Annotated in this window: 55 protein-coding genes and 1 other RNA gene (1 of these 56 cut by a window edge); 24 read left to right on the top strand and 32 right to left on the bottom strand. The window is 45.2% G+C overall.

The features are described from left to right. Together ABRS97_RS05100 and ABRS97_RS05095 are read right to left on the bottom strand one after the other, a co-directional pair. On the bottom strand, positions 1–537 hold the 5' portion of the coding sequence (locus tag ABRS97_RS05100; RefSeq protein ID WP_367811820.1) for a pseudouridine synthase. 225 nt of this gene lie to the left of the window's left edge; the window shows 537 of its 762 coding nt (coding positions 1–537); its start codon is at positions 535–537; the stop codon falls past the left edge of the window. Positions 538–543: 6 nt separating this feature from the next. Further along, complete coding sequence (locus ABRS97_RS05095) at positions 544–2151, bottom strand: RsmB/NOP family class I SAM-dependent RNA methyltransferase (protein ID WP_367811819.1); 1608 nt, start codon at positions 2149–2151, stop codon at positions 544–546. Positions 2152–2309: 158 nt separating this feature from the next. Between ABRS97_RS05095 and ABRS97_RS05090 the strand changes: the two genes are divergently transcribed. Next, complete coding sequence (locus ABRS97_RS05090; RefSeq protein ID WP_367811818.1) at positions 2310–2819, top strand: thioredoxin family protein; 510 nt, start codon at positions 2310–2312, stop codon at positions 2817–2819. Positions 2820–3237: 418 nt separating this feature from the next. Next, positions 3238–3942 carry a response regulator gene (locus tag ABRS97_RS05085; protein WP_367811817.1) on the top strand — a complete coding sequence of 235 codons (705 nt, stop codon included), beginning with the start codon at positions 3238–3240 and terminating at the stop codon, positions 3940–3942. Positions 3943–4000: 58 nt separating this feature from the next. On the opposite strand, the gene ABRS97_RS05080 is transcribed toward ABRS97_RS05085, so the two are convergent. From ABRS97_RS05080 to ABRS97_RS05040, 9 genes are all read right to left on the bottom strand, one after another. Continuing rightward, positions 4001–5383: a phytase gene (locus tag ABRS97_RS05080; RefSeq protein ID WP_367811816.1), complete on the bottom strand. Its 1383-nt coding sequence runs from the start codon at positions 5381–5383 to the stop codon at positions 4001–4003. Between the two features lie 111 nt (positions 5384–5494). Next, entirely contained in the window at positions 5495–5920 is a 426-nt protein-coding gene (locus ABRS97_RS05075) for a DUF309 domain-containing protein (RefSeq protein WP_367811815.1), read from the bottom strand. 4 nt (positions 5921–5924) lie between these two features. Continuing rightward, the gene (gene yjbM / locus ABRS97_RS05070) at positions 5925–6728 is read right to left on the bottom strand and encodes a GTP diphosphokinase (protein WP_367811814.1); all 804 of its coding nucleotides are present in this window, start codon (positions 6726–6728) and stop codon (positions 5925–5927) included. 26 nt (positions 6729–6754) lie between these two features. Beyond that, positions 6755–7852 (bottom strand): quinone-dependent dihydroorotate dehydrogenase, encoded by a 1098-nt coding sequence (locus ABRS97_RS05065; protein WP_367811813.1) that lies wholly within the window; start codon positions 7850–7852, stop codon positions 6755–6757. 158 nt (positions 7853–8010) lie between these two features. Continuing rightward, the gene (locus tag ABRS97_RS05060) at positions 8011–8844 is read right to left on the bottom strand and encodes a PRD domain-containing protein (RefSeq protein ID WP_367811812.1); all 834 of its coding nucleotides are present in this window, start codon (positions 8842–8844) and stop codon (positions 8011–8013) included. Between the two features lie 34 nt (positions 8845–8878). Continuing rightward, entirely contained in the window at positions 8879–10312 is a 1434-nt protein-coding gene (locus ABRS97_RS05055) for a PTS transporter subunit EIIC (protein WP_367811811.1), read from the bottom strand. Positions 10313–10450: 138 nt separating this feature from the next. Further along, the gene (locus tag ABRS97_RS05050) at positions 10451–11290 is read right to left on the bottom strand and encodes a carbohydrate ABC transporter permease (protein WP_367811810.1); all 840 of its coding nucleotides are present in this window, start codon (positions 11288–11290) and stop codon (positions 10451–10453) included. Between the two features lie 42 nt (positions 11291–11332). Next, positions 11333–12238, bottom strand: coding sequence for a carbohydrate ABC transporter permease (locus ABRS97_RS05045; RefSeq protein WP_367811809.1), 906 nt, complete (start codon positions 12236–12238; stop codon positions 11333–11335). Between the two features lie 142 nt (positions 12239–12380). Next, positions 12381–13736, bottom strand: a complete 1356-nt coding sequence (locus tag ABRS97_RS05040) for an ABC transporter substrate-binding protein (RefSeq protein WP_367811808.1) — start codon at positions 13734–13736, stop codon at positions 12381–12383. A gap of 370 nt (positions 13737–14106) precedes the next feature. On the opposite strand from ABRS97_RS05040, the gene ABRS97_RS05035 reads away from it, so the two are divergent. Continuing rightward, a complete protein-coding gene (locus ABRS97_RS05035) occupies positions 14107–14241 on the top strand; it encodes a hypothetical protein (RefSeq protein WP_367811807.1) in 135 nt (44 codons plus the stop codon). A 96-nt stretch (positions 14242–14337) separates the two neighbouring features. On the opposite strand, the gene ABRS97_RS05030 is transcribed toward ABRS97_RS05035, so the two are convergent. From ABRS97_RS05030 to ABRS97_RS05000, 7 genes are all read right to left on the bottom strand, one after another. Next, complete coding sequence (locus tag ABRS97_RS05030) at positions 14338–15783, bottom strand: L,D-transpeptidase (protein WP_483312418.1); 1446 nt, start codon at positions 15781–15783, stop codon at positions 14338–14340. Positions 15784–16021: 238 nt separating this feature from the next. Further along, on the bottom strand, positions 16022–17644 hold the full coding sequence (locus ABRS97_RS05025) for a stalk domain-containing protein (protein WP_367811805.1): 1623 nt from the start codon (positions 17642–17644) through the stop codon (positions 16022–16024). A gap of 21 nt (positions 17645–17665) precedes the next feature. Further along, positions 17666–19495 (bottom strand): FecR family protein, encoded by a 1830-nt coding sequence (locus ABRS97_RS05020; RefSeq protein ID WP_367811804.1) that lies wholly within the window; start codon positions 19493–19495, stop codon positions 17666–17668. A 13-nt stretch (positions 19496–19508) separates the two neighbouring features. Beyond that, positions 19509–21362: a CHASE2 domain-containing protein gene (locus ABRS97_RS05015; protein ID WP_367811803.1), complete on the bottom strand. Its 1854-nt coding sequence runs from the start codon at positions 21360–21362 to the stop codon at positions 19509–19511. Positions 21363–21526: 164 nt separating this feature from the next. Beyond that, positions 21527–21760, bottom strand: a complete 234-nt coding sequence (locus ABRS97_RS05010) for a ferredoxin (RefSeq protein WP_127454548.1) — start codon at positions 21758–21760, stop codon at positions 21527–21529. 65 nt (positions 21761–21825) lie between these two features. Beyond that, positions 21826–22323 carry a molybdopterin-guanine dinucleotide biosynthesis protein B gene (gene mobB / locus ABRS97_RS05005; RefSeq protein WP_367811802.1) on the bottom strand — a complete coding sequence of 166 codons (498 nt, stop codon included), beginning with the start codon at positions 22321–22323 and terminating at the stop codon, positions 21826–21828. Between the two features lie 10 nt (positions 22324–22333). Then, a complete protein-coding gene (locus ABRS97_RS05000) occupies positions 22334–23626 on the bottom strand; it encodes a DNA polymerase IV (RefSeq protein WP_367811801.1) in 1293 nt (430 codons plus the stop codon). A 205-nt stretch (positions 23627–23831) separates the two neighbouring features. On the opposite strand from ABRS97_RS05000, the gene cimA reads away from it, so the two are divergent. Beyond that, on the top strand, positions 23832–25451 hold the full coding sequence (cimA, locus tag ABRS97_RS04995) for a citramalate synthase (protein ID WP_367811800.1): 1620 nt from the start codon (positions 23832–23834) through the stop codon (positions 25449–25451). A 61-nt stretch (positions 25452–25512) separates the two neighbouring features. Here the strand turns inward: cimA and ABRS97_RS04990 are convergent, their stop codons facing one another. Continuing rightward, positions 25513–26046: a TlpA family protein disulfide reductase gene (locus ABRS97_RS04990; protein WP_367811799.1), complete on the bottom strand. Its 534-nt coding sequence runs from the start codon at positions 26044–26046 to the stop codon at positions 25513–25515. Between the two features lie 198 nt (positions 26047–26244). On the opposite strand from ABRS97_RS04990, the gene ABRS97_RS04985 reads away from it, so the two are divergent. Together ABRS97_RS04985 and ABRS97_RS04980 are read left to right on the top strand one after the other, a co-directional pair. Continuing rightward, a complete protein-coding gene (locus ABRS97_RS04985) occupies positions 26245–27495 on the top strand; it encodes an MFS transporter (RefSeq protein ID WP_483312417.1) in 1251 nt (416 codons plus the stop codon). A gap of 81 nt (positions 27496–27576) precedes the next feature. Continuing rightward, on the top strand, positions 27577–27996 hold the full coding sequence (locus ABRS97_RS04980) for a M67 family metallopeptidase (protein WP_367811797.1): 420 nt from the start codon (positions 27577–27579) through the stop codon (positions 27994–27996). Here ABRS97_RS04980 and ABRS97_RS04975 read toward each other — a convergent pair. The 3 genes from ABRS97_RS04975 to ABRS97_RS04965 are packed head-to-tail and all read right to left on the bottom strand — an operon-like array spanning position 27990 to position 31266. Next, complete coding sequence (locus tag ABRS97_RS04975; protein ID WP_367811796.1) at positions 27990–28724, bottom strand: exonuclease domain-containing protein; 735 nt, start codon at positions 28722–28724, stop codon at positions 27990–27992. The genes ABRS97_RS04980 and ABRS97_RS04975 overlap by 7 nt on opposite strands. A gap of 34 nt (positions 28725–28758) precedes the next feature. Continuing rightward, a complete protein-coding gene (locus tag ABRS97_RS04970) occupies positions 28759–29841 on the bottom strand; it encodes a DUF294 nucleotidyltransferase-like domain-containing protein (RefSeq protein ID WP_367811795.1) in 1083 nt (360 codons plus the stop codon). A gap of 39 nt (positions 29842–29880) precedes the next feature. Then, positions 29881–31266: an ammonium transporter gene (locus ABRS97_RS04965; protein WP_367811794.1), complete on the bottom strand. Its 1386-nt coding sequence runs from the start codon at positions 31264–31266 to the stop codon at positions 29881–29883. Positions 31267–31571: 305 nt separating this feature from the next. On the opposite strand from ABRS97_RS04965, the gene ABRS97_RS04960 reads away from it, so the two are divergent. Together ABRS97_RS04960 and ABRS97_RS04955 are read left to right on the top strand one after the other, a co-directional pair. After that, the gene (locus ABRS97_RS04960; RefSeq protein ID WP_367811793.1) at positions 31572–32012 is read left to right on the top strand and encodes a MerR family transcriptional regulator; all 441 of its coding nucleotides are present in this window, start codon (positions 31572–31574) and stop codon (positions 32010–32012) included. 21 nt (positions 32013–32033) lie between these two features. Further along, the gene (locus ABRS97_RS04955) at positions 32034–32723 is read left to right on the top strand and encodes a zinc metallopeptidase (protein WP_367811792.1); all 690 of its coding nucleotides are present in this window, start codon (positions 32034–32036) and stop codon (positions 32721–32723) included. Positions 32724–32778: 55 nt separating this feature from the next. Here the strand turns inward: ABRS97_RS04955 and gltC are convergent, their stop codons facing one another. Continuing rightward, positions 32779–33672 carry a glutamate biosynthesis transcriptional regulator GltC gene (gltC, locus tag ABRS97_RS04950; RefSeq protein WP_367811791.1) on the bottom strand — a complete coding sequence of 298 codons (894 nt, stop codon included), beginning with the start codon at positions 33670–33672 and terminating at the stop codon, positions 32779–32781. 145 nt (positions 33673–33817) lie between these two features. Here gltC and tpx point away from each other — a divergent pair, with 145 nt between their 5' ends. Then, the gene (tpx, locus tag ABRS97_RS04945) at positions 33818–34336 is read left to right on the top strand and encodes a thiol peroxidase (RefSeq protein WP_367811790.1); all 519 of its coding nucleotides are present in this window, start codon (positions 33818–33820) and stop codon (positions 34334–34336) included. Between the two features lie 50 nt (positions 34337–34386). On the opposite strand, the gene ABRS97_RS04940 is transcribed toward tpx, so the two are convergent. Continuing rightward, positions 34387–34776 carry a DUF1499 domain-containing protein gene (locus ABRS97_RS04940; protein WP_367811789.1) on the bottom strand — a complete coding sequence of 130 codons (390 nt, stop codon included), beginning with the start codon at positions 34774–34776 and terminating at the stop codon, positions 34387–34389. Between the two features lie 181 nt (positions 34777–34957). Further along, positions 34958–36304, bottom strand: coding sequence for an Nramp family divalent metal transporter (locus tag ABRS97_RS04935; protein ID WP_367811788.1), 1347 nt, complete (start codon positions 36302–36304; stop codon positions 34958–34960). 174 nt (positions 36305–36478) lie between these two features. Here ABRS97_RS04935 and ABRS97_RS04930 point away from each other — a divergent pair, with 174 nt between their 5' ends. Together ABRS97_RS04930 and xylB are read left to right on the top strand one after the other, a co-directional pair. After that, positions 36479–36979 (top strand): GNAT family N-acetyltransferase, encoded by a 501-nt coding sequence (locus tag ABRS97_RS04930; RefSeq protein WP_367811787.1) that lies wholly within the window; start codon positions 36479–36481, stop codon positions 36977–36979. Positions 36980–37136: 157 nt separating this feature from the next. After that, positions 37137–38666, top strand: coding sequence for a xylulokinase (gene xylB / locus ABRS97_RS04925; RefSeq protein WP_367811786.1), 1530 nt, complete (start codon positions 37137–37139; stop codon positions 38664–38666). Positions 38667–38742: 76 nt separating this feature from the next. On the opposite strand, the gene ssrS is transcribed toward xylB, so the two are convergent. The 3 genes from ssrS to cshA all read right to left on the bottom strand — a co-directional run bounded on the left by ssrS (position 38743) and on the right by cshA (position 41787). Beyond that, positions 38743–38924: non-coding RNA, 6S RNA (gene ssrS, locus ABRS97_RS04920), on the bottom strand. A 50-nt stretch (positions 38925–38974) separates the two neighbouring features. Continuing rightward, a complete protein-coding gene (locus ABRS97_RS04915; protein WP_367811785.1) occupies positions 38975–39817 on the bottom strand; it encodes a YesL family protein in 843 nt (280 codons plus the stop codon). 359 nt (positions 39818–40176) lie between these two features. Continuing rightward, positions 40177–41787, bottom strand: a complete 1611-nt coding sequence (gene cshA, locus ABRS97_RS04910) for a degradosome RNA helicase CshA (RefSeq protein ID WP_367811784.1) — start codon at positions 41785–41787, stop codon at positions 40177–40179. A gap of 277 nt (positions 41788–42064) precedes the next feature. Here cshA and ABRS97_RS04905 point away from each other — a divergent pair, with 277 nt between their 5' ends. The 7 genes from ABRS97_RS04905 (at position 42065) to ABRS97_RS04875 (ending at position 47500) form a co-directional block, all read left to right on the top strand. Next, on the top strand, positions 42065–42601 hold the full coding sequence (locus ABRS97_RS04905; RefSeq protein ID WP_367811783.1) for a DUF4178 domain-containing protein: 537 nt from the start codon (positions 42065–42067) through the stop codon (positions 42599–42601). A gap of 49 nt (positions 42602–42650) precedes the next feature. After that, entirely contained in the window at positions 42651–43343 is a 693-nt protein-coding gene (locus ABRS97_RS04900) for a DUF4247 domain-containing protein (RefSeq protein WP_367811782.1), read from the top strand. 150 nt (positions 43344–43493) lie between these two features. Then, complete coding sequence (locus tag ABRS97_RS04895; protein ID WP_367811781.1) at positions 43494–44315, top strand: YitT family protein; 822 nt, start codon at positions 43494–43496, stop codon at positions 44313–44315. Between the two features lie 134 nt (positions 44316–44449). Then, complete coding sequence (locus ABRS97_RS04890) at positions 44450–44644, top strand: hypothetical protein (protein WP_367811780.1); 195 nt, start codon at positions 44450–44452, stop codon at positions 44642–44644. Between the two features lie 114 nt (positions 44645–44758). After that, complete coding sequence (locus ABRS97_RS04885; protein ID WP_367811779.1) at positions 44759–44992, top strand: Sec-independent protein translocase subunit TatA/TatB; 234 nt, start codon at positions 44759–44761, stop codon at positions 44990–44992. 213 nt (positions 44993–45205) lie between these two features. Continuing rightward, entirely contained in the window at positions 45206–46381 is a 1176-nt protein-coding gene (locus ABRS97_RS04880) for a putative glycoside hydrolase (protein ID WP_367811778.1), read from the top strand. Positions 46382–46546: 165 nt separating this feature from the next. Continuing rightward, positions 46547–47500, top strand: a complete 954-nt coding sequence (locus ABRS97_RS04875) for a D-2-hydroxyacid dehydrogenase (RefSeq protein ID WP_367811777.1) — start codon at positions 46547–46549, stop codon at positions 47498–47500. A gap of 217 nt (positions 47501–47717) precedes the next feature. Here ABRS97_RS04875 and pfkA read toward each other — a convergent pair whose 3' ends face one another. From pfkA to ABRS97_RS04855, 4 genes are all read right to left on the bottom strand, one after another. Beyond that, on the bottom strand, positions 47718–48686 hold the full coding sequence (gene pfkA / locus ABRS97_RS04870; protein ID WP_367811776.1) for a 6-phosphofructokinase: 969 nt from the start codon (positions 48684–48686) through the stop codon (positions 47718–47720). Positions 48687–48720: 34 nt separating this feature from the next. Then, on the bottom strand, positions 48721–49746 hold the full coding sequence (locus ABRS97_RS04865; protein ID WP_367811935.1) for a tetraprenyl-beta-curcumene synthase family protein: 1026 nt from the start codon (positions 49744–49746) through the stop codon (positions 48721–48723). Between the two features lie 31 nt (positions 49747–49777). Next, positions 49778–50410 (bottom strand): hypothetical protein, encoded by a 633-nt coding sequence (locus tag ABRS97_RS04860; RefSeq protein ID WP_367811775.1) that lies wholly within the window; start codon positions 50408–50410, stop codon positions 49778–49780. Between the two features lie 61 nt (positions 50411–50471). Next, positions 50472–50786, bottom strand: coding sequence for a hypothetical protein (locus ABRS97_RS04855; protein ID WP_367811774.1), 315 nt, complete (start codon positions 50784–50786; stop codon positions 50472–50474). 193 nt (positions 50787–50979) lie between these two features. Between ABRS97_RS04855 and ABRS97_RS04850 the strand changes: the two genes are divergently transcribed. The 6 genes from ABRS97_RS04850 (at position 50980) to ABRS97_RS04825 (ending at position 57469) form a co-directional block, all read left to right on the top strand. Then, positions 50980–52314 carry a multi antimicrobial extrusion protein MatE gene (locus ABRS97_RS04850; RefSeq protein ID WP_367811773.1) on the top strand — a complete coding sequence of 445 codons (1335 nt, stop codon included), beginning with the start codon at positions 50980–50982 and terminating at the stop codon, positions 52312–52314. 22 nt (positions 52315–52336) lie between these two features. Further along, positions 52337–53512: an MFS transporter gene (locus ABRS97_RS04845; RefSeq protein ID WP_367811772.1), complete on the top strand. Its 1176-nt coding sequence runs from the start codon at positions 52337–52339 to the stop codon at positions 53510–53512. Between the two features lie 54 nt (positions 53513–53566). After that, positions 53567–54259 carry an ABC transporter ATP-binding protein gene (locus ABRS97_RS04840; RefSeq protein WP_367811771.1) on the top strand — a complete coding sequence of 231 codons (693 nt, stop codon included), beginning with the start codon at positions 53567–53569 and terminating at the stop codon, positions 54257–54259. Then, a complete protein-coding gene (locus ABRS97_RS04835) occupies positions 54256–55605 on the top strand; it encodes an ABC transporter permease (protein WP_367811770.1) in 1350 nt (449 codons plus the stop codon). The genes ABRS97_RS04840 and ABRS97_RS04835 overlap by 4 nt, the downstream gene beginning before the upstream one ends. A gap of 13 nt (positions 55606–55618) precedes the next feature. Beyond that, a complete protein-coding gene (locus tag ABRS97_RS04830; protein WP_367811769.1) occupies positions 55619–56719 on the top strand; it encodes an efflux RND transporter periplasmic adaptor subunit in 1101 nt (366 codons plus the stop codon). A 102-nt stretch (positions 56720–56821) separates the two neighbouring features. Then, positions 56822–57469 (top strand): nitroreductase family protein, encoded by a 648-nt coding sequence (locus tag ABRS97_RS04825; RefSeq protein WP_367811768.1) that lies wholly within the window; start codon positions 56822–56824, stop codon positions 57467–57469. Positions 57470–57671: the final 202 nt, after the last annotated feature.

The following is a 57671-nucleotide window of genomic DNA, read 5'->3' as shown; positions in this document are numbered from 1 at the left end:
CTTCAAACTGCCCATTTGGAGAACTTTCAATTGGCCTGGCAGCGTTTCATACCCATCATCCAAGGTCACCCCTTGGGCAAAAGCTTCACGATCCGTATCCCCGACTTCCCACTCCACCTTGGCGAAATACGTTTTGGGCACATGCTTGCGCGGAGATAACAGATTATGGGCTAACTTGCCATCATTCGTCAGCAACAATAATCCTTCCGTATCCTTATCCAATCGGCCCACGGGAAATACTTCGAATGGTGCATATTCAGCATCTAAAAGATCCACAACCGTCCGATCACGATTGTCTTCTGTCGCAGAAACAACCCCCTGCGGTTTATTCAGCATAAGATAGACAAATTCACGGTATACAACAGGTTCTCCGTTAACCATGATCTGATCTTTATCGGGATTAACCTGCATCCCACTGTCTTTCACTTTGACGCCGTTGACGGTAATCGCTCCGCCTTTGGTCAGGCGTTTGAGTTCAGAACGCGTTCCGATTCCCATGTGGGCGAGTATTTTATCGAGCCGTTGTGTTTGTTTCATGACCGATTAGGTCCACCTCCAACCAGGCGGGTATTCGTTCTTTAACATCCCATCGTGCCACTTGCCCCAGCCGACGGGATGGCCTTCAATGCAGACCAGGCAGTAGCCTTTGGCTGCCTGGGTCTCTGCAGCGTCGCGGAGCACTTCACTCTCCGCGACTTCGAGCGTCTCACCCTTCAAATAGCGAAGGGTTCGCGCATCGCCCAAAGCCAAGCTCAGTACTCGCTTGGCTTCCTGCAACCGCAGTCCCATGGCTAGCGCATGGGACGGTTCGAATCGGCCGCGGTGCAACGCGCCGATGTACCAGCCAGGCCGCACGACTTTCAGTCCGTGCAGCTCCGGCAACTCCGCCGGCGACGCATATGCGTGGTCGCCGTAACAAACGAGCCGCGAAGCGGCGAAAGGCTCGCTGCGAAGCAGCTCGCGAGCGAACGCCTGGAGCGGCTCTAGACTTACAGCCGCGCGAGGCGGTTCCGCGCGGCCACCGCGCCGCAGCGCCTCCCGTCCGCTGCGCTTCCCTACTGCTGATGCCGACAGGATTTCGGCATCCCTCACTCCTCCGGCATCCCTCACTCCTTCGGCACGCCTCACTCCCTCGACACCTCTCACTCCTCCGGCACCGATCACTCCCTCGGCATTCCTCACTTCCTCGGCACTACTCACCCCATCATCCGCCCGCTTACGCAGCAAGGCGGCAAAATGCCCCTCGCCTTTCAATCGATGCGGCCACAACCGCGCTGTACCGCCCACAGCGCTTAAGGCCCGATCCGAATAGGCAGCTTCCGCACACCAAGGAGCACGAACCCAAGCCGGACGTCCAGGCTCAAAGCCCTCAATCGTCACCACTTCAAACGCCGGATGCTTGTCCAAAAACTCCGCGATTTGAGCTTCATTTTCCTCCGGAGAGAACGTGCAGGTCGAATACACCATCAACCCGCCGGGGGCCAACATCTGAGCCGCTTGACCAAGCAGCTCGCGCTGCATGATCGAACACTCTGTCACCGAGTGGCGCTGCCACTGGGACATCATGTCCTCTTCCTTACGAAACATGCCTTCTCCTGAGCAGGGGGCATCGATTAATATTTTATGAAAATAATTTTGAAAAACATTCAGCATCCGCTCCGGCTTTTCATTCAGCACGACTGCGTTTCGGACACCGAAAAGCTCCAGGTTTTTGACCAACGCCTTAACCCGGTCGGAATGATTGTCATTGACAACCAATACGCCTTCCCCTTGAAGCTTGGCAGCGATTTGAGTGGATTTCCCGCCTGGCGCCGCGCATAGGTCCAGCACCCTCTCCCCAGGCTGAACTTGCAGCAGTTCAACCGGCGCCATTGCGCTGGGCTCCTGAATGTAATACAAGCCAGCATGGTAGTAAGGATGCTTGCCCGGTCTCTCGCCCTCTTCATAATAAAATCCTTCAGATGCCCAAGACACGGGACTTACGGCAAAAGGACTCTTCTCCACAAATTCAGAAACGCCAATCTTTGCCGTATTCACTCTTAACCCAAAGACTCGCGGCTGATCGTAAGAATCCATAAATAATTGAAACTCATCGCTGCCCAGTAGATCACTCATTTTCTCAGTAAATGCGGCCGGCAGTTTGTTGTTCATGCTTCATCTTTCCCTTTCCATTCACACTGTTCCGAATAACCTATCGGTATTATAGCTGACTTGTCACCAAACAGCCAATTATTTTCAAAATACCGAAAGGATATGCTATACTTTTTCTAGAAGAATACTAGAAAGTATATACATATAAGAGGTGTGTAATGAAAAAGCTGCTTATTTATCTTGGCATTGTCGTTATTTTATTCGGCGGTTTATACTTCGTTAATCAGCAATCTACCAAGTCGTCCGACAAAGATTACGCTTACAATCCATATGGAGTTTCCGTCTCTAAGCTCAATCCAGAAACCGTGAAACAGTTGAACGATCCTAACTATCAGAATGTCATTTTGCCCAAAGACCTGGATCAAAGACTGAAAAACAAAGAGACCTTTTTCCAGTACTATTATGCTTCTACGTGCCCGCATTGCAAAATAACTACCCCTGTGCTCGTGCCGATGGAAAAAGAACTCGGAATCGATGTCAAACAATTCAATTTGGAAGAATTTAAAGAGGGCTGGCAGAAATATAAAGTGGATTCCACACCAACGCTTGTTTATTACAAAGACGGTGTCGAAGTAGACCGTATCGTTGGCGGAGTTCCTGAAGCAGGATCCTCCGGGGGAAATAAACCGGAAACATTCAAAGCATTTTTCCAGAAATATAAAGGCTAACTATCCAAAAAAAAGCAGCGGGAGTTCCCGTTGCTTTTCTTTGGTAATCATGGATAAATGAATGCCAATCTCCATAGCGTACATAAGATAAGGATCATTTGTTTATTCACCTCCCCATCTTCGAGTACTCCTTCTCCCTCATTCGCCTCATTTTCACCTGGTTTGGAGCGATACTCGCTTTCGAATCCTATTCGTCTGCCACAGCCTCCGCTTCATCGTCCACAATTACAACTAACGGCTATTTGCGTTGACAACAGCTAATTACAAAACAGGAATTTCTACCCATGTTAACGATTTCCAAATCCTATATATTGAATAAGGATAACGATAAACTTTTACGAAGCGGACACGCGGGCTTCCTTTAGAATTTGGTTGACAACATACATGTCCATGAACGTATAGATCGGGGAAAAGTTCTATGCTATCTATTAAAACTTTCATTTGCGAAGATGATCCGCTTTTCCGCAAGCTGCTCGCTGACTATATCGGTAGTCAGCCTGATCTTGAAGTGACAGGCGTAGCCTCCTACAAGCATCAATTGGTTAAAGCGGTTGACTCCGTGCCGATGGATGTTCTGCTGCTGGATTTGAACCTGTCCGACGAAAACTACGACGGCATCGAAGCCGCGATTGAAATTAAATCCAAACGCCCCGATCTGCAAATTATCGTGCTCTCTTCCTTGGATACTGAAGATATCATGGCGCACGCTGTCGCCTACGGCCGGGTTACTAACTATATTACGAAAGAACACTTCGCCGATGTTCCCGATGCGATCCGTTCAGCTATAACCGGCAAATCAGGATTGCATCATTCATCCGCCGGTAAATTGATGAGCCGCATGGTTCAGCAGCATCATGAAGATCTGAAGAAGAAGATCACCCCGGCGCAATTCCAGATCATGAACATGCTTGACCAAGGCTATTCCAGACGGGAAATCGCCGACACCCTTTTTTATAATGAACAATCCGTTAACAATGAACTGTGCAAAGCAACCAAAACGATAAAAGGCAAGTTCCCTTATTTGGAATGGTTCCGACTCAAAAAGCACAACACCCATAATCTCATCGAATTAGCCAAACAGCTGGGGTTGCTGGACAATCACAACGAGAGTGGTCCTCTATGATCGCACATACAAAAAAAGGGCTATGCACCTATTGCTGCATAGTCCTTTTGCTCGAAATCTATTTCAACTCACGTTTAACGAATTGACGTGGATTCACAGTGTTGTCTACGGTTAGAGGAGTCTTGAAAGCTTTGGCAATCTTATCCCAAGCAACCATTTTGAAATTCTGGTTTACTTTCACGCCATTTTCAATATTCTCATCATCCTGGGTTACGAATAACCCATTCGGATAGGCACTGCCCAAACCGAATCCAACAACATCGATTCCGTCTGTCTCTGTAGTCCCATCAATCTTGTCACTGTCAACAATGGAGAAATTGCCGATATACTCGTTCTTGCCCTCGCGTTTATAAACCGCATAAGTGCTGCTGCCTTGACTGGAAGCCAACAGGTACCCTTTGCCATCTGCTGCGTAATAAATCGTCAAGCCTTCAATATCAGCAGTGAGCGCTTTGTCATCTACTCCCGCTACTTTTACTGCCTTATTGTCGCCATCCGGCTCCGCGCTCATTTTCCAAATCGCAACATCTTCCTCAGCCAAGTACATGACACCATATTCGTCATCGGCCACTAATCCTTCAGCCTGTGTCTCGAATTTATAGTCGCGTACTTTTTTGCCTTCTACTTTTCCGCTGCCATTATCTTTCAGCTCGTATTGTTCGAACTCACCTTTTTTTCCCAGTACTAACGCATAAAATTTATCCGTACGTTTGGAATGGTACAAGCTGAACCCGTAAACCTCTCCCATTTCCGACTTAATCGGTTTGTCCACAATGCTCGTGAGCGCACCTGTATCCGGATTAATGGAGAATACATCAATCGTGTTGGTAGTGCGATTCGTTGCTGCAGCAATATCTACTTTCCCGCTGCCTAGCGGCAAACCATAACGCACATCAATATTGTTCATTTTACCAATGGTATACGATTGAACTTGCTTCCCATTCAAGTCATAAACAAGAACACCGCCGCCTTTATTCGTCGCGATGATTTTGCTTTTGCTCGCATCTGTCGGATGTACCCAGATAGCAGGGTCATCGGCCGCATCGCTGCCGCTTTCAACTACGCCTGTCTCCGCGTCTGCTTTTACCTTGACAACTGTGGAGAGCGGCTGTTTATCTTCGCTTTTTTTCCCAGCTTCATTAATAGCCTTAAACAATTCAGCCGGCGCTATCGTGCTGCCATCCACCAGTTTTACTTCAGTCCCCAATTTTCCTTTTTTTCCGTCTAAGACATACTCTTTATTGCCAACTGTTACGGAACCTTTCACGCCATTAGCTAGTGTAAATGAAGCCGTTTGCGTGCTCGCTTCCCACGTGACCTTTGCACCGCCACCCTCTAACTGTTTGCGCAGCGGAAGGACATCTTCTGCCGCCCACGCAGCAGATTGAAGCAGCAGCGTCGATACTAGCGCTGTACTTGCTATTAATTTCAACTTTTTCATAATTACCCAAACCCTCTCTCTCATCATGTCATTCAATAGATTACTAGAGAAGGTTTAACAGATTGTTAACTTCATGTAACGTTTTTGTAAATATCGATGAGTTGCCTAGACCTAATCTTCCCCATCCTCTTGATGAACAGGCGGATGGCTTTTCACTTCTTCCAGAAGCGCTTGAAGTCCCTCATCGATGATACGAATGTCGATGTCATAAGGAGCAAACGGCTCATCTTCGAACCGAAGCAGCTTTTCCAAATAGAGACGGCTGTCATGTTGCAGCTTGCCCAAATCTATCCCCAGCATATGAATCGGGTATGGAGTTAATTTATCGAGACCCGCTGAAAATAACTTAATGGATCCGCTTACATTACCATTTGCATGATGATAAAGGCCTACTGCAACCTGCAGTAGACCTTGATATAAACGGCTTCGGCCTTCCTCCAGCCAAAGCTCCTCCATCACTTCATGACATTCAAAATAATCCCGCGCTTCATTGAAGTAGTACAAATAGGCAACGTACAAGCGGTCATAAGCATCCATAGAATTAAGCCTGATCTCCTTTTTTGGCTCTAGAAATCGCCGCTTCAATTTCTGAAGCCAGATCATTCAACGCCCAGACATCATCCGATTCCCAGATCTCATTGAATCGCAGTTGAAATTGAGCAGCTTCCCGAACGCGATGGTAAAAGTAGAGCTCCTGAATGTAGTTCAACACTTTATTAACCACATTCGACTGGTCTTCAAACATTTTCTGAGACTCCACGATTTCCCCGCGAATACTGGACATTTCCTGATCCAATAAGTACGCTGCCTCAGCCGCTTTACTTAATCGATTCCTAACATCTTCAGGCAATTGCTCTTTATATTTATAATTCAAAGAATGCTCGATCGTAGCCCAAAAGTTCATCGCGAGCGTCCGAATTTGCACTTCGGCCAAAATCCGTTTCATGCCCAAGGCTGTTTGCACCGGATATTCAATAATAATATGAAAGCTGCGATAGCCGCTTGGTTTTTTATTCGTGATATAGTCCTTCTCATAGACGACACTCATATCTTGCCTTGCTCGAATAAGATCTGCCAAGCGCTCAATATCTTCTACGAATTGACACATGATGCGAATGCCTGCAATATCCTCAATACCGGATTCTAATTGATCCATCGGAACATTCAACCGCTTAGCTTTCTCCAGCACACTCGAAATTTTCTTAACTCTGCCCGTAACGAACTCGATTGGGGAGTATTCTTCCCTGCTTTTAAGCTCGCCCCGCAACGTCTTGAATTTTACTTTTAACTCTTCTACTGATTGCTCATAAGGCAGGAGAAATTTCTTCCAGTCTCGTCCATCCATCTTTTTGTCCTCCATTCCAAATGAAGTCACTTGTGATCTGCGCCGATTGCCTGGGAAATATGTGTGAATCCATCTCGCTTAAGAAGCGCTTGAAGATCCTTGTTTAGACGGCCTAGAAGCTCCGGACCCTCGTAGATTAATGCCGTGTACACCTCTACTAGACTAGCGCCGGCGCGTATTTTGTCATAAGCATCTTGCGCGGAGAATATCCCTCCCGATCCAATAATCGGCAGCTTTCCTTCCGTTAAGCGGTACACACGACTAATAACTTCCGTCGATCGGCTAGTGAGCGGTTCGCCGCTAAGTCCGCCCGCTTGTTCTTTGTTCGCGTGCCTTAGACCTTCTCTGCTAAGTGTTGTATTCGTAGCGATAATACCCGAGACGCCACTTTCTTTAATTGTTCCAACCGTCAGTTCAAGCTCTTCATCCGTGAGATCAGGAGCAATTTTGACTAACACCGGTTTCCCCGCATCGCGATGCTTTTCTTGCTGAGTCTGTATTTCATCCGTAACGGCATCCAGCAATCTGAACAAATCATTCCCATGCTGTAAGTTACGCAAATCCGGTGTATTTGGTGAGCTAATATTGACAACAAAGAAATCCCCGTATGTATACAACGCTTGAATGCAGGCTCTGTAATCCTCTTCGGCCTGTTCATTCGGCGTCACCTTATTCTTACCTATATTAATAGCGACCGGTATGTCACGCTTCCCTGTCTTCTGCAGGTTCTGCGCCATTTCATCAACGCCGACATTATTGAACCCCATGCGATTAATGAGCGCCCGATCTTCCGGGAGACGAAACAATCGCGGCAGTTCATTGCCCGCCTGCGGCTTTGGCGTGATCGTGCCTACCTCCATGAACCCAAACCCAAGCTGGGAAAAACCTTTTACAGCCTTGGCATTTTTATCCAAACCAGCAGCAAGTCCAACGGGATTCGCAAATTCAATGCCCCATAAATTCTGTGCCATGTAAGGCGAATAGGGTACCCCATACATCGCTTTGAGCAGCTGCTTGCCTCCAGGAAAAGCGCCTGCAGCGCTAAGCCCATTAATGGTTAGATGATGCGCCTTCTCCGGATCCATCCGGAATAAGACGGGTTTACCAAACTTCGTATACAGCATATCCACACACCCCGTTCTCTTATGACTCTAACAGTCAGTTTAGCTGACAATGCCCAAATTTGCAATCGACAGAAAGGTTACAAAACGTTTTCAAAATGAAAAACCCCCGCATCCATACGGTTGCAAGGGGGATGAAAAAGCGAGGCTCCATAGAGCAGTTAAGCCTCTGTCCGTTTAAGCATTCTCTCCAGGTGCATCGTTAAATAGCCTGTTTCATCATCGGGCACATCCGTTTGAAGAGAATCGCTAAGCATTAATGAAAGTACTTTAGCTTTCACGTACGTATCTCCATACTCCTCTTTAATTTTATCCAGCAGCGAGTTTTGAAGGGTTTTCCTTTGTTTCACCCGTTCAATCAAGCCCTTCAAATGACTAATGAACCGGAGCGTGGAGAACGAGTCATCCAAATTAAAGCCCAGCTCCTTGGCTGATTCGATTGTCTGGGACACGACCCTTACGACGGCTAAGGAGTCGGATGCCTGCTCTTTCTTTCTTGCACCATTAAAATGCATGGCCAGGAAAGCGACCTCGTCCTCTGGAAGCTTCACATCCAGATTTTCATTAAGAAAATCTACAGACTTTTTGGCTACCTTATATTCTTCCGGGTACATGTATTGGATTTCATAAGCAAAAGGATTCGTAATGAAAATCCCGCGTTTTTGCCGTTCTACCGCGAAGTTGATATGATCGACCAGCGAAGCGTGAATCGTTTCTGAGAAGGCGCCTTCGAGCATGCCCTGCGCATAAGCGATCACTTCCTCGGTAATCCCAATAATTTTCACATCGACTGCATTTAAAATTTGTTCATAATTCCGCAGCACTTCACTTGTATGCAATAAAAATTCCTGCGAGATTTCACCTTCAGGGATAATCATTCCCGGCGCTTTTTTAAACCCGATTCCTTTTCCGAAGGCGATCGAATTTTTCCCTGTGGATAAATGCGACATCACAACGTTGCATGAAAGAACGTGAATAATCGTCCGTTCAATCATAAGACACCTCCAAATTCTCAGGTTTGTCCTGATCTTACTCTTTACGGTTCAGCAGCATGGGCTTCATACTTTCGCGAATTTGTTCCGATTCTGTCCCGAATACAACGTGAATGTTGCCTTTACCTAGTCGGATAACACCTATGGCTCCAAGCTGTTTAAGCCCAGAATCAGAAATTAGCCCCTCGTCATTCACCAATAATCGAAGACGCGTAATACAAGCATCAATGGAAAGGATATTAGCAGGTCCTCCGATATGCCTTAAAATGCTTAAGATGCGGTTTTCCTTACTATCTACAGGTTCGGCCACATCTGGCTGATTTTGCTCGGGAAGCTCATCACGTCCTGGAACTCTGGAGGGAAAGAAGTGTAAATAGGCTCGAAATGCAAAATAATAAACGAAAAAATAAATCAGGCCGATCAGAACAATCCAATAGGGTTTCGTCGCTAAGTTCCAATTCAATACGAAGTCGATAAATCCGGCCGAGAAACCAAATCCCATTTTAACGCCCAGCATGTGAACGACCATCATAGATAAGCCCGTTAGAAAAGCGTGTATCAGATACAATCCCGGAGCCATGAACATAAAGGCAAATTCGATGGGCTCAGTCACACCCGTTAGAAAGCTGGTCAAACAAGCGCTCAGCATGACGGGAACGAATAGCTGCCGATTGGCTGCAGGCGTGCTCCGAATCATAGCTAATGCAGCTGCCGGAAGGCCGAACATGAATACCGGGTAATAACCCGACATAAACATGCCCGCATCCGGATCTCCGGCGAAAAATCGCGTGATGTCGCCATGCACCATTTTACCCGCGGGCGTGACAAAATCTCCGATTTGGAACCAAGCCATATTATTAATAATGTGGTGCAGCCCCGTTGGGATGAGCAGTCGATTGATAAAACCATATATAAACACACCAATATCGCCATTTTCAACGATCCATAGTCCGACGGCACTAATTCCTTTTTGCACAGATGGCCAAATGAAACCCATCATGACGCCGATTGCCACCATCGAAAGCGCCGTTATTAATGGCACGAATCGCTTACCGCCGAAAAATCCCAAAGCTTTAGGCAATTGAATATTTTGAAAACGATCAAACAAGGTCGCAGATACCATGCCCACAAGAATGCCGCCAAGGACACCCGTATCCAAACGGTCTGCTGACGCTGTTCCCACCTGAAAATGCTTGAGAACATTGTCGAACACCAAATATCCGACTGTAGCGGCCAGCGCGGCGATCCCATCCCCGGAGGTAAGACCAATGGCGATGCCCACCGCGAAGATCAAGGGCAAGTTATCAAAGATTGCATTGCCGCCAGAACCGAAGATCTGTGCTAAGTGCATGAGCAGAGGATCGTCGAATTCCATTTTACCAATTCGCAGAAGAATCGATGCTGCCGGCAACACAGCGATAGGGATCATCAATGATCGCCCAATCTTTTGCAATATATACATCAATCTCATATGAATCACCTGGGTTAAGCCTATCAGTTTGGCCGATTCTTGATCGCTCTTTTCTAACACCAATTATAGTAGAAAGAACACCACCCTGAAAGGATAATATCCTCTAGGAGACGGTGTTTTTTCTCGTATCGTATGAGATTATTTGACAGCTCCAGCCGTGATTCCACTTGCAATCTGCCGTTGGAAAATGATGTATACGATCAATGTTGGGATGGTCGTGATGAGAAGCCCGGCAAACAGTGGCCCCCATTCCACACGATATTGCATTTCTGCTTGCATAACCGCTAGCCCAATCGGCAGCGTATACTTCGTCGGCTCATTCGTGATGACAACACCTAGGAAATATTCGTTCCAGTTGTTCAACATATTCGTGATCATCACGGTAATGAGACCCGGTTGCGACAAAGGCAGCATAACACGGAAAAAGGTGCCGTAGTGCGAAGTTCCGTCAATGATCGCGGCCTCTTCAATTTCCTTAGGCAAGGATTTATAGAACCCTACCAGTAAGAAAATGCCGAATGGAAGATTAAGCGCAGCATACACGAGTATCAAGCCAAGCCAGGTGTTGATTAATTGCAAATCATTCAATAAAAAGAACAGTGGAATGAGTGCCAGCGCGAACGGGATCATCATCGAGGAAATGTAGATGGTAAGCAGAAGTTTGCCGCCTCTAAAGGCGTATCTGGCCAAAATGTAAGCTGTCATCGCGGAGAGAATCATTCCTAACAGCGTACTTCCAACGGTTACGACGATGGAATTCAAAAAGTAAGTGCTGAAATTATATTTGTTCCATACATAACTGAAATTCGACCACAGCAGCGGGACCTTCGGTAAAGCCCATGGCGCATTCAGGAAAAATTGTTCGTTATTTTTCAGGGCGTCTAACAACGTCCACAATAGCGGATATAAAACGGCAACGCTCCAAATAAGGAGAATGATCCCGACAATTACTTTCGCAACTGGATTTTTAATAGCCATTTGTTTGGTTTCCTCCTACAGTATCCGTTTCTTTGGATGGACTTAATGCATTTCGATAGTTTCCTGGCGCATAACACGCTGTAAAATGATCGTCGTAATCAAGGAAATGATTAGAATCATCACACCGATTGCAGCTCCATAACCGAAATGATACTGCTGGAAAGCCATCCGATACAGATAAGATCCCATAACCTGGGTCGTATTATCCGGTTGTCCGCCATTCGTCATCAACTGCACAATGACAAAGGATCCGTTCAATGTTGTGATTACGATATTGATGATAGAAACTTTAATTTGCTCCCAAATGAGCGGCATGGTGATGTTGCGGAATTGCGACCATTGACCCGCTCCGTCTATATTAGCTGCCTCGTAGTACGAAGCAGGAATATTCACGATTGCGGCAATCATGAGGATCATATAAAAGCCGATGCCAGCCCAAATTGTAGGCGGCAGCAGCATCCAAATTGTATGCTGTGGAAATCCTAGCCAAGTGATATCAACCTTGCTTCCTGTGAAAAGGGACAAACATGCATTCAAGAATCCGATTTGCGGATTGTAAATGAAATTCCAAAGCACACCGATAACAACGACAGAAATGACATTCGGAATGAAGAATATCGCGCGGAAAAAACCTGAGCTTCTTAGGTTGAAACGAGTTAAAGCAACCGCGAAAAACGTTGCCAAGATCATGATTCCAATGACTTTACCTGCAACAAGAAAATAATCATTCCCAATAGCTCGTAAAACAATTGGATCTTTGAACAATTCCTTAAAATTGTCCAACCCGATAAACGTGCTATTCTCCGACATTCCTGACCAATCATAAAATGATTTCTGGAGTGCCTGTATGACTGGATACACCGTAAACACGCAGAAAAACAGAAATGTCGGAATGATGAATGAAGCGATGAACAAATTCCGTTTCCACTGTTTTGTGCTGGTCTTCATTCTATCTTCACCGTCCTATCATGAGATAAACCTCTACCGGAAGCCGCTTGACTACGAACAGAAGTAGTTGTTTTCGTTATAATGGCGGAGAACTTCATAAAGCGGCTGCCCTACTCGTTCTCCGCGCTGTTTCATCCAGTTCTTATTTCTTTTGTTTGGCTACGACATCTGTTACACGTTTTACCCACTCTTCAGGCGTAATAGTTCCGATTGTCAAAGCAACAGTCGCATCCTGCATCGCTTTGTCAACGTCAGCTGCGAAAGACACAGTTGGAACAACTACAGTATCAGGAGAAGACAAGAATTTCGCCGCATCTTTAACGAAGTTAGGCGCTTTGGACGATGAGATGTCACCTTTGATGTTCGAAGGCGCGCCGCTAAGCTCTGCCCATTGGGAAGCTTGCGTTTTCGAGAAAACGAATTGCATGAATGCTTTTGCTGCATCTTTGTTTTTTGCTTTTTTCGCAATAGCGAATGTCGAAGTGGAAGTATTAGCAACCACTTTTCCACCTTTATCTTGTGTGATCGAAGGAATAAATCCGAAATCGAAACCGCTAGGTACGTCTTTCGCCATTTCGTTAGGCAGCCACAGTCCGTTCGGGATAAAGGCATCTTTGTGTTGCAGGAACAAGGATTGGGAATCCGTGTGGTTGATTTGTACGGATGCTTTGTCAATAAATCCTTTGTCGCGGAGTTGAACGATTTTATTCAACCCTTTGAGGATGGCTGGACTTTTCCAAGCTTCAAGATTGTTTGTTGACATATCTTGAAGAAGTTTGTAGTCATTGTTGTTAGCGGAAACGATCGCTGGGTACAATACGGAACCATTGATGTAGTATGGATATTTACCAGTGTGGATGAATGGATTCACACCCGCCGCTTTAATCGTTTCGCTTGTTTTCAAGAAATCTTCAAAGTCTTTCGGCTCAGCCCAACCTTTGTCTTTGAACAAGGCTTTGTCATAGAAAATACCCCATGAGCTCATGACGAAAGGAATGTTGTAGATTTTGCCATCGTACTGAGGCGGTTGTTGCGCAAGCAAATCAAGGATTTTATCGCCGTCAACGTTTTTTGCGTCTTTCAGCCAATCCGTCAAATCTTCGAGCTGTCCGTCTGTCACCATTTGGCGATCGAACAATTCAGGGCCATCGATGTATACGAAGTCAGGTGGGCTGCCAGCGATCCAACGGGGTTTCATTTGCTCGTTGATTTTTGGGCCCGCGCTTTCTTTAATTTTCAAATCAGGGTTAGCTGCCTGGAAGTCAGCGATAACTTTTTTCCACCATTTGTCGCCATAACCGCCGACAAAGTATTGGATTTCAAAATCACCAGATAATTTTTTTGCATTTGCTGTTGGAGCGGCTGAAGCAGCTGTAGTTGGTGCAGCAGTTGCAGCCGGTTTTGCTGTATCGACTGGTGCAGTTGTCTTGCCGCAACCTGCAGCAACTAAAACCATGGATGCTGCCAAGCCCATTGTAGACCATTTTTTCATATTCATGTGTCCATCTTCTCCCTTTTTTTAATAAACTCTGGTGTAGCTCTTTTTAAAAAAACAAGCCAAGCGAAAACAATACGTTCTAGTTCGCGCTACTACCAACCCCTTTCAGAAAACTAAAATTAAAAATAAAAAAGGGCATAGTTATAGAAGAAGACTTGCATTCTTCAATAACTAATGCCCTTGCGGTAACACGTTATTAAAACTGACGTATTCAATTACTTTTCGTTTCTTATGTGATTAAATATTACACTTTTATGACATGTAGGTCAATACATCATTTTGAGTCAGCACAAACATTCATATTCTATGATTCACGCTACTTATGATAAAATAGGACTATCATTTAAATCTAATGAAGTAGGGTGATCTTATGTCAAAACGGAAACCAATACTTGCAGCCCGTAAAACAAAAGATGAAATCAATAAGAAAGCGATCATCTGGACTGGATCTATTCTGCTTGCGATTCTCATCGCCATGACATTACTGCTCGTTTTGAACAAATGATAGTATTCAAAACGATTAAAACCTTCACAAGTTGAATTGTAATCGCTTTCTACTTTCTTGTCAAGGGCTCCTTTTTAGGAGCCTTTACTCAGTTCATTAATCAAGCCATTTATATTTTTTATTCGGATTGGAGTCGGTTGTTTGCAGCGGAAGATGGAAGGATTGTCCCGGATTGCCTCTTCCGGCTCCATTCCCTTCTCCTTCCTTGCCTCCACCCTCATCAGAATCCGGCAATGTGCCCTTTCCAATCGTAACCTTCGTCATCCCTGGTACCATGTCATATAACTCTTCTACATCCGCCTGAAGCATGCGTACACAGCCATGGGATTCGTCTTTACCTATACTTGCAGGATTATTCGTACCATGAATCGCGTACAGCGAATCCGATAAGGTCATGCCTCTGCTGCCGAATTCTCCATTCGATTTTCCGTTCGGATTGCGGACTTTCTCCGTAATGACGAAATCTCCTTCAGGCGTTTTCCCGCCTCCAAGACCGACAGGGTAGCTCCGAATCACATACTTCCCACTGATCAGGGCTAACCGGTGCTTCTCTGTGTCTATAATAATTCGAAGAGGCTCCACGAGCGGTTCCGCTGCTGCCGTCGGCTGCGCGTTGCTCGGAGCGCTCTGATCCTTGGCTTCCGGATTCCGCTTCTTGGTTTCATTTGATTCCTGGCCCCCTCCGCCATCTCCTGCTTTCGACATCTCTTTGACCTTACTTAATGCCTGCGGAAACATCGCTTGCATCTCAGGAGATAGACCGGGCAGCAAATTATCTGGATATGCTTTAGCAAGCTGCTCAGGTTGATCAGGCAATGCCCCCGTCTTTTCTCTGTATGCTTGAATCGCACTTTGAAGGACAATAGCCTGCTCACGATCCAGCATCCATGTATGAATAACAGGAATCAGAGCTGAACTGTCCGCTGCTTGACAAGAGCATACCTGTGGATTGTAGTACTTTAGTGACCCCGTATTTCCACTGCCTCCCCCATTTTCAACACCAATAATAGGCTTAACCGCTTTGTTCCACTCCACCCATTTCCCATCCGTACTCTTTGACGCTTCCATAATGATGGACTCGCCCGTTCCTGAACCCGAACTTGAAATAACTTTTTGCAGCAAAGATCCCCAGCCGGATTCAGCAAAATATAGCTTTTGCTTCGAAGAAGTGTTTATCGACGGAGCGATCGCCGCATCAGTCTGGACATTCAGAACATTTTTGTTTCCAGCTTGGGAGGGACTCTCCCCCACCTTAGCCACCTCAATGGAAGCAGGAATCGCAATAAGGATCAGCATAATGATCAGCGCTAAACGCCTGCTCACTCGCTTAAGACCGCTCTTGTTAGCTGCGGCTCCCTTCTTCATTAACGCTTCTTCAGTTCCCTGCATTGCTGAGCTTGGAAAGGCAGGCAGCGGCCCTTCCACAGCAATTTTCTGTCGTTCAAATGCCTCATAAATACCTCCGGATTGGGCAAAGCAATAAGCGGCCTTCCCCTCTTTCCCTTGAGCGGCGTATTCTCTGCCCAACAAATACCAGGCCATTTTATGATCTGGATGCTCTTTCACATATTTTTTTAAATATAGCGGATCTTCGATCGGATTATGCTGAAAAAATCGCTCTATTTGATCGTTCCGATTATTATCTTTCAAGCGGCAACTCCCCTTCATTTCGGTTCCATGCTCTCTCTCAGATTTATCGGCAATTGTCACCGGGAGATGAAGACAAAAAAAAGACGAGCTTGGTTCAGGTCATCCCTTCCAAGCCCGCCATTATTACCATTTATCTTACAAAAGTGTTCGTTCTTAAAATTGCTGTTTGATGGGCTGTATCCCACTGCACGTTCAAACCAATTTGTTCTGCAAAAAAACGAACAGGCACAAAAGTACGATCATCTTTTACATACGGCGCTACATCTGTATCAATCTTGATATCAGCTTTATTAACTTCCTTACGCGTAACACCCGTATGCCCAATCGCAAGCTCTATTGTTACATCATCTTTGATAAGCTGTACGGTTGGCGTCCCATTCCGCTCGGTATACTTCACTTCGTAACCCAAATATTCACTGATCGCACGAACCGGAACCATCGTGCGCCCTGCCTCAATCTCTGGCTGTGCGTCAAATTCGATGACCTTATCATTACTTACAACTTTCACTTGTTGATTGTCAGGCAGAAGAGCCGGAAGATGATAAGGGGTTATCTTACGAATCTTGTTATTCAAAGCATCCGCTACCAAGATATTCCCTTGCTCGGTTACGATAATGTCGGATGGGTTGTAGAACTCCGCGGCTTGCTCCACACCGTCTGCCTCGCCTGTCTTTACCGTCCCTGCAATGGTGCTTACCTTACCGCCTAACAAGTAGCGGATGGAATGATTCAAACTATCGGCAATTAGCAAGCCGCCTTCCGTTGTCACAGCAAGACCTCTAGGGAAATCAAACTTCGCTTTTAAAGCGTCGCCATCAGCATAATCCCCCGCAGCATAGAGCTCGTTTTTTTCGTACAATGAACCGCCGCTAGCGGCAGCAGTTGTCCCCGCAACTGTCGTGACCGTATTGGCCTTAAGATCGATATAACGAATGCGGTGATTGCCCGTATCGCTGACATATAGATTGCCTTTGCTATCTATCGCAAGACCCGACGGCTCATTAAATGCAGCTTCCGCCAAGCTGCCATCCTTATAATCACCGGCAAAAGCGGCTTTGCCAGGACGAATTTCAATGACACGTTTGGATGGGGCGTTTAGCGTGGTGACAGCACCGCTTGGCGAAATTTTACGGATCACATGATTGAGAGAATCCGCCACGTACACAGAACCATCGCCTGCGACAGCAACATCACTAGGATGGTTAAACGTTGCCTCTGCACCCTGACCGTCTTTACTTCCGGCAACTCCATTTCCGGCCAGTGTGGTTATTTTTCCATTTGCATCGATTTTACGAATTGCATGATTTCCGGCGTCAGCAACGTAAACCGTACCTTTTGTATCTACAGCAAGCCCTGCAGGTTCGTTGAAAAAGGATTCCGACGGATTGCCATCCAGCAGACCCCCTGTAGGAAATCCTTGACTGTCCGCCGTTACAACCTTATCAGGGCCGGCAAAAGTCGTTACTTTTCCCCCGGAAATTTTGCGCAGGATATGATTGCGTGAATCCGCTATGAGTATACTGCCGTCTGGAAGCTGAACAACGCTGCTTGGCGTTCGGAATGCCGCAGCCCACGCATCGCCGTCCTTATCTTCAAAGTCACCGATGCCTGCAAATGTGGAGATATCGGCCATGATTCGGCCATTTCCGGTGAACAGAGCGTCCGAGGACAAACCTGCGGCCCAAGCCGATGATCCTCCCAGGCATGAAGCAGCCACAATGGAGGAGAGTAGGATATGTTTAAAGGGTTTCATTAGGTTCTCCTTAAATATAGACTAGTTTGTAGCTGCGTTTAGGCTAATAGTAATCGGACTAATGCTGCTTGCCGGAATATTTAAGATCTTTACGTTGTTATTTGCATCTTTGCGCGCAATTGTGATGCTTTCGACTGAAATGCTCGTTTCTGCATTGTTGTAGCTATAGGCATGAAAAGGAATCGTCACTAACGTTTTCGTCCCGCTAAAGCCTACATTCCCAACACCGCTTCCGAAATTGGTGATGGCGTAGATCAGTTCTTTTTGAGAAGAGCCAACCTGTTCGTTGATGAAGTCAGCACTATGGCTTGCATCAAAAATAGCGGATCCTTGAATTCCTTTACTAGAGTTATAACCAACAAAAGGGGAACTTGCATTGCTGGATGCATCGCCATAACGCAAATGTACTTCAACTGCATAAATATCGTTCGTTCCAGTAAAATCACTCATATTAATCTGAAGGTCGAAAGCACTCGCGGAAGAATCATACCCACTGGCTGCAAGAGTTACCTTAGGCGTTGGCGTCGTCCCGCCGCCCGTGTCACCTCCGCTGCTTCCACCACTACTACTGCCACTGTTTGAATTGTTCGTCTGAGGCGTTGGTTCAGTAGCGGCCTGTTGTTTCTGCTTTTTCAATTCCTCAGCTGCACGTGTATCCGTTTCTTTTCGAGCTTGCTTATTCGCTTCGTCAACTTTTTTCTTTGCCGCTTCCATCGCTTTAATGAAAGCTTCCAGCTTCTGCTTCAAGCGCGCCAACTCATCTGCTTCTTCTTTCTCTTTCAGTTTCTTTTTCGCCTCGAGCAGATTCAGCGCCTGTTGCTTCTTTTTCTCAAATTCCGGGTCTACCCCTGCATGCTTGTCCAGCTCTTTGACTTTATCCAGATCCAACTTTCGGTTCTGATCATCGATTTTCTTGTTCGTCTCCGCGATAACTTGATCCATATGAGACTTGTCGATTTTATTACTCTCTACAGCCTTTTTAGCAATTGCACCAATCAAGTTCCGGAAATTAGACATAACCTTGTCGAGATCAGCCTGGTCTTTAATAACGAAAGTTGTATCTTCTGAAGTACCCGTTCCAGACTCCATTTCTTTCTTTTTCTTAGCTATAAATTCGTCGTTCTCCCTGTCACTCTCAGCTTTAGCTTTAATCATTGCTTCAATGACTTTAGGAGATGCTTCCTGAATGATCTGATCCAAGTTCATAAAATCGACTTTGAGCTTCAAATCCTCCACTTCATCCCGAGAATTCAGGGAAATTTGCTGGGTTGGATACAGAAAAGTCGTCCTGGAAGATTGCTTGTTATTTCCATCGGTCGTTACTGTTGTTGCGGCAACTTTGCCAGCTCCAACAGCCATCTTCGTTGTTTGGGTTCGAGGATCAACAGCAACAAAAAGTTGCGTCCCCCGAACACCCATTACGGCAGTTGGTGTCTCCACCTCAAACTCATCATCAGAGCCAGCTAATGATTTGACTTTGACCCATATCGCGCCTGCCCATATTTTGAGCTTAGACTTTTTAGCCCCATTCGAGGTACTGAGATCGGAAACATTAATCTCCGCATTCTCGCCTATGGTAACATCACCGTCACCGCTACTTAGATTCAGCGTGGCAGATGAGCCAGATCCTGTATAAAGGCTGTCGCCTTGGTTTAAGCTCATATCTTCATAGGCATCGTACCTTTGAGAGCCTCCGCCTTTCTGAACCGTTACATCGCCGCTTAGAGAGGAAACTACGGCAATACGAACTGTTTTCGCTTCAGCCGGCTTTGCTAGAATTGTAGATATTAAACTAAATACTAAACAAAAACTTAAGAAAAAAGAAAGAAATGATTTCTTGGTTGTTAGCACGCTTAACGCCTCCTTATGATAAATGTCCTAAGACTTCATACACCATAACCGGTTTTTCTTTGCCTTTGACCTTGATTTCTCCTATCGGTTCTATCAGAAAAAGGTCCTTGACTCGCTCATAAGTAAGCTCACTGATCAAGATTTGGCCAGGTTTAGCATTCGACTCCAGTCTTGCTGACAAATTGACCGTATCCCCAATTGCCGTATAATCAAGTCTTAAATCCTCAGATCCTATGTTGCCTACAACCGCAGGCCCACTATTAATACCAAGGCCGAACTTCACGCCAATCCCATATTTTTCGATGAGCTTTTGCTCTAGGACGCTCGCCTGTGATTTCATCTCGATCGCTGCGCGAACAGCCATTTCCGGATGGTTCTCATACTCGATTGGCGCACCGAACATCGCCATGACACCATCTCCGATAAACTTGTCAAGCGTGCCATTATATTTAAAAATCGCCTTGGTGCATACATCCAAATATTCATTCAGCACTTGAATAACTTGCTCAGGCTCAAGACGTTCTGACATCGGAGTAAATCCGCGAATATCAACGAAGATAAGCGAAATATCTTTACGGCTGCCTCCGAGCTTGACATCCTCGCCTGATTGCAGCAGCTCATCAACGACAGTTTTGGAAACGAAACGACCGAATATCCCCGTAACGCGATTACGCTCTTTCCGTTCTGCCATATAATGACTCACAATGGACCAGATGTAAATTGAAACCAGGGCAAAGACCGGATAAATCATAGGCGCAAAGATCGAACCGACGGTGTATAAGCCAAACCAAATCAGAATATAACATGCAAAAAGTCCCAGGAAGAAAAACAATGCGGCTTTTCCTTTCCATCGCTCAAACAGAAAAATCGCAAGCAAAGAAAGAATGATAATAATGCCGATACCCACCGGTCTGCTCGTATCTTTATAGAACTTGCTTTCAAGCAGGGTTTGAATCATATTAGCGTGAATCTCAATTCCGAACATCTTCACCGAACTAATCGGTGTAGAATACTCGTCTTGCATCGCGGTCACGAAAGGACCAATTAGAACAATGGAACCTTTTGGTAAAGGAACCCCCTGCTTACTAGTTAATACATCAACGAAAGATATCGTTTCATAGCCTGTATCGGAATCGATTTTTTGTCTAGGCTTTGTATAAAATTCCGTTGTAACCTGATTCCTTTCATTCGTAGGAATGACCGTATTGCCACGCCTCCACTCTCCAGAAGCTTCATCCCGTTTGATCTTCTCTTGATTCTCGAGAACCAAGTTTGCCAGTGCAACGCTAAAGGCAGGTATGTATTGATTTTTCTCATCCGGCAGCCCAACCGGCAGCCTTCTAGCCTTCCCATCTTTATCTACAAGTACATTAATATGTGCCATCTTTTCTCTATCAGCAGTCAAGCTAAGGGAGGGATAATCGATATTCTCCGGCACCAAATCGCCAGCAGACTTTTGTATTGCAGGGTAATTAATTTGGATAGGCATGATGACGTTGTGATATTTGGCCAAAACATCAGCCAAAGCTTTATCGTCGGCGGGGTTTTTAGAAGGTTCGGCCATCACGACGTCGACTCCGATTGCAGCGGCGCCTGATAGTTCCAATTTTTCAATCACTTGTGCATAAACGGAGCGATCCCACGGGAACTTTCCAATCGCTGTCAGCGATTTTTCATCGATTTTGACAATTTTGATTCGATCATCAGGTTCGCGTTCATCTATCGATTTCGTTTTTCTCAGAAAATCTTGTAATGGCTCTTCAATAAATGCTAGCTTTCCGCCTGAACCTGCTGTGTAGAAATATGTCGACAGCAACAGCAGTATAATGCCTGCAATCAGCGTCTGTACCCAATTCTTTGTGGCCATATTGTCCTCCCGTATCCTTGCTAGCTTCATTGTAAGATGGCATGTACAAAATGGCAATAAATTGTTATCGTCTTCTACAAATCGTATCAAAAAAAAGAACTCAATTCCTTGTCAGGAACTGAGTTCTTTCGACATTTTGCGTATTCATCCACAAAAAAATAGGTTTAGTTAAATGGTGAGTCTGCCACTTTAATGGAATCTGTCGGGCATCCATCTTGTGCATCCTGCAGGTCATCGAACAGATCTTCTGGAATTTCAGTTACCCCTTTGTTTCCATCACCATCGAAAATAACTTCAGCCAAACCCTCATCGTCGTAATCATAAATGTCTGGTGCAGTAGCTCCGCAAGCTCCGCAAGCGATACAAGTATCTTTATCAACAAATGTATACTTTGCCATACTGTTCTCCTCCTCTAAATATCCTCAATGTAAAATATAATATAAAAGCTAATAAAGTTCAAACCTTAATATTGACGAGCCTCGAAAAATCGAACAATAAACGAAGCAACGGCACTTGCATCATCCAAATGAAAGGATGGCATGCCCTCCCTTCCAACATGAAGATTCGATACAACCGCAATCGGCGCTGGATCTAGTTCATCCAAAATGACTGTTTGCTCTAGTGTACGAATAACAGCAATTTTAGGATGCTTTTCCTTCTTAAATCCTTCAATAATTATATAGTCCAAATGCGCGAAGGCTTCCAACTGCCCAGACAACTCCGGCGAAGCTTTTTTTTCATATACATGCACGGCTTCAGGTGAGATGGTGACAACGGCATCAGCGCCTGTGCGGATGAACGTCGTTGAATCCGTTCCTTCCTTCTCTTTATAATGCCCATGAGCATCATGTTTCATTACGCCTACCCGGTAGCCGCGCCGCTTCATCTCAGTAACAACTTTTGCGATTAGGGTCGTTTTACCGCTATTGGAATAGCCTGCAAACCCAATATGATGTGCCATGTCGCCTCTCCTACTCTTCCTTATGCAGCGGATTGTTTTTCAAATGATCCATTTGAAGAGACGTTCCTCGCGTTTTATGGTTTCTGATCAGTGCAGACGGGTCGTCACTCATCATGCCTGCGGTCAGAATCGCATTTTCGCCAAATTTATCTCGTAGTTGATCCATGATTCGATTTAGTTGATCGCGGCGCGGCTGTTTTTCATAATCGAACAGATCTAATTGAACCGCTGTTTCTTCTTTAGCCGATAAGGATTGCAGTGTGATCCCTAAGAGACGAATCGGGTTCCCTTCTTCCCAATGGTGATCAAAAAGCTGGCAAGCCGTTTTATAGATATCATCCATATGCTCTGTTGGCGTCTGTAAAGTAATCGATCGGGTAATTGTTCTCATCTCGGGATCCCGGATTGTGATTTGTACGGTGGATGACATAAGTTTCTGCCTCCGCAATCTTCTGGCAACTTGATCCGCTAGATTCAGGAATACGCGAAAAACCTCTTTTTTATCCGTAAGGTCATGGGGTAATGTAGTTGTGTGCCCGATCGATTTGCTTTGTTCTTGTTCCGGATTAACCAAGGAGTGGTCGATCCCGTTCGCTGCTTGCTTCAAATGAGGTCCCAAGATACCGAAATGCCTGCTTAGAAGGTTCTCATCCGCCACTGCCAACTGGCCGAGTGTATGAATACTCAGCTTCGTTAGCTTATCCGCCGTCTTTTTCCCGATTCCATATAAATAGTTACAGGGCTTGTCCCACAGTAAGTTCGGAACATCACGCAGCCGCATGACCGAAATGCCATTCGGTTTTTTGAGATCAGAGCCCATCTTGGCAAGCAATTTGTTCGGCGCGACGCCAATGGAACATGGTAAACTTAATTCATCCATGATATGCCTCTGAATACGCATAGCAATTTCCATTGGTGTGCCAAACTGTTTAGATCCAGTAATATCGACAAAGCATTCATCGATGGACATAGATTCCACAAGCGGGGAAAAACTATAGGCTATCTGCATAAACCGACGTGAAAAATTGCGATATAGATCAAAATCCGGTCGAATGAGCATTAAATCCGGACAAATGCGAAGCGCTTGTCTCACCTGCATGCCCGTCTTGATTCCCATACGGCGGGCCACATACGATGACGTTACGATAATGCCCTTGCGCAGCTCCACACTGCCTGCCACTGCAAGAGGCTTTCCTTTGTATAGATGAGGCTCCACAGCTTCATGCACGGAGCAATAGAAGGCATTCATATCAATATGAAGGATGACTCTGCCTTGTTTGGGATAATGATGATGAACCGACATGCTTCACAGCACCTCCACAATTTCGGCTCTAGCGAAAGTCAATTTCAGCATACAAAAAAATAATCTTTCAAGCAAACGTATTTTTGCGATATGATGTCCTTACAAATAGAAGTATGTTATAATCGTTAATTATACATTAACGCTTTAAAGCAAGCGAACTCACTTCCAAATTACAGTCAGTTGGCGAACTTTTAAGGAGGAACCCATGTCAACATCAGTCAAAATCTTCGACACTACATTACGAGACGGTACACAGGGAGAAGGCATCTCCTTATCCGTCGAGGATAAAATCAAAATTGCCCGCAAGCTTGATGAGCTTGGGGTTCACTATATTGAAGGCGGATGGCCTGGCAGCAACAGCAAAGATATTGAATTCTTCGAGCGCGCTCGCGATATGAAGTTTGCTAATGCCAAGATTACGGCTTTCGGCAGCACGAGACGCAAGGATTCTAAGGCTGAAGATGATATTAATTTGAACAGACTTGTGGAATCCGGCGCACAGGTGGCAACCATTTTCGGGAAATCATGGGACTTCCACGTACACACAGCCATCCAAACCTCTCTTGAAGAAAACTTAGCGATGATCTATGATTCGGTTCGCTTTTTGAAAAGCAACGGACTCGAAGTCATCTATGACGCCGAGCATTTCTTTGACGGTTTTAAAAATAATTCAGCGTATGCCTTGCAGACGATTCAACAAGCGCAAAACGCCGGTGCGGACTGGATCGTATTATGCGACACGAACGGCGGATCGCTGCCTGGTGAGATTTCATCCATTATATCGACGGTTAAACAGCACGTAACCACGCCGATTGGCATTCACGCGCATAACGATTGCGAATTAGGAGTAGCCAATAGCCTTGCAGCCGTCCAAGCGGGTGCCGGGCAAGTGCAGGGGACCATTAACGGTTACGGGGAGCGCTGCGGGAATGCGAACCTGAGCTCAATTATTCCTAACCTTCAATTGAAATTGAAGTATGATGTCATTACAGATGAGCAGCTTAAATCGCTGACGCAAGTATCTAGATATGTTAGTGAAATCGCCAACATGCATATGCCGATTAACCAGCCTTTTGTCGGTAATGCGGCATTCGCCCATAAAGGCGGCATTCACGTTTCGGCCATCTTGAAAGACTCGAGCACTTACGAACATATTACGCCTGAGCTCGTCGGCAACAAACAGCGCGTTCTTGTTTCCGAACTGGCCGGTCAAAGCAATGTGCTCGTGAAAGCTCAGGAGTTAAATCTTGACTTTAAAAATGAACACCAGAAAACAAAAGAAATCATTGAGAAAATTAAAGATCTCGAGCATCAAGGCTACCAATTTGAAGGTGCCGACGCATCCTTAGAACTTCTGCTGCGCGAAGCTTTCGAAGGACTCGAAGAGATTTTCACTTTGGAGTCGTTCAAAATGCTCGTGGAGAAATCCGCGAATCACGCAGTTGTCTCGGAAGCCATTGTGAAAGTCAAAGTTCACGGCGAAACGATCTATACCGCGGCAGAGGGCAACGGTCCATTGAACGCGCTCGACAATGCGCTGCGCAAAGCGTTGATACAGTATTATCCTGATATTCAGCACATCCACTTGTCCGACTACAAGGTACGGGTGCTTGACGAGAAAGATGCCACAGCCGGTAAAGTTCGCGTGTTGATGGAGACAACCGATTTCAATACTTCATGGAATACGCTTGGGGTTTCCAGCAATATTATCGAAGCAAGCTGGTACGCCTTAGTTGACAGCCTCCGCTATTCACTGCTGAACAGAACACGAATTGAGCCTGCCAACAAAGACCAGCAAGAGCGGCTTGGATTGGTGAATCATTAGCAAATACACAAAAAGCTGCAAGGAGCTGATATGCAGCCTCCTGCAGCTTTTCTTTTTGTTCTCAACCCTTTATTAATCCGGCAATTTTCTTATCCAGCTCTTTCGGAGACAGAACATGAATAACCTCGCGGATAACCCCATTTTTATCAATCAGGAAACTCGTAGGAATCGCTACCACACGGTACGTATCCGCATTGTCCCCCTTCTTATCAAGCAGCACTGGGAACGGATACTTGTATTCCTCAACGAATTTTTTAATATTATCCATCTTATCTCCCGGTGTTACATTAACGGCATAAAGATCGAATTGGCCCTCATATTTTTTGTACATGTTAACTAAGTCAGGAGCTTCAGCGGCACATGGCCCACACCACGAGGCCCAGAAGTTGACTAACAACGGCTTTTCTCTTGGCCCGCCTACCGTATATTCCTGTCCATCCAGTCCTTGTAAAGTAAACGAAGGGGCAAGGAAGTTCACCTTGGGCGCTTGCTCGGTAGGAAGGATGGTTTCTTTATTTGCATGCTGGGCATTTTGATACACTGCGAAGCCTGCAAGCAGCACAACAACAGCTAGTATTAACACATTCCTCTTCAAAATCTCTCGCACCTCCACTCTGTCTATATTATCTCCATTCTCGACAAAATTCCAACATATGAAGAACAAATGCACAGTATGTTTGAACCTTGGCAGGGAAAAGTAAGGATACACTCTGATTGTAAAGGACGTCGAGACATGGAGAAAACGAAAAAGAGAAGGCTCAATATCGTCTTTGAAAGCGAAGTGCTCGATGAAATGCCACAGGCTGAGCGAACGAAAGACAAGAACAAGGAAAATGCGCAAAGCGAAGAATCTAAAGGTCATATATGGGAATTTATCGCTATTGCATCCATCCCTTTAGTTCTAGTGCTAGGCAACTCTATGCTTGTTCCTATTCTGCCGGATATGCAGGAGAAAATGGGGATATCTCGCTTCCAAAGCAGCTTAGTCATCACGTTGTTTTCAATAACCGCAGGACTCATTATTCCGATATCCGGATATTTGTCCGACCGCTTCACCCGTAAAGCAATTATCATCCCTTCCCTCATCATATACGGCTCTGCAGGCATTCTTGCCGGGTTCGGCGCCATCTGGAACTCTTATACCGTTCTAATCATCGCGCGGGTCATACAAGGGCTTGGAGCCGCTGGTACAGCACCAATAGCCATGGCGCTTGTTGGGGATTTATATAAGGGTGGCACGGAAAGCAAAGCCCTTGGCCTAACAGAGGCTTCAAATGGCGCAGGCAAAGTGGTGAGTCCGATATTCGGCTCTTTGCTTGCGTTAATCGTCTGGTTTGTGCCATTTTTCGCATTCCCGGTATTTTGCTTACTCTCATTGCTTGCAGTTATTTTCATCATCAAAGAACCTAAGAAAACCAAAGAACCTCAAACTTTAAAGGCCTACATCGGACAAATCCTCCAAATTCTCAAAGAGAAAGGCCGGTGGTTGATCGCCTCGTTTTTCGCAGGTTCCTTAGCTCTATTTATTTTATTCGGCGTGCTATTCTACTTATCCCAAATCTTGGAGGAGGCACCTTACCGGATCGAAGGCGTAACAAAAGGACTCGTGCTTGCCATTCCTTTATTGGGACAAGTGGTAACTGCCTATACCACTGGCGCACTCATCAAGAAGAATGGGACTTTAATGCGCTGGCTGATGAACATCGGCCTTCTTCTTATGACCATTTCGTTGGCATTGTCGATTTTTTTCAATTCCAGCCTTTATGTATTTATTGGCTTATTAACATTAAGCGGCATAGGTACAGGCCTTCTTCTACCCTGCTTAAATACAATGATCACAGGCTCTGTGAAACGTGAGCAGCGCGGAATGATTACTTCCTTGTACAACAGCCTCCGATTCATCGGCGTTGCCTTCGGACCTCCTATATTCGGTTGGCTAATGAATATATCGCACCGCGCCATTTTTATCACTGTATCATCACTTGCACTAATCACCCTTGGCGTCGTCTTCTTTTTAATTAAACCCAAAGGGCAGGTCAACTGACAGATTCCGCCCGGAATCTGTTTTTTCATGGAAGAAATCGATATAATAGCATCATCCTTAGAAAAAAGAAGGAATGAAAACGTGAGCGTCCATATCCAAACAGAGCTATATAACCAACTGGTTCATTATTGCAGGAACTCTTTACCTTTTGAAGCTTGCGGCCTGATAACAGGCAAACTCACTCCCCTTACCATCGACGCGGTCTCTTTAATCCCGCTCCGCAATCATGCAAGCAACCCTCTACAGCATTTTCAGATCAATCCTCCAGAGATCATTCCATATCTCATGGATACGACAATCCAAATTGTTGGCATCTTCCATTCCCATCCAACTGCGCCCCCAACCCCCTCCGAAGAGGATTTGGCCACCTTATGGCATACAATTCCATCGCATTGGATCCTATCGCTGCATGACCCGAACCAAGTTGATTTGCAAATTTATCACATAAAAAAAGCCACCCCGACCCAAATCCGCAAACTTACGTTTGTCATTGGTCAGTGATGGCTTAATAAAGCGTATAAATCTCCTAACGTATCCACATCTCTAGATTTAATTTCTTCCATAAATTTCGCCCAAAGCTGCGCGGTCATAAGCGAATCTTCCAATGCATGATGACGAGTCGTCACAGGAATATCATACGCATGAAGCAAAGAATCCAAGCTTAAATTTTTCCTTTTGGGCATTAACCACTTGGCAATCATAATCGTATCCAATACACGGTGAGACAAGCTGACTTTAGAGGTACGCCACAAAGCTGCATTCAGGAAGTTTTTATCATGACCAGTCGCATGAGCGACTAACACCTTCTGCTGCACAAACTCTAAAAAATCTCGAAGCGCAACAATCAAATCGGGCGCATCGGCTGCCATTTCATTCGTAATGCCAGTCAACTTCACGATATCATCAGGAATTTTCCGTTTTGGATTTACAACACTATAAAAGGTTTGATCGTGTTGAATCTCCCCGCCAATAACGGACACAGCGCCAAACGAGATAATCTCATCCCCATTATAAGGAGAGAAGCCTGTCGTCTCCAAATCAAATACAACGAGTTCCATCGAATGTAAAGGTATTTCAAACAGTGAATCTTTTCTTTGTTCTTTCAGCATCGAACGAATGAATGCCATCTGCTGAGCACTTTGCGCATCAAACATTGAAGTGATAGCGGGCGTTAACCCTCCCATTTTATACAAATGCCACATACGGCCTGCAGGGCGCATGTCTTTCATCCCGAATCACCTCTCTCCACCGATCCTATATCCGCTAGCTTTTTTCTTTGTCTAAGTGCGCATCTATTGACTTTTTTACATACTTTTGAAGATCCATACCGACCCGCAAACAATATTTCAATTCTTGCCTAAGGTCCTTGGTCAACTGATCTGCTCTAAGCTTACTTCTTGTTGAATAGATGTGATCTTCAACCTGAAATGGCGTAATATCTCTTAGCTTCAACGCAATAGCAAACGCTTGATGCCACTCATTCGCATGATTCTCTGAAATAACAGAACTTCCTCTAAGCTGCTCTATGCGTTCCAAAGTGGAGGATTGATGAATAACCGCTAGAATGGACATGAGTCGAATACCGTTCACAATCGGAATATAAGCCCCATATTTAATGTCAAAGCCGCCTGCATCTTCCCCATAGCGTTCCTTGATTAGATGACCGAATACACCCAAAGAAATTTTATGGTGCAAGGTATTGGATAGCAAATATTTAAGAACACTCGGATTTTCGTGAACATACGATAAAAATTCACGTTTCAGACGGTCAACTAGATACTCCGCCCCATAAATGCAGCGCATATCAGCCAGAATGAGCAGATATCTAACATTTTCCCAATTCGGCTCTTGGAACCATCCCAACATCATTTCGACATATTGTGTAACAGGCTTTCTCCATTGCTTGTTGCTCGATACCACATTTCCTTCACAAGGCGGGTAACCTAGTGTATCCAAACCATGCAAAATCCAGGTAACAAGCTGGGTGAAATAAAGCTCCAACGCTTCCTCAGAATGCTCCGAACTATCTTCATAAATTAACCCATTGTCTTGATCGCTCCAGAGTGTCTGCTCTCTGCGACCTCCACTGCCAAACAAGATGAAAGCGTAAGGAACAGGCGGCTTGCCATATCCTTCGTCCTCCACAATTTGTTCTGCCAATTGGATTGTCCTTCGAATCAATGCATCATGAATCTCATTCACATTGCGCCCAAACTCAGATGAATGGGAGAAAAGGAGATGCTCCCGAAACATCTCATGCACCTGATCTCTGGTTACACGCATCTCATCGAACTGTTCCGAATGAATAATGCGTTCCAAGATCTGCTCCATTGAGAGATGTTTCATGTTGCATCTCCTTTGCTCTAGTAGAAAGTGTAAGTTGAATTAAACGGACGCACCGCTTTGATTTGCTTTTTTCATTTGTTCCGGATAACCGTATGAACCATGTTCGGACAAATCCAGACCGATAATTTCTTCTTCTTCTGTCACACGAAGTCCGACAGTAGCCTTCATGATTCCTAAGATAATGAAGGAAAGCACAAGTACGAAGAGCAGTGCGCCGAATACGCCAAGCGCTTGAATGCCTAATTGATGGAGACCGCCGCCGTAGAACAATCCAGCTCCGCCTACGCCAACTTTTGCGGACAATTCAGGCGTAGCGAATAAACCTGTTGAAAGAGTACCCCAGATACCTGCAATTCCGTGTACGGAGAAAGCATATATCGGATCATCAATTCCCGCTTTTTCAAACCATTGAGCTGTAAAGAACGTTACAATACCCGCTACTGCGCCAATAACAATTGCCGCCCAGGTATCGACGAACGCACAAGCTGCCGTAATTGCAACAAGCGCTGCAAGAACACCGTTCAACATGCTAGGAATATCCGCTTTACCAAAATACATCCAAGAAATAATTAGCGCTGCAACGCCACCTGCGGCAGCTGCCATATTCGTAGTTAAAGCGATATATCCAAAGAATCCATCGCCCATAGCACTTAATGTACTACCTGGGTTGAAACCAAACCAACCGATCCAAAGAATAATAACGCCTAGAACAGACAACACTTGGTTATGACCTGGAATCAGGTTAGCTGTTTTATCTTTATTATATTTGCCAATACGTGGTTTTAACAAGATGGTAGCCACGAGAGCTGCCGTTGCACCTTGAAGATGAACAACAGTGGAACCCGCAAAGTCTTGCATGCCCAATTTGCTTAACCAGCCGCCGCCCCATACCCAGTGAGCAACGATCGGATAAATCACGACAGTAAAGAGAATACCGAAGATGAAATAAACAGGAAGCTTTGCTCTTTCGGCGAAACCGCCCCACGCAATCGCTAAGGATACACCCGCAAATGCCAGTTGGAACAAGAATTTAATGCCGATAGGAACATCCGAAGCTGACAAGGAACCGAATGCAGCGCTTGCTTGATCTTCTAGACCTGTAACGAAAAAGCCCGTTGTCCCGAAGAACGCATTGCCATCTCCGAAGGCGAAGCCGAAACCAACCGCCCAGAAAGCAATCGCACATAATCCGAATGTTAAGATCGTTTTACCAGCAACGTGTCCGGCATTTTTCATCCTAGTTGAACCGGCTTCCAGAAGCGCAAATCCCGCTTGCATGAAAATAACCAGAATCGCTGCCAACATCACCCATACGGCGTCAATTGCGCTTTGGAGTTGCGGGATTGTTGCTTCATCAGCCGCAAACGCGAGAGTAGGGAACAATAATGACATGACACCGAGAGCTAACAATAACTTCTTAATCATACGACCACTTCCTTTAATGTTAGATTAAATAACATGTAATGAAACTCTTAATGTCATTATATACATGAAGATGGGGTTTGACAATAGGATTTTCTTCGGAAATTAGAAAAAAACGAAAAATAACCTGACATAGCACATGCATAATTCGTGTTTTCCTTAATATAGAATAGCCAATGTTACCAATTCTCTCTTTTTAGCCCCTGCGAGTTTGACAAGCATTACGTTTGACTGTATGGTTTGGAATCAGGTATTATGAGTCTTAGTAGTAGATTTTGTACATAACATGGAGTAGAGGTGAATTTATAATGGGGAATGAAATTCTTTATAAAATCGGAGAATTAGCCCGACTAGCCGATGTCAGTCCTCGTACCATTGATTACTACACCAAGTTGGGCTTGATCGAACCTGAGAAAAGATCAGATACGAATTACCGCCTATATAGTGTTGAAACCTTAAATCGGCTCAAACGTATTGAATCAATGAAGAACGAGAAATATACATTAGAAGAAATCAAAGCAAATCTACAGCAGTTGAATAAAGTTTCGCAGGACGATACGGTGAGAGATAAGCTGACATCCATACAGCTTCATTTGGAACAGTTAATGAAGGAAGCCAAAGAGCTTGGCCCGATCATTCAGCAATTAAAACCGAATCAAATGAAGAAACTTTATAAAATTCTAACGCAGCCTACAGCCGCCTGTATTGAAGCGCTTATTGTTCTTCTAGGTAAAAATCCGTTCTCATAATGAAATACGGAGGAATGCAGAATGTTTTTTCACCCGATGGATTTTCTCATTATTATTGCCTTCGGACTTTCGCTGTGGGCTTCATTTCGAGTTCGAGGAACATTTAACAAGTGGTCTGAGGTTCCCATCTACTCAGGAATGACGGGAGCTCAAGCGGCAAGGCGTATGCTGGATGCCAACGGCCTTTACGATGTACCGATTGAAGCTGTGCCTGGCGCACTCTCCGATCACTATGATCCCATAGCCAGAGTCGTAAGGCTGTCTGAGCCCGTGTACTACCAAAGCTCTATTTCATCTGTAGCAGTTGCCTGCCACGAAGTTGGCCATGCCATACAGCATAAGGTACACTATCCGATGCTCGTCATGAGACATCAGATGTTTCCCGTAGTTAACTTCGCATCCGGCATAGCACCGATTCTGATCTTAGCAGGCTTCTTCTTCCAGCAGATTCCGTGGCTGCTTGGCATCGGTATTCTATTCTTCGCAGCCGCCGTCGCTTTCCAGCTTGTTACGCTGCCAGTGGAATTCAATGCCAGCTCAAGAGCACGCGACTTGATGGTAGCAGAGGGCTTTATTTCTAATGAAGAAGAACGCGGTGTAGCCAAAGTACTTAATGCCGCAGCCCTGACCTATGTGGCCGCAGCGCTTATTTCAGTCCTTGAGCTTTTAAAGTATATTATGATCTTCAACAGTCGCAGCAACGACGACTAAATAGAAAAGCTTTCCTTACGTGCAGCGCAGTAACGCTCACAAGGAAAGCTTTTTTCTATTTCAACAGCTGAAAATATTCAAGCAAAAAGCGTCTAAATACTTCCGCTACCAAAGGCAGCTTCTCACCTTTGCGACTTATCAGGCCTACGGTTCGGGTCACCTGGGGGTCCGTTACACGTATTTTGGCGGGCTGAAGCTGACCGCCTTCCAATAGAGCCATATCAGGCAATAGGCTAACCCCCATACCCGCAGCAACAAGCCCGCGGATCGTATCGGTCTCTTCACCTTCGAATTCAATCTTCGGTACGAAGCCAGCTTTTAAACAGGCCTCCATTACAATGGAACGAAGCGTGTATTCCTCGCTGAACATAACGAAGCATTCCTGTTTGAGCTGTTCCAAGCGAATGGATGTATACTCCGCTAATATATGATTGGCAGGCAAAATAGCAAATAATTCTTCAGTCAGCAAAATTTCGCCCGTGACATGTTCATGTGCCTCCGGGAACGGTGAGATGAAAGCGAGATCTATGTCCCCTTTGATGACATCTCGAATCAAGCTGTTATAGGTTCCTTGACGCAACCTAAACTTGACATTAGGATGATCTTTTTTAAATGCAGCAATGACAACAGGCAATAAATTAATAACTACGCTATGCGGAAATCCAATTCGAATTTCCCCCGCCTCCGGATCCAGAAATTCATGAATCTCCCCGACGGCACGTTCCAAATCAGTAAGAATTCCTTCTACTCGGCTCAAGAACAAGTTTCCAACAGAAGTAAGCTGCAGATTGCGGCCTTTCTGTACGAACAGTTTAACGCCAAGTTCTTCCTCCAACAAATGTATTTGTCGGCTAACAGCTGATTGTGCAACATGAAGCTCCTCTGAAGCTTGCGTAACATGCTGTTTTCTAGCAACTTTCACGAAATATTGCAGTTGTCTTAACTCCACTTCATGAATCCCCCAACAATCCTTTTTACTCTACCGTATCGGATCTAATTATAGCCCTACTATATCGATTGGACAACCTAACTTCAAAAAGCTTATAATAAATAAGTTGAGATTTGGCTTGGAAAATAAAGGAGGAAACCGTACAATGGCACAAGAACGCACAGGCGTTGCTACCTTTAAAAGCAACCCGATCACTTTGGTAGGACCTGAAGTTAAAGTAGGCGACAAAGCACCTAATTTCACAGTTAACAAAGATTTACTGAATCAAGTTACACTCGCAGATTACGCAGGAAAAGTAAAATTGATCAGCGTTGTTCCATCATTGGATACAGGCGTATGCGACGCTCAAACACGTCGTTTTAACGAAGAAGCTGCTGGCTTAGGTGACAATGTAACCGTGCTTACAATCAGCGTTGACCTTCCATTTGCACAATCCCGTTGGTGCGGTGCCGCTGGAATCGATAAAGTGATCACTTTGTCCGACTACAAAACCAAATCCTTTGGCGAAGCTTATGGTGTTCTGATTAAAGAACTTCAACTCGATATGCGTGCTATCTTTGTCATCGATGCTAATGACACTGTTCAATACGTTGAATATCTCGGCGAAATGACTTCACATCCAAACTATGAAGCTGCGGTAACAGCTGTAAAAAATTTGATTTAATCTAAATAAAATAAAAACAGCAAGGAGGCCAAGCTTCCCTGCTGTTTTTTTTATCCATCAATTTTATAAGAGGCAAGTTTACGATCTAATTGTTTATAAATATCCAAAATCGTACGATAATTCGAACCCAGATCTCCCATGGAACCCCGTGATGCAGAATAGATATCAACAGCTGTCTTAACCGGATTAATTCCAAACAATGTTAAGGTAACATCTTGAGTTCTGCCTAGCATCGTACGGCGTTCGGCCAGAATTTCCCCAACGTTTTGAACTTCGTGAAGAAGTTTATAACCAGGCGTTTTCTTCAAAACGGCTGTAACCTCTTCCCACACCTGATCTTTTGGAAGTTTGTAGTACCTTGTTTTTAGCAGCGGATCTCTCGCTTTATCTCCGGTTGACTCATGACTGCGAAGCAATCCTATCAAAGTTCTCTTTAGCAAAAGCCTTGCCCCCTTCAATGAAGTGTATCAACTGCTTGCCATATCTACACTATTTTATATCTTACCATTGTTTATCCTTAAGAAAAAGAGGGAATATGAAAAGACCATGAAAACAAAGTGATGAATACAACAAAAAAACAGGAGATGAATATCATCCCTGCTTTTGTGTATACGCGAGTAATTATTTAAAAATTGTGCCGTAGAGTAAATATACATTCAATGCTGCAATAACGATCGCAACGATCCAACTTAAAATAACCATCCATTTAGGTGCAACGAGTTCCCCCATTTTTTTACGGTCAGACGTAAACTTAACGAGAGGAATGACAGCGAACGACAATTGCAGGGACAGGATGACCTGACTGAGGACAAGCAAATCTGTTGCCCCGCTCTCACCATAAATACCAATAACAATAACAGCTGGAACAATAGCAATGAGTCGTGTGATTAAACGACGAAGCCATGGTGCGAGCCGGATGTTCAGGAAGCCTTCCATAACAATCTGGCCTGCTAGCGTACCTGTAAGCGTCGAGTTCTGACCCGATGCAAGAAGCGCCACTCCAAACAATATACTCGCCGCTCCAGTACCAAGCATAGGTCCAAGCAGCTTGTAGGCATCCTGAATTTCAGCGACTTCCGTGCCAGCTGAATGGAATGCCGCGGCAGAAAGAATAAGTATCGCTGCATTTACAAATAGCGCAAGCATCAAAGCTACGGTAGAATCAATTGTAGCGAATTTTATGGCGGAACGCTTGCCTTCGACGGTTGGCTCGATTTTTCGAGTTTGTACGATAGAAGAATGTAAATATAAGTTATGCGGCATGACTGTCGCACCTAGAATTCCTAAAGCAATATAAAGCATCGCCGGGTTCGTTACAACTTGCGTTGTAGGAATAAAGCCTACAGCAACCGCCTTTAAATCCGGATGAGAAAAAATAAGCTCAAAAACAAAACAAACAATGATAAGCAGCATCAAACTGATGACCATAGCTTCGATGTACCGGAAGCCCTTCTTTTGAAGCAAAAGCACCAAGAGGACATCTAAAGCTGTGAGAATGACCCCGTAAATAAGCGGAATCCCGAAAAGTAAATTAAGCGCAATGGCAGCCCCAATCACTTCAGCTAAATCACATGCGGCAATAGCAAGCTCGCACAGGATCCATAACGCGAAAGAAACGGGCTTACTGTAATGATCTCTACACGCTTGGGCTAGATCTCTGCCTGTCACAATTCCAAGTCGTCCAGACAAGGCTTGCAGGAGAATCGCCATTAAATTCGAAATTAAAATAACAGATAATAACGTGTATCCGAATTGGGAGCCTCCGGCTAAATCCGTCGCCCAGTTACCCGGATCCATATATCCAACAGCTACAAGATAGCCGGGTCCGATAAAGGCAAGCAGTTTACGGAAGAAACCTGCCTTCTTCGGCACATGTAAACTTTGATGAACCTCGGGCAAGCTGGGATTCGGAGACTTTCTTTTCCAACCGCTTAGCTCCTGTTCAGATTTCTTGTAAGCCACTTCCATCTATGATCCCTTCTTTCTCACATCCAATAATGTTGTACCAAGGAAACTTTAAGTGTAATTATACTACAGAATTCTATATTATGCTATAGTCTAACAATTATGTGCATACGAAAGAATGTTTCACTAGGGAAAAATTTTTCCGTGACATATCCAATATAAAGGAGATTACTTGCCATGATCATTCGTCCAGCCTTAACTGAACAAGATATTTTAGAAGCTTATACCATAGAGCGCATGGTTTATCCGCCAGAAGCCGCCGCTTCGCTAGAAGCATTTATACTAAGAAGCGATAAGTTTGGAACTTACTTTCTAGTCGCTGAAACGAGCCCTAATGAAATCGCTGGGGTTACCAATGGCGTCCGTCTCCCTCATATGCATTTGGCCGATGACAGCATTAAACAAGCAGCGGAATTCACAGTCGACGGTGCGTATTTCTGTGTCCTTACAATTGCCGTGCATCCTAAACATCAACGCAAAGGAATTGCTTCTACTTTACTTCAGCATGTCATTCAACAAGCCCAGAAAGATCAATTAAAAGGAATCATTCTAATGTGTGAAGAACATTTAATAAGTTTTTATGAAAAGCACGGTTTTCGGTATGACTCCCCTTCCTCTTCAGCACATGGAGGCATCCAGTGGCATGAAATGAGTTTGATTTGGGAAGCAGGAAAATAATCTAGGCACCGGACTCAGTAGAATAATCTTATGCAAAAAGAAGGAATTCCGTTCTCGCGTGCGAATATAGTATAAAGCATTCTTTGTATATTTAATAAACAAACAAAGATAATGAATAGCATTATACAATTAACTTCACACAAAGGGAGATCAACACATGTCGTATTTCATGGGATTGGATTTAGGAACCTCAGCAGTCAAATGCATATTAGTGGATGACCACGGCTGCGTCATTGGCAACCATAGCGTGGAATATCCGCTGCAACAGCCCCACCCGGGCTGGGCTGAACAGCATCCTGAAGACTGGTGGAATGCCACTGTACAGGGCATTCTTGCTTTATTTGAGAAGACCGGCGTCTCAGGCGCCGAGGTCGCCGGCATCGGCTTCTCCGGCCAAATGCACGGGTCGGTATTCCTTGACGAGGCGCAGCAGGTCATCCGCCCTGCGCTGCTCTGGTGCGACCAGCGCACCGCGGAGCAGTGCGCTTACATCGAGGCGGCCGTCGGCAAAGCCGAGCTCGGCGGACTTACAGGCAATCGGGCGCTGACCGGCTTCACCGCGCCCAAAGTCATTTGGCTCCGTCAGCATGAGCCGGAGCATTACGCGCGCGTTCGGCATCTGCTGCTGCCGAAGGACTACGTCAGGCTGCGCCTGACGGGAGCGTTCGGCATGGACATGGCCGACGCAAGCGGCACCCTGCTGCTGGACGTAGCCAACCGCAGGTGGTCGCAGACCGTGGCTGAGCGGCTAGACATTCCGATGGAATGGCTGCCGCCGCTCTTTGAATCCAGCGACGTAGCCGGCCGGCTGCTGCCGGAGGTGGCCAGCCTGACGGGGCTGGCTGCGGGTACGCCGATCGTCGCTGGAGGCGGCGACCAGGCGTGCGGCGCCGTCGGCGTTGGCGTTGTCCGCCAAGGCATCGCCTCCGTGGCGCTGGGCACATCTGGTGTCGTCTTCGTTCACGATGACGCTTATCAAGTCGATGAAGACTATCGGCTTCATTCGTTCTGTCATGGCGTGCCAGGCAAATGGCACCGCATGGGTGTTATGCTTGCAGCAGGCGGTTCCTTCCAGTGGTGGCGCAACCACTTTGCGCATAAGGAATTGGAGCGTGCGCATGAAGAGCGGAAAGATGTCTACGAAATTCTGACCACAGAAGCGGCTGCTGCTCCCCTAGGAAGCGAAGGCTTGCTGTTCCTGCCTTATTTGTCAGGAGAGCGTACGCCTCATCCAGACCCAAAAGCGCGCGGCGGCTTTATTGGACTTCATATGCGGCACAGCAAAGCGCACCTGACCCGCGCACTTCTCGAAGGCATTACATTCGGCCTCCGGGATTCCTTGCAGCTTATGAAAGAATCCGGAATTGAAATAACTGAGCTTCGCGTAAATGGCGGAGGCGCAAAAAGTCTGTTCTGGCGTCAAATGATTGCCGATATCTTTGGTATTCCGGTCGTTACCGTAAATTCAACCGATGGACCTGCATATGGCGCTGCCATCATGGCTGCATCGGCAGTTTTAAGCGAAGACATCACGACTCTTTGCGAGAAATGGATTCAAGTCGTTGACCGGGTAAAACCAATTGAGGCTAACCATCAGAAATACGAAGCCTATTATCAAATTTATCGCGGTTTATACACTACACTTCAAAGCACGTTCCATCAATTAAGCGATCTAGCCGGTCATTAAACATCGTTCACAATAGTATTAGCAAAAAGAACCGCCAATTCGGCGGTTCTTTTTCGATATTCGATGTAGACAAAAAAAGAAACCCGCCTATGCCGTCCAGTTTCTGTGCTTCAAACCCGCTCTCGCAGGTGGGTGTCCGCAGAATTGTTTTTGAGGTCCCCTTTCGAGGGCATGTCAGCCACAACTCAATATAGGTCTCCCTAGAAACAGTCATTGGTTTAAAACAACTTAAAACCGAAACGAACATCGCAGGATTCTTTTGTAGTTCTTATTATAGAGCTGCCTACAGGCTTTTTCAACTGGTAGGTTTACTCTCTATTCTTCTCATTCACATCTTTCTTATACTTGGCAGCTTCTTCCTCATCAATTGGCCCGACATGCTCCGCTAGCTCAATTTGAGTTTCCTCTTCGGCTTGCGCCTCCGCTAATTTCTGCTGTTCTTTTTCTTCAAGTTCCTGTTGTTTGATTTGCAGCTTCGTGAAGCTACGGTTAAATTGCCAGAAAGAGAACGTTGCGACAATGCTGCCCATGAAGAACACGACCAGGAAAAAATTAAGTTTCGTCAAGCAAATATAAACGATAGCTCCATTACAGAGCAGTAAAACAATGGAATTGATCGGGTTGCCAATCGTAATAAGAATCGAATTCTTAAAAATTTGAAAGATCTTCATATGAAGATGAACCATAATTGAGAAAAAATTAAATAACGCGATCGTTGCGATGACAGTAAAAGCAATAAACAGCACAGCTAAAATTTTCAGTGAGCTTCCTTGCTTGATGTAAAAGAAATAGTTCACGATAATAATAGCGAAAATAATAATAAAGAAAATACCGCCAACCATACTTTGCACATAGTTCTCTTTATAACCACGGAAGTATGTCTTTAACAACGGCACATCCTCTTCGCCCGTCACCCATTTTCGCGTAACCGTAAACATAGCAGCCGTTGCCGGAAAAAAAGTAAACGGTGCCAAAACGGCAAGAATAGGAAGCGTCGAGATTAAAGCATCCTGTGATTGGCTCACCAGTCCCATGAAACCAAAAAAGAATACCGGTATAGAGCACAACATCCAGAGAAGATTAATCACAGAGAGACGCATGATCCATTCCGAGATTTTGTATAATCCTCCCATAACTCCTCTAAACTCCAAAACTGTGTCCTCCTTAGAGCTCTCCTATTGAAAGCTGATGTCAGTACATGTACGATATGCGTTTGTTATGTATTAATTATAGCCTATTTTTGATCATATAGGTAGACGTCTAGTCCGTGTAGGTCAATTTACATAATATAGTATTGTCAAAGCGAATCATCCCCAATACATTTCTCAGGAGGTTGATACTATGTCTCATCCAGTTGGAACATCTGCAGGCGCAATTTTGGTTCTTTTTATACTGCTTGTTATCATCACTAGCTCTTTCGTCATCTAACCGATGACTAACTTGGTCCAAATTAGGCAAAAGGCGTTGATCCTTAGGATCTCCGCCTTTTGTTTATTTTCATGCCATCATTTTATTTGTTAACAAGTGTTTCTTCGCTTTTGCGAGGTGCTCTGGAACGGTCGCGGTTACCGCTGTTGTTGCCGTACTCGCGATTGCGGGAAGATGATGAAGAGCTGCGGCCTTCGCCACCCTCTCTGGAACCATATTCTCTATTTCCATCCTTACGCGGATAACGGGAGCCAGAATTGCCTCCGCCATAACCGCCTTGACGATCGTTTCTGCGATCGCCTGATCCACCAGATCCGTATCCGCCGCCAACACGTCTGCCGGAGCTGCGTACGTCGAATTTTTTCTTTCTGGCACGAATTGGATCTTCAGGTGTCAATTCGATTTCCACTTCTTTTTTCTCGCCAGTCAGAAGCTTCATAGCAGCAGCAAGCAGGTTAACGGAATCATATTGTTCCAACATTTGAATGGCAAGACCTTTGAATTCAGCTTGGGTTTCATTCTGCATAACATCAAGAATGCGCTCAGCTGTCATTTTTTGTTTGCCCTCAATCGCTTCCGCTAAGCTAGGCAGCGGCTTTTTGTTAATGCGATGACGAGTTACTTTTTCAATGAAGTGAAGGTGGTCGATTTCTCTTGGCGTTACGAACGTCCAAGCTGTACCTTCTTTACCTGCGCGGCCTGTACGACCAATACGGTGTACATAGCTTTCTGGATCTTGCGGCAAGTCAAAGTTAATAACGTGAGTTACGCCAGATACATCCAATCCCCGTGCAGCTACATCCGTTGCTACAAGTACATCAATACTGCCGTCACGGAATTTTCTCATTACGTTATCGCGTTGGTTTTGGGAAAGGTCACCATGGAGGCCTTCAGCCGCGTAACCTCTTTTTTGCAAAGCTTCCGCCAATTCGTCAACTCTGCGTTTCGTGCGTCCGAAAATGATCGCAAGTTCCGGAGCTTCCATATCAATCAAACGGCTCAATGCTTCGAATTTTTGCTTCTCATGCAATTCAATGTAAGCTTGGTCGATCAATGGCGCGCTTACTTGCTTAGGAATGACAGAAACGTGCTCAGGGTTACTCAGGAATTGCTGCGCAAGCTTTTGGATGTTAACCGGCATTGTAGCGGAGAACAACATCGTGTGGCGCTCAGCCGGTACCAAGCTAAGAATGGACTGAATGTCTTCCATGAAGCCCATATCAAGCATTTCATCTGCTTCGTCCAAAATAACGGTTTTGACATCGTCAAGTTTAATCGTTTTGCGATTAATATGATCAAGAAGACGTCCAGGGGTACCGATAATGATTTGCGGTTTTTTCTTCAAAGCGCGAATTTGTTTAACGATGTCCTGTCCACCATAAATAGGAAGAGAACGAATGCCTTTGAAACGGCCGAGTTTTTCAACCTCTTCCGCAACCTGTATGGCAAGTTCACGTGTAGGGCACATGATTAAAGCAGAAATGCGCTCTTCTTTAACATTGATTTTGTTAACAAGCGGAATACCGAAAGCAGCTGTTTTTCCTGTTCCCGTTTGTGCTTGCCCGATCAAATCACGGCCTTCCATTGCTAATGGAATCGTTTTTTCTTGAATCGGCGTGGACTCTTCAAAGCCCATCTCCGTAATCGCTCGTAAAATCGTTGGTTCTAAACCAAACTCTTGAAATGTTTTCAATCTATCCAATCTCCTTTTGTACAGGGCAGGCTAATGCCTTGTATCTTTTTTACCCTTAAGTACGACTTCCTATCCGTATCTATAGTTTCTTAGTGGAATACACTTACGATTCACATCATCCATGATCCAACTGGCCGCCCTTAAGAATATCTCGAATATTATATCACAAGTCATACACACATTTCCAGAGGGGTCTTCATAAATCAGAACGAAACCTTATGTGTAACCTAAACGTATTAAAGGGAAGAACGACAAACGGATTAGAGGAGAGTTTTCTATGTCAATTTTTAAACGAGTCAGCAACATCCTACGCAGTCAAAAACAAGAATCTGCAACAATTCCCGTCGGCAGTCCACTTGAGGAAGCAAAGGTTGGAGATATTGTGAATGTCGACCTAGAGGAATACGTTATTTCCGGCAAAGTGATTTACTTTGACCGCGGCTTCGCGCCTCACCGATACGCATACTATCTACAAAGTGGTAAAAATATGAAGTGTCTAATTGTCGAAAAAGGGCGAACCTATGATTGTTTCATCTGTGATTTCATTGAAGGAGCACTGGATGATCCGAATGATGTGCCTTCGCGTCTGGAACTTGACGGAGATGTTACGTTTGAACTTGAGAATTATCGGAATGACATGTCGCGGACAGAAGGAAATACGGATTTCCGTACCGGCGATGACGTCACGTTCTGGCGTTACTTCGGACCAGACAACCGTTTCTTTTTCCTCCAATGGCAGGATGGCAAATTTGTTGCACTGGAAGGTGAACGGACACCTGGCAATCAGATCAAATTTTTGAAATCGACTCTCTAAGAGAGCCTGTGATATGATTATTGAAGTTAGGAAAGGAGGGATACCCAAGTTGAAAAAGTGGACTTCATGGCTTGCTTTCCTATTGACCATCTCTCTGTTGACCGCTTGTGGCGCTGACGCAGCCAGCTACGTGAAGAATCAGTATCCGTTAGTTAGCGCAGACGGAAATGGCAATAACATGTCCAAGGTATATTCCGTAGAAGGCAAAACAGTACCTGCTGTTGCGTCCGAATTGGCCGCGAAGGAATCACCAAAAGAAAAGAGCAAGGAATCGGATGACCAGATGTTCCTTGTCTACAACGATAAAGTAATAAATATTCAAAAAGATCCGAAAGAGAGCCATAACACACTGGTCCAGATTGATAGTATTCAATATGCAAAGAGCCACTATGATTCCTCGTTCTTGCAAGGGTATTTGACAGCCACCCTGCTTCAATCCATGTTCGGCGGCAGTTGGTTCAACAATCGTACTTCCTATGATTACCGCGGATATACCCGAACCCCCTCCTATAATACTGGAGGCGGAACATCTACTTCGCCAACAACAGATACATCCAAAGACAAGAACCCAACGACCTCAGATCGCACAGGAAGTTTCAAAACAGGAACTGGCAGTTCGAATACGGGAAGTGCGTCCACAAATCGCAAGAACGATGGCTCTACACCGAATAAGGTTACTAAACCATCGGGCAGCAAACCGAGCACGAGCACCCGTTCAGGTTCCTTTAATAAGCGAAAATAAAGATATCGAAACTAAAGCTGAGTCCATCTATCGGACTCAGCTTTTTTCAACTCCCTCTTTTTATTAAACACTGGTTAAATAATTATTGAACTTTTATCGGAATGAATTATACTGGCTTTATGTTGCATACTATTTTAGAGGTGATTAGGTTTGAAAAAAGCGCTAGACGCCCTCGTTATTCTCCTTGGCGCACTGCTTGTCGCAGTAGGCTTTAACATGTTCTTAATCCCGCATCAGTTATTAAGCGGCGGTGTTTCAGGAATCGCGATGATCATTGGTTATTTTACGAATTGGGACATTAGCTTTTTGTACCTCATTTTTAATTTGCCTCTTTTATTTTGGGGGTTAGTGAAACTGGGGCGCAGGTTTATCATTGTCAGCGTGCTTTCCGTTATTCTCACTGTATGGATGATGCAGGTTATTCCAACAAGCTACGTTGCTCAAGCTCCCATACTAGGAGCTGTATTCGGAGGGGTTCTCATTGGAATCGGAAGCGGTATTACACTAAGAATCGGCGGTTCTAGCGGTGGCTTTGATATTGTGGGTTCCATTTTAACAAGACACTATGATTTCCCTCTCGGTACCGTCCTTTCATCCTTGAATGGCGTTGTTATTATCGCACTTGCTTATTACAAACAAAACTGGGATTTAGCCTTATATTCCATGTTAGCTATTTATATCAGCGGCAAAGTCGTCGATACGATACATATTCGTCACGTTAAAGTAACTGCATTCATCGTGACGAAGCAAAAAGACGAACTGCTTGATCGGCTTCTGCTGCTTCCGCGAGGTGTAACACTTGTGAAAACGGAAGGTGCCTATACCAAGCAGCAGCATGATATGCTCATGACGGTAACGACCCGATACGAGCTCGCCGAATTAAAGAGAATTATTAAGGAGTTGGATCCTAAAGCATTCGTCAATATTGTGGAAACGGTAGGCGTTGTCGGGGAATTCCGTAAGCTCAAATAGTCATAATTGATGAAAACAGCCCCTTCTATACGAGTCAATTTGTGTTATAATAGAAATTGTAATTTCATATAGTTCTGGTTCAAACCGAGTGGTTCAGGCGTAGGTCTTATTCTAATCTTCTGATTGGAAGGGTGATGCTTGTGGAGACAGTCAAGTTATCCAGGATTGTGATGAAATTAACACCGGAGTTGTATTCTTTTCTTACCAGCCATGAGTTGGATTCCGAGATTGTCCTCCGACATGGATTAGAGGCGCTCGCGGCAGACGATGTTATGGAAATTATTCAATTTAGCATTTCGGAACATCATAAAGACGCCTATTACCATTAAGGCGTCTTTAATTGGCCTTGGGAGAAAAGTTAATGGGTTTGTAATATTTAGGGTATATAGTTTATGATGAGTTCATGGTAATATATAATAAGTCGAAATTATGGAGGTGCACGTATGGGACCTTTTTCCGCATGGCATGTTATCTTAATTGCTGTTGTAGCGCTGCTACTATTTGGGCCTAGCAAGCTGCCTGAGTTGGGACGCGGTTTTGGTAAGATGTTCAGAGAGTTTAAAGACGCTACTACGGGCAATGGCCTTGCTTCTTCTTCTGAAGATCAGCCGGCACGCAAAGAAATCAATCCCGCAGAAGTGACAAAAACAGAATCAGGACGAGATCAGAACAAATAATTAAAACACCCGGCATTCATTCATGCAATCCGGGTGTTTTTTTTGTTGGCTGAAATCCACTATCCCCCACATTCACACCCCGACGTTATTTATCCAATTGAGCTGCCCATCACATCATTTTTCTACAAACATCTACAAATTTCCTCTGTGCGGAGTACGCTGCTTGCATTATAATAAAACATAGAATCATAGATGGGAGAGGACTTATTCATCATGGAAATTTTACTGGCTTCTTTAGCGATGATCTGGGGCAATGTCTCAGCAGCTAACCCGGATGCAGACTTCGAGCAATTCGTTCAAGCATCCTTGAATGCGAAGAATGCAATTGTTCAAACTGTCCCAGCCCCAGGCGCGGATCCATTGGCTCCCGTCAACAAGCAAGATCCACAGAAAGATGCACCCAAAATTAAAGGTGTGTATGCAACCGCTCACAGCGCAGGAGGCGGCCGACTGAATACGCTCTTGAAACTGCTCGATGACACAGAGCTCAATTCGTTAGTTATCGATGTGAAAGATGATTGGGGCTACATAACCTGGGAAACAGGAAACCCCGATCTGGATGCAATGGGAACCACACAGAAGATTATCGGCGATATGCCAGGATTGATGAACACCTTGAGCGAACATAAAATTTATCCGATTGGTCGAATTGTTGTCTTTAAAGACACTGTTCTTGCCAAAAAGAAGCCGGAACTCTCCTTCCTCAACCCTGACGGAAAGCTATGGGGCAATGGTAAAAATCCACCCGATAGCTTCGTGAATCCTTATAACAAAGATGTTTGGGATTACAACATTGCTGTTGCTAAAGAAGCTGTCAAAGCTGGTTTTAAAGAGATCCAATTCGATTATGTACGTTTCCCTGAAGGCTTTGAGAAAAGAGCCGACATTTTGAAGTATACGAAGGATGAGCGCACCCGAATTGAAGCCGTTTCTGCTTTTGTGAAATATGCCAAGGAGCAGTTGCAGCCGCTTGGCGTCCGCGTATCGGTTGATATTTTCGGATATGCCGCATCGGTTCCTGCGGCTGAAGGCATTGGCCAGGATTTTGAAAAAATCTCACAAAATGTCGATGTTATTAGTCCCATGATCTATCCGAGCCATTACAGCACGGGATGGTTTGGATCTAAGGTACCGGACGCCGCTCCGTTCCAAACCATTAATGGAGCGTCCATCGATACGAATAAGAAACTCATTGAAATCGATAAAAAGGGCTTGAAACCTATTATTCGTCCTTGGATTCAAGACTTCACCGCTTCATGGGTACCAGGCTACATCAAGTATGGCAAGCACGAGGTGGAAGAACAGATCCGGGCACTGAAGGAAAATGGTGTTGACGAGTTTTTACTGTGGAATGCCAATAACAACTACACACCCAATGTAAATTACTAACCAAAACACCCTAAGAGCCTCATGCTCTCGGGGTGTTTCTTCGTTTAAACTATCCTATCGTAAAACTCATTTTATTTACTTTACCTAGCAATTTGTTTATTATGTTACGAGAAATAACACCAGACCGTATCCCTATAAAAGTAATGATAGGAGTTGATCGCATTTATGAAAATTGTAGCTATCACAGGAATGGATCTTACCTATGTAAGCAACGCCATGCCCGAAGATTTAAAGAATCGCATCCAATTCCATTGGTTCAAAAGCTCAGAAGCCGCATATGATTACCTCCCTGACGCAGATGCCATTGTAACAGCAGGCCGTATGAACCCCACTATCATGAAGCTAGCTGAAAATGTGAAATGGATACAGACCCTCTCGGCAGGCGTCGACAAATTGCCCCTCAAGGAGCTAGCCGAACGTGGAATCACGCTGACAAACGCACGAGGCGTACATACCATTCAAATGAGCGAGTTTACGATTAGTTTAATGCTTCAATGGGTTCGGAAATCGAATATACTGCACGGTTTTCAACAGAAGCAGATCTGGGATTCTCAGATCACGTTCGGAGAACTCTATGGTAAAACGATAGGCATCGTAGGCGCCGGAGCTATTGGCGAAGCCATTGCACGCAAAGCGAAGGCTTTCGATATGAATGTCATTGGCTTGAATCGATCAGGTAAGCCTCAGCCCGCTTTTGATCATATGTTCCACGGAGAAGAGGGTCTCCAGCAGTTGCTAACTGAAAGTGATTTTATCGTTCTTCTGCTGCCCAGCACCTCCAAAACACGCCGATTTTTGACTACAGATCACCTCACCCTTATGAAACCCAGCGCATTCCTTATTAATTTGGCCCGCGGTGATGTCATTGATGAAGAAGCCTTAATTGACGCGCTGCAAAAAGGGAGGCTCGCAGGAGCTGCGCTTGATGTATTCGAACATGAACCCTTGCCAGCATCCTCCCCGCTTTGGCGATTGGACAATGTCATTGTAACCCCTCATATTGCCGGCTCATCTGTCCATTATACAGAGCGCGCATCCGCAATTGTTTACCATAATATTCGCGTCATGCTGGATGGAGGCGACATGATGAATGTCGTCAATCTTAACGAAGGCTACTAAACGGAAAAACGTACCTCTTCCTAATAAGTACAGGAGGAGGTACGCTTATTTATTTGCTCGGTATTGAAGCCATGCCTCTCATATAAGGCCGAAGCGCTAACGGAATGTAGATCGATCCATCAGGCAGCTGGTGATTCTCAAGCAGCGGGATCAGGATTGTTTATAATTTTTGCTGCCCATATCCCCTGTACATACAGCCCTCTTCGCCTATTCTGGCTTATTGGGACAGACGCTGAGCCAATTCATACAGTTCGGTATTGAACGAACGCTTTGTATTGACTACCACATCGATATCGGTTGCAACTAATTCGCCTTTAATGACGCCGCAGCCTTTGGAGGATTCGCCCTCCATTAGTTTGCGTACAGCAAAGTCGCCTAGACGGCTTGCCAAAATCCGGTCATTATGGGTTGGCGCTCCACCGCGTTGAATATGACCGAGAACTGTAACACGCGGTTCAATTCCATTGCGTTCCGTGATTTGCTTGGCGATTCCCTCGCCAGTACCAGCTCCCTCGGCAACGAGGATGATACTGTGACGTTTGCCATGAGAGAAATTATCTTTCATCCGGTTCGCCACTTCATCAATATTAATCGCTACTTCAGGCACGATAATCGTCTCTGCGCCGCTTGCTAAACCGGCATACAGCGCGATCTCGCCACAGTGGCGTCCCATTACTTCAACTACAGATGAGCGTTCATGGGAAGTCATGGTATCGCGAAGCTTGTTGATTGCATCAACTACGATACTAACCGCCGTATCGAAACCAATCGTAAAGTCTGTGAAGGGAATATCGTTATCAATCGTCCCCGGGAGACCCATTGTGCGAATGCCCAACTTGCTAAGCTTGTTCGCACCTTGATAGGAGCCGTCACCACCGATTACAACCAATCCGTCAATGCCTCGCTTGCGCAAGTTCTCTGCACCGATTTGTTGACCTTCCAGTGTCATAAACTCTTTGCAACGGGCCGTTTGCAGGATCGTCCCTCCGCGTTGGATGATATCTCCTACACTGCGAAGATCCATTTTACGGATATCATCGTTAATCAGACCATGATATCCACGTTGTACGGCATACACTTCCAATCCGTGATACAGCGCACTCCTTACAACAGCTCGAACGGCTGCATTCATCCCCTGAGAGTCGCCACCGCTAGTTAATACGGCAATTGATTTTACTGCTGACATACCATGTCCTCCTTCAAATTCTCATGAGTTTGCTTCATGATGTTGTTCTTATGTACATACTATTTAGCCAGAAAAATAACCGGGTTAATGGACTATTTTTCATTAGACGTCTGGAAATTTGTTTAACTTGCTGTTGATGATTGACCTTAGGGTCAGACAAATATAAAGCAAGCAGACCTTCAATTATCATACGATGAAATCGAGGATGTTCCAAGCATAAAATTTTCTCTCGAGCTTCTTGCGCAATGAAAGCGATTCTATGAACTGTCGCGTCCATTGAATCATAGTAGCTGCAGAAGTTCAAATCTCCGCCAATGATGTCCTCTTCCTGATCGATCAAATAATCGAGTAAAATGTGTAAACCGCACACATATGGGAAATACGCCTCACGTATGTGTTCCACCTGTTTCGTCTGCAAGTCCGGTTCGCAGGCTGCCAAGAACAACATGAACATGCCCAGCGTTGAACCCGTTGCCGCAGCAAACTCATTCCAGCTAATAGAGCCGTAACTGCTCTGGTGCTGATCCCACCATCCCAACAGCTGTGGCTCGCGCTGATCCTTGCGGATGTGCTTGTACACCTGTAAGTCACAGTATAAAGAAACGAGTCCGCGAACGTGGTTTTCTACCAAGCCATAGGAAGGCAGCAGGCAGATGCAGGATTGACACGTTTTGACAAGATCGTTAAGGTAATTTCCATCGTCCTTTTCCTGCCGGTACGCGTAATAATCATGAAGAGGCGCAGATGGGTCAACGGCATCCAGCATCGCCTGATGAAGCTGGCGGAAATCGAGCGGATCCAACGAAGTGCTGCGATCGCACAGATTATCTAAATAATCGCTAATCGTTTGAAAAGCAACGATTAACGGAATTAATACATGCCGCATCGACAAATTCGCCGCAGCGTATACAGCCCCACCTTGACAGTGAAACTGTTTCGTCGCAATGCTGGCTAAAGCTTGCGTCCGCAGCTCTGTATCCGGAATACGTTCTGCCGCTTGTTTCCAAAGCGATAGCTGGCTGTCAACTTCCGGCAAAATGTACCGATATACCCTCACCATTAGCCTAAACGGGCCTCGTGGAACTTTCACACTACTTCTGTCCAATTGCTTCAAGCAAACTTCCTCCACAACTTTGTTCATAGCAATATTGCAGTAGCAGCTGCATTTCATAGCGCTGAATATGCCGCAGCCAAATTTCTACCGTAGCATTCTGAACATGGGATACTTGCAGCTCCACGGCATCTACAAACACACACGGATTCCAGACAGGCGACGTTATAAGCACTTCCAGTTTAGAGCGCAGAGCGTCGTTATCCATATCCGCAAGATCTTTGACCGTCAAATAATTTCTCACACACTGGATAAGATTTGAAAAAATGGGGTGATGCCCCACATCATTAAACCAGTACTTTGCATTGCTATAATCACCTTCCATCCGGTGCATCAAAGCGTGCCAATAGCTTCCAGATGTATTCGTAATTTCCTGGGCAATATCGTGGGATTTATCCAAGCTTTCATTTAGCAAAAAAAGACCAGCTTTAATGGCCATTCCATATGGCTCATCTTCTGTCGTCCCCTTAGTAAGCTTTTCCAATAACAGTTCTTCAATACGCGCATCCATCGCTGTATCCCATTGTTCTGACGGGTACAAAGAAGGCAAATGCTCCAGCAGCGGCTTCGCAATTGCTTCCAGCCAAACGGCCTCATCCTTGTTGCTATGCATGCCAGTCACTCCCATTCTATACATAATAAAGTTGACAGTTGACCTTGATCTACACCTGTTATTAGTGATGAACTTTCGCTTCTAAATCCTGGTTTATACGAAACCATAAATGCAGGTCGTTTATCGTACTTGCCAAATCGGCTATCTCCGAATTCAAACGGCACGAGGTCGGAAAATCATCTTCGTGATCAAGCTGGTTTTGCTTTACAATAATGGCTCCCTCCAGCTTAATGATCCGGTCGGGAATGGCTCCGCGAATTTGTTCCCAACGGAACAAAATATCAGCGCGCACTTCAGACGAGTAGGACTCCCACTCACTCTCGAGCTTCGGAATATCTATTCCTAATCTCTGATCATATTGAAAATACGTACTCATGTTCAGGTCATACCTCCTTGCGGGAAAAACTTGCTCCGTGATCTTATTTAACAATCTTACTAGAAACATTCTACCTTTAAATGTATCACTTCAACCCCCGGGTTTCCAGTTAAAAATGTATGTCAAACAGATTTCATTTTCTGGTATACTAAAATAACGTTTTAGAAAGGAATTCAGGTTAGGAGAGATTACGATGTCCGCTACGACGCAAACAGAAACAGTGACTTGGAAACAGCTCATCTCCTTTTTTCTACCCCTCGGTCTTTCTGCAACTTTAGTTACCCTATCACACGTTATTATTAACAGCACGCTCGCCAGAGCGGAAAGTCCAGAGGTGGTCATCGCAACCTATGCGCTGCCTTTGAGCCTGCTCGGACTAACGGAAAAACCAGTCGTTCTTCTTAGGCAAACGTGCTCTGCTCTAGTCAGAGACCGAATATCGTTCCGGGCTATGGGGGTCATCAGCTCCTATGTGTTCGCCTGTATTATACTCATAGGACTTATCCTTTGTTATACACCTGTCGGGGAATGGGTGTTTCTTTATTTTTTTGGCGTTGAACCTGAATTATTGGATCCAACGATCAGTGTTTACCGCATTCTGATGTACGTCAGCATTTTCTCCGGTTTGCGCTGTTTATTTCATGGTATCATCATTTTCAATATGCGCACAAAGTGGCTGACCATCGGGATGTGCATCCGCCTTTTAGCCATGTATTTGTTATCCTTATACTTTATAACGACGAATAATGTCTCTAGCGGACGAATTGGGGCTATTATTTTCCTGGTCGGCATGATTATCGAAGCCGCTGTAGCTATATGGGAAGGGACTTCTTTGCTCCGCAAAGTCATTCCCGAGAAAGCGCCGAATCATCCGATTGAAACGAAATCGCAAATTTTCAGCTTCTATCGACCGCTTTTATACTCTTCCGTAATCGCTGTCATTATTGGTCCGGCTATTAATGCAATGCTAGGTAAAACCACACACATTCATTTAGCGATTGCTTCTTTTGCCATTGCGGGCAGTTTGACTCAGCTCGTTATGAGCTTTTTTTCATACATACACCAAATTGTACTAAACTTTTATCGGAAAAATCCGGGAACTGTGTTCAAGTTTTCACTCTTGCTCAGCTTCATTCCAGGATCGCTCATTGCTATACTTGGCTATACGCCTTTAGGTCCGTTGTTCATGACACACGTGATGGGTGTCAATTCGGAACTCATGCAAGCCAGTCTAAGCACGTTGCGCATTTTCATGATTATGACGATTGTTTTTCCTTGGCTGGATTATATGAATGGAATTATTATGCTCAGAGGGCAAACCAAAGTGATGGTCGCTTCGCAATCTGCTAATGCTATCATTACAATTCTTACATTGGTAACGGCTATCTTCTTCACGCCTGGCTGGAACGGAATCATTGGCGCTTTAGCCCAATCCACCGGCATGCTCGCCGAACTGCTTGTTGTTACTTATGTGCTGAAAAGGACATTAATAGACAGAGAACAAAATCTATCCCTAAAAAATATGTGATGAAAACGAGTGATAACTGGCTATGCAAACGTCTACTACTATGAAGTCCCATGATGGGATTCTGAAACTGTTCACTTTTTCCTTTTATATGACCATGGGGATCGTTGTCACCTTTTTTCCGCTTTATTTTGATTATAAAGGATATACGAAAATTCAGATCGGGCTGCTCTATTCGATTGGTCCGCTCATCGGAATTGCAACGAATTTACTATGGGGATTTCTCAGCGACCGCTTCCAGACTGTGAAGAAAATCATGATCATCCTTATTTTTGGACAATTAGTCACAGCTATCCTTGTGTTTACAGCGGGTTGGTTCTCTCTGTTATACATCTGTCTAGCTATGTTTTTCTTCTTCCAGCAGCCTGTGAACTCACTCAACGACAGCCAATTGATGCTAAACGTTAGTGCCAGCGGAAAAAGCTACGCCTCTTTTCGCATCTGGGGCTCGATCGGCTTCGCCTTATCGGCAGGCGGCTTTGGTATGCTGCTCAGACATTATGGCTCAGGGCTGACGCCTATTCTATGTCTAACAACAATCAGTTGTTCGTTAGTGATCGTCTTTTTGTTAAAAGATGCACGAAAAGGCGGAAAGAAAATGGAATTTGGCGGGATGCTGAACACGGTCCGTTCCAGAAAATTCATATGGTTCCTCGTCCTTATCATTATCATGGCGGTTTCCCATCGATTCAACGATGGATTCCTGGCCTTGTATATGAGACAGCTAGGAGCCTCAGACTCCTTAATTGGCTACGCATGGATGACTTCCGCGCTCAGCGAAATTCCAATGTTTTTCTTTCTCAGCAAGTATGGGCACCGCTACAAAGAATTGCCGCTGCTCGCCTTTGCAGGCATTGCCTATACGGTACGTTTCGTCATCATGGGCTTCGTGCAGGATCCGAGCTGGGTCATACTCGTACAAATCTTGCACAGCGTTACGTTCGGCGTTTTCTTATTTACTGCTATACGCTATATCGGGCAGATCATACCGGATGAATACCGTTCCTCAGGGCAAGCGATATTCGCTGTAGCGTGGTCGAGCATAGCTGGATTAATCAGCGGAACGATCGGCGGCTGGACCTTTGATTCATGGGGAGGCAGTACCGTCTACTTCATTGCAGCGAGCCTCTCTTTACTAGCCGCCGTTGGTTTCATGGGAACTTATCTGCTTCAGGACGACGGCAATCTGACCGACAGATGAATGAATGCGTAAGATCCAGTTAACAACAATTTTTAAAAAGAAAAGGGTGATCGTGTGTTAGCTGTTGAACAGTTGTCACACTCCTTTCGTACAGGCCAAGAAGATACACACGTTCTTCATGAGCTTAATTTCCGTGTGCAGCAAGGAGAAATGGTGGCCTTACTCGGAAGCTCCGGCTCCGGAAAGTCAACACTGCTAAATTTAATGGCAGGCTTAATGAAACCTACGAAAGGCCGTATATTAATTGCCGGCAAGGCCATTGAACAGATGAATGAAAACCGTCTTGCGGAATTCCGCAGGACGCATATCGGCTTTATTTTCCAATCTTATGAATTAATACCGCATTTAACCGTTCGCGAGAATGTTGAATTGCCGCTCGTTTTTCAAAACATCGGCAGCAAAGAGCGAAAAGAAAGAGCGCTGGTCCTCCTGGGCCAAGTGGGAATCAGCGATAAATCAGAGCTATTCCCTTCCCAATTGTCCGGCGGACAGCAGCAGCGAGTTAGTATTGCCCGTTCGTTAATCACGAAACCGGCCATCGTTTTCGCTGATGAGCCAACGGGTAACCTGGATACGAAAACAGAGAAGGAAATCATCGATTTACTTATCGATTTGAACCAGAATTCCGGAATAACCTTTGTCATCGTCACCCATGAACACGAAGTAGCTTGCCGGACTCAACGAATTTTACAGCTTCGCGACGGCTATTTGCTGGAAGACAGCGGTCTTGGAGGTACCCAGGAATGAAACTGAAGGACTATGTCCGTCTCGGCTGGGATCAACTACAGCGCCGTAAAGTAGTCACTGCGCTTTGTACGGTCGGAATTGCAATTGGCTCCGCTTCCATCATGGTTGCTTTAGGGTTCGGGGAATCCATCCAACATTACAGCCAGAAGCAATTGAGCTATTACTTAAAAACTGATGAGATTACCATCCAAGATCAAACCAACGGTCCTAACGGACAAGGTAAAATAACTGCAGCCAAGCTTGATCTCATCCGCACATTTCCCCATGTGAAATCGGTCGCAAGCTTTCAAGAGTTGCCGCAATTTAACTTCACGGTAGATGACGGAAAGCAAAGCTACCTGCGCCTTATAGCGACCGAACTTGAAACATTGGAAGACTTCGGTTCCAAATTTCAGCAAGGCAGTATCAGCGGTCAGGATAACAGCATTATTCTTAGCTACGGGGCAACGCTAGGCGTAATGGATGAGAAAACTCAACAAATGAGATCCAAGCTATACCAGCAAAATCCGAATAAAGAAACAGAAGAAGCGCTAACTAAAATGAATACCCTTCCTTACGCCCTTTATCAGAAACAGCTCGTGCTCAAGCCAACCAATTTCCGGGAAGACAATACTCAAAATACTGACAAGCCCGCAGCTAAACAAGCAGAAACATCTGTACGTGTGACCGGGGTGCTGAAAAAGCCCGATGGCATGCCGGATTCGATGGTCCAAGGCGACAAAACAGCCTATATTTCACCGGAAATGGGCCGTAAAATACTTGAGCTTACCAACACTTCCGCAGAGAATGGAAGAGTCAATTATGCATCGGTTCGCGTGAAAGTGGATAGCAGTTCGAATGTGAAGGAAGTGGACGACCTCATAAAGAAACTGCGTTTAAACACACAGACAAATTTATATCAAGAAGATCGGATGAAGGGTGAATTTGCCATCGTGCGTTTGCTTCTGACGGGAGTCGGATTGTTCGTCTTGTTCGTTGCCTCCATCTCGATTGTAGTCGCAATGACCATGTCCACACACCAACGTCGTAGACAAATTGGCATTATGAAAGTGCTTGGCGCAAATTTGAAGCAAATCCGCAACATGTTTATCGTCGAATCGTCGCTATTAGGCATGCTTGGCGGATTAGTCGGAATTGTACTATCCTACTGGGTCATTTGGGGAATTAACCTGATCATCATCAAATTCAGTTCCAGAGATGCCGAACATGCAGAAATCTTGTTCATCAGCCTGTGGATTCTTCCTGTCGGCATGTTTTTCGCCATCATGACAGGCGTTCTCTCCGGACTTTATCCAGCCGTCAAAGCTTCCCGAACAGACGCATTAACTGCGATTAAACGAGAATAGGAGATTAACCGCAATGAAAAAGAAAACATGGGGACTCATCACAGCAGCTGTTGTTGTCTGCGGCCTCAGCAGCGTCTTATACATATACAGCCATCCCAAACAAGCCCGCAATCCGAATGCCAATGGAGCCGCTGCAAGCAGTGCCCTGCAATTCAAAGCAACCAAAGAAGATTTGGTCAACAGTGTGGAAGTCAAAGGAAAATCATCTTATCAAAAAGAAACGCGTATTTATGCCCCCTTTAATGGTGAAATTACAAAGTGGAGCGTCTCGGAGGGCTCACAGGTTAAACAAGGCGACCTGCTATTCGAGCTTGATGCGACCCCTTTAAAAAGCGAGATTGCAGCCTTGCAAAACACCATTAAGAAACAAGAGCTGGAAACAGATCTCGCTAATTTCAAATCCGCAGGCATGACCATCGACCCAGCCCTTGCCGGAACTTCTTCCGTCAGTGAAACAGATGCAAGACAGCGTTATGCAGAAACTGAGGGTCGTAAAATTCAAGAGCAGTTGAACACAGTCAATAATGAAACCACACTTCTTCAACTGGCAAAAAAACAAGAAAAAATAGCACAAGCTGCATTCACCGCTCCGGAGAACGGTATTTTCTTATTCGAAGATTCCGCGAAAATTCCTCAATCCGTAGAAGAAAGCGTGCGAATTGGTAAAATCGTTGATATTACCAAGCTGCAGCTCGTTTGCACAGTCGGGGAATTTGACGTTTTCAGAATTAAACCGGATATGCCGGTGCAAGTGAAAGTTGAAGCCCTGAAACAAATGAAGCTGCAGGGTAAAGTCGAGAAAGTGTCCAAATTCGCCAAATCGGGCACAGATCAGGGATCAGGCTCTGCTCAGTTCGAGGTCACGATTTCATTAGAACCCAATGAGAAGTTGATTGCAGGTCTCAGCCTCTCAGGCACGATCGAAACGGAGAAAAAGCCAGATGCGCTTGTTGTGCCTACCATCGCCGTGATGCACGAGAAGGATGCCTACTATGTCATGCTGCAAACTGCACAGGGCGTAGAACGACGCGACATCGAAATTGGTTTGGAAACTGCTGAGAAAACCGAAGTCCTGAAGGGACTGAGTGTTGGCGATACGGTTGTGCTGCAGTAACATCTCCCTTATAATAAAGATTAAGTCTTAGCACCAAGTACCAAAAGACAATCACCTTGCGTAACGCATAAACTGAGAAGTAAAGGCAGGTAACAACATCTTATGAATTATGAGGATTTCAAAACGATTGTGTTGGAACGCCGAAGCGTCCGGAATTTTACGGAGCAAACGGTTGCTGTGGAAGATATTCGCGAAATTATCGATTGTGCCCGCTATGCACCGAGTGATACGAATTCTCAAACTTGGCAATTTATTGCCATAAGAAATACGGAGAAAATTAAGAAAATCGAGCAAATGACTTGGGATCAGCTCCACCTCAGAGCGGAAGCAGCCGAACAAAAAGGGCTTTCCAGAGAGGCGCGCATGCTCGTCAAATCATTCGGTCCTTACGCTACTGCTTTTTCCGATGCGCCTGTGCTGATCATATGTTTGGCAACGCCCTATGCGTCCAAATTCCGTGATCGCATCTTCGATCCGATCGAGCTCGTAGACGATGCTGTTTGGGAGGAAGAAGGCATCAAAAGTTCGTGTCTCGCTTCCCAGAACCTAATGCTGGCGGCGCACGCAAGAGGACTTGCCACCTGTCCAATGACGGGTCCAGTTCTCCTCGCGCAGGATCAAATCCGCGATTTCTTAGAAATTCCCGCGGAGTGCCAGATCAACATGGTCATCGCTCTCGGCTATCCGAAGGAACGTCCGGGCAAACTTGCACGTAAGGAAATCGATGAAATTCTTCAAATAATTGACTAAGACAAGGACCTGAGGCTATGCCTCAGGTCCTTCGTCTTAACCCATACATTGGAGCATGAGGAGGGAATTGGGTATGGGATTCCAGCCGCTTCAAATACGGCCGCTATCGCTTTTCCACCCCACACCCCTTCCCTCTGTTCTACTTTGTGTTGCCTACTTCTCTTTTCCCTAACCGATCTTCTATCCGGCCTTCCTATCCATG

Origin of the sequence: Paenibacillus tabacirhizosphaerae (assembly GCF_040812395.1) — a bacterium.
In the GTDB taxonomy this organism is placed as follows: domain Bacteria; phylum Bacillota; class Bacilli; order Paenibacillales; family NBRC-103111; genus Paenibacillus_E.
The sequence above is the reverse complement of the archived record's forward strand: the minus strand, read 5'-3'. Positions and strand labels throughout refer to the sequence as shown.

What these genes read in the sequence shown, in the direction of transcription:
- ABRS97_RS05095 (WP_367811819.1), bottom strand. Translation starts at nt 2,151, where the DNA reads ATGAACAACAAACTGCCGGCCGCATTTACTGAGAAAATGAGTGATCTA.
- ABRS97_RS05090 (WP_367811818.1), top strand. Translation starts at nt 2,310, where the DNA reads ATGAAAAAGCTGCTTATTTATCTTGGCATTGTCGTTATTTTATTCGGC.
- ABRS97_RS05085 (WP_367811817.1), top strand. Translation starts at nt 3,238, where the DNA reads ATGCTATCTATTAAAACTTTCATTTGCGAAGATGATCCGCTTTTCCGC.
- ABRS97_RS05080 (WP_367811816.1), bottom strand. Translation starts at nt 5,383, where the DNA reads ATGAAAAAGTTGAAATTAATAGCAAGTACAGCGCTAGTATCGACGCTG.
- ABRS97_RS05075 (WP_367811815.1), bottom strand. Translation starts at nt 5,920, where the DNA reads ATGGATGCTTATGACCGCTTGTACGTTGCCTATTTGTACTACTTCAAT.
- yjbM (WP_367811814.1), bottom strand. Translation starts at nt 6,728, where the DNA reads ATGGATGGACGAGACTGGAAGAAATTTCTCCTGCCTTATGAGCAATCA.
- ABRS97_RS05065 (WP_367811813.1), bottom strand. Translation starts at nt 7,852, where the DNA reads ATGCTGTATACGAAGTTTGGTAAACCCGTCTTATTCCGGATGGATCCG.
- ABRS97_RS05060 (WP_367811812.1), bottom strand. Translation starts at nt 8,844, where the DNA reads ATGATTGAACGGACGATTATTCACGTTCTTTCATGCAACGTTGTGATG.
- ABRS97_RS05055 (WP_367811811.1), bottom strand. Translation starts at nt 10,312, where the DNA reads ATGAGATTGATGTATATATTGCAAAAGATTGGGCGATCATTGATGATC.
- ABRS97_RS05050 (WP_367811810.1), bottom strand. Translation starts at nt 11,290, where the DNA reads ATGGCTATTAAAAATCCAGTTGCGAAAGTAATTGTCGGGATCATTCTC.
- ABRS97_RS05045 (WP_367811809.1), bottom strand. Translation starts at nt 12,238, where the DNA reads ATGAAGACCAGCACAAAACAGTGGAAACGGAATTTGTTCATCGCTTCA.
- ABRS97_RS05040 (WP_367811808.1), bottom strand. Translation starts at nt 13,736, where the DNA reads ATGAATATGAAAAAATGGTCTACAATGGGCTTGGCAGCATCCATGGTT.
- ABRS97_RS05035 (WP_367811807.1), top strand. Translation starts at nt 14,107, where the DNA reads ATGTCAAAACGGAAACCAATACTTGCAGCCCGTAAAACAAAAGATGAA.
- ABRS97_RS05030 (WP_483312418.1), bottom strand. Translation starts at nt 15,783, where the DNA reads ATGGCCTGGTATTTGTTGGGCAGAGAATACGCCGCTCAAGGGAAAGAG.
- ABRS97_RS05025 (WP_367811805.1), bottom strand. Translation starts at nt 17,644, where the DNA reads ATGAAACCCTTTAAACATATCCTACTCTCCTCCATTGTGGCTGCTTCA.
- ABRS97_RS05015 (WP_367811803.1), bottom strand. Translation starts at nt 21,362, where the DNA reads ATGGCCACAAAGAATTGGGTACAGACGCTGATTGCAGGCATTATACTG.
- ABRS97_RS05010 (WP_127454548.1), bottom strand. Translation starts at nt 21,760, where the DNA reads ATGGCAAAGTATACATTTGTTGATAAAGATACTTGTATCGCTTGCGGA.
- mobB (WP_367811802.1), bottom strand. Translation starts at nt 22,323, where the DNA reads ATGGCACATCATATTGGGTTTGCAGGCTATTCCAATAGCGGTAAAACG.
- ABRS97_RS05000 (WP_367811801.1), bottom strand. Translation starts at nt 23,626, where the DNA reads ATGTCGGTTCATCATCATTATCCCAAACAAGGCAGAGTCATCCTTCAT.
- cimA (WP_367811800.1), top strand. Translation starts at nt 23,832, where the DNA reads ATGTCAACATCAGTCAAAATCTTCGACACTACATTACGAGACGGTACA.
- ABRS97_RS04985 (WP_483312417.1), top strand. Translation starts at nt 26,245, where the DNA reads ATGCCACAGGCTGAGCGAACGAAAGACAAGAACAAGGAAAATGCGCAA.
- ABRS97_RS04975 (WP_367811796.1), bottom strand. Translation starts at nt 28,724, where the DNA reads ATGAAAGACATGCGCCCTGCAGGCCGTATGTGGCATTTGTATAAAATG.
- ABRS97_RS04970 (WP_367811795.1), bottom strand. Translation starts at nt 29,841, where the DNA reads ATGAAACATCTCTCAATGGAGCAGATCTTGGAACGCATTATTCATTCG.
- ABRS97_RS04965 (WP_367811794.1), bottom strand. Translation starts at nt 31,266, where the DNA reads ATGATTAAGAAGTTATTGTTAGCTCTCGGTGTCATGTCATTATTGTTC.
- ABRS97_RS04960 (WP_367811793.1), top strand. Translation starts at nt 31,572, where the DNA reads ATGGGGAATGAAATTCTTTATAAAATCGGAGAATTAGCCCGACTAGCC.
- ABRS97_RS04955 (WP_367811792.1), top strand. Translation starts at nt 32,034, where the DNA reads ATGTTTTTTCACCCGATGGATTTTCTCATTATTATTGCCTTCGGACTT.
- tpx (WP_367811790.1), top strand. Translation starts at nt 33,818, where the DNA reads ATGGCACAAGAACGCACAGGCGTTGCTACCTTTAAAAGCAACCCGATC.
- ABRS97_RS04935 (WP_367811788.1), bottom strand. Translation starts at nt 36,304, where the DNA reads ATGGAAGTGGCTTACAAGAAATCTGAACAGGAGCTAAGCGGTTGGAAA.
- ABRS97_RS04930 (WP_367811787.1), top strand. Translation starts at nt 36,479, where the DNA reads ATGATCATTCGTCCAGCCTTAACTGAACAAGATATTTTAGAAGCTTAT.
- xylB (WP_367811786.1), top strand. Translation starts at nt 37,137, where the DNA reads ATGTCGTATTTCATGGGATTGGATTTAGGAACCTCAGCAGTCAAATGC.
- ABRS97_RS04905 (WP_367811783.1), top strand. Translation starts at nt 42,065, where the DNA reads ATGTCAATTTTTAAACGAGTCAGCAACATCCTACGCAGTCAAAAACAA.
- ABRS97_RS04890 (WP_367811780.1), top strand. Translation starts at nt 44,450, where the DNA reads ATGCTTGTGGAGACAGTCAAGTTATCCAGGATTGTGATGAAATTAACA.
- ABRS97_RS04885 (WP_367811779.1), top strand. Translation starts at nt 44,759, where the DNA reads ATGGGACCTTTTTCCGCATGGCATGTTATCTTAATTGCTGTTGTAGCG.
- ABRS97_RS04880 (WP_367811778.1), top strand. Translation starts at nt 45,206, where the DNA reads ATGGAAATTTTACTGGCTTCTTTAGCGATGATCTGGGGCAATGTCTCA.
- ABRS97_RS04875 (WP_367811777.1), top strand. Translation starts at nt 46,547, where the DNA reads ATGAAAATTGTAGCTATCACAGGAATGGATCTTACCTATGTAAGCAAC.
- pfkA (WP_367811776.1), bottom strand. Translation starts at nt 48,686, where the DNA reads ATGTCAGCAGTAAAATCAATTGCCGTATTAACTAGCGGTGGCGACTCT.
- ABRS97_RS04865 (WP_367811935.1), bottom strand. Translation starts at nt 49,746, where the DNA reads ATGGTGAGGGTATATCGGTACATTTTGCCGGAAGTTGACAGCCAGCTA.
- ABRS97_RS04860 (WP_367811775.1), bottom strand. Translation starts at nt 50,410, where the DNA reads ATGCATAGCAACAAGGATGAGGCCGTTTGGCTGGAAGCAATTGCGAAG.
- ABRS97_RS04855 (WP_367811774.1), bottom strand. Translation starts at nt 50,786, where the DNA reads ATGAGTACGTATTTTCAATATGATCAGAGATTAGGAATAGATATTCCG.
- ABRS97_RS04850 (WP_367811773.1), top strand. Translation starts at nt 50,980, where the DNA reads ATGTCCGCTACGACGCAAACAGAAACAGTGACTTGGAAACAGCTCATC.
- ABRS97_RS04845 (WP_367811772.1), top strand. Translation starts at nt 52,337, where the DNA reads ATGCAAACGTCTACTACTATGAAGTCCCATGATGGGATTCTGAAACTG.
- ABRS97_RS04835 (WP_367811770.1), top strand. Translation starts at nt 54,256, where the DNA reads ATGAAACTGAAGGACTATGTCCGTCTCGGCTGGGATCAACTACAGCGC.
- ABRS97_RS04830 (WP_367811769.1), top strand. Translation starts at nt 55,619, where the DNA reads ATGAAAAAGAAAACATGGGGACTCATCACAGCAGCTGTTGTTGTCTGC.
- ABRS97_RS04825 (WP_367811768.1), top strand. Translation starts at nt 56,822, where the DNA reads ATGAATTATGAGGATTTCAAAACGATTGTGTTGGAACGCCGAAGCGTC.